The following is a 57,671-nucleotide window of genomic DNA, read 5'->3' as shown; positions in this document are numbered from 1 at the left end:
ATAAGTTTTTATTAAAGTCATAGGTTAAACCAATATCGACATATTTAGCTAAATCATTACCTTTAAGACCCGCATCACCACTTCTTGAGAAGTTTGATGCATCTTGTACTTTATGTTGAATATAAGCAACAGAAGGAGTTAAACGACCCACTTCAAAGTCAATACCGTATTGAGCAACTAATTCAAAACCTTTAGTTTTTAAATCCGAGGTATTATCTGTAGTTGATGCTTTTTCCCAACCATATTTTTGTTTACCTTGGATATAAAGCGCTGCTAAATATAGATTATCATTGTCATATTTAACACCTGCAGACCAGGTTTTAGCATCTTTATGACCACCGGTTTGTGCATAACCGGCACCAATTGATAAACCTGTATCAAGCACATCCCAATCAATTACTGAACCCCAAGCTTCAGCACTATCATGGCCAGTACGGTCGTGATTATTTAGATATTGAGTGGAACTATTATCACCATTATCGGCATATTGCACAGCAAAACGTAAACCGTTAACTAAACCAAAGAAATCTGAGTTACGATAAGTAGCTACTGCTTTGGTTCTTGCTGTTAATGCATAGATATCATTATTTGATGCATCGCCACCAAACTCAGGTAGAACGTCAGTATATGAAGTTAAGGTCTTTAATACACCGTCATTACGGCCGTAATCAAATGAACCAAAATCACCAAAATTTAGACCTGCATAAGCATAACGAGTTTCGTTATCAGCATCAGCTCCGGTTTTTGCTTCATATTCCCAGCGACCATAACCACTTAAACTATCAGTGATTTGTGTTTGTCCTGACATACCTAAACGAGCGGTGGTTTTGTCACCTTCACCTGTTTGATTATCACGGTCAGTAATATAATTTAAGGCATAAACTCGACCATAAAAGTCAACTTTATTACCATCTTTGTTCCATACTTCAATCGAAGCGCTTGCTGTACCTGCAACTAATAAAGCAGGAATTGCGATTGCTAATAGATTACGTTTCATTTAGTTACCCTCTTAGGTATTTTATTATTAAAGATACAAAATATTTTGTTCTTGATTTAATAAATAGCTGCTATCAACTAGCAACTAAATTATTACTGTGATATCTATTATTATTGTTAAATAATGGATTTTTATTGCGAAATCATAGATTAACAATGTTTTAAGATGTTATTCTGCGAGTTAAGACTATTTTATGACTTAAAATAATATTTTTTTAAGCATAAAATGTTTTTTATATACTTCGGTATGCAAGAGATGAAAAAAAAGGCACCTAAGTGCCTTTTTCAGATATTTAAGATATCAAGAGATTAGAATTGGTAAATTAAACCAACACCTAACACATCTTTAGTACCTGGTTTGTATGCATGACGCCCTTTGCTTTCATGAGCTGTATTTGACTCAGCACCGGTATCTCGTTTATCAAGAAGATTGAATTTATATTCAACGATAGCACTGAAGTTTTTATTAAGGTCATATGTCGCACCAAGTGAAATATACTTAGCTAGATTACGACCTTCTTTATGTTTATCATCATAATATTCATCTTCGATGTTGCTTAATTTATGTTGAACATAAGCTAAAGACGGAGTTAAACGACCTACTTCTAAATCAATACCATATTGAGCAACTAACTCAACACCTTTGATTTTAGGATTGTCATAACGATCACCATCAACACCTTTCTCATTCCAAGTGTTGAATTTAGTTTGGAAATAGGTAGCACCTAAATATAGGTTATTGTTATCATATTTGATACCAGTGGTCCAAGTTTTAGCTTTCTTATTTTCACCTTCTTCATATTTAGATTTACCTGCAGTTTGTGCATAACCAGCACCAACAGTTAAACCTGTATCAAAGATATTCCATTGAACATTAACACCATATGCTTCACGGCTGTTACCAGAGAATTTGTCAAATTCTGGATTTCCAGCATCATCCTTTTCATAAATAGCTTTAGATGTTTTACCATCAAAAGTATCTGAATTGTCGCCATTGTCAGCATATTGGATCGCAAAGCTTAAATCATCACTTAAACCAAAGAAGTTGTTGTTACGGTAAGTTGCAACAGCTTTAGTACGAGCTGAAAGTACGTTCCAAGAGTTATTTGCAGCTTCACCACCAAACTCTGGTAATACGTCAGTATAAGCAGTAATCGCTTTTAATACACCGTCATTACGACCATAGTCGAATGAACCTAAATCACCGAAGTTTAAACCAGCAAACGCATAACGAACTTCGTTATTTGAATTTTTACCAGCTTTCGCTTCATATTCCCAACGACCATATCCAGTAATACCGTTAGTGATTTGTGTTTGGCCAGACATACCTAGACGAGCAGAAGTATCGTCACCTTCACCTGCTTGACCACGGTCAGTGATATGGTTAGCTGCTTTTACTCGGCCATAAAAATCAACTTTATTACCGTCTTTGTTCCATACTTCGATAGAAGCGTTTGCGCCAGCTGCTACTAAAAGAGCAGGGATAGCGACTGCTAATAAATTACGTTTCATTTCTTACCCTCATGGTTGTTTCTATAAAAAGACACGTCTTTTGGTTGTGTCAATTTTCACAATGATTATTCATCCAAAAATAATGTTTCTAACTAATGTTGTTAACTATTATTTTCATCTTACTTTTTACAGTAATGTAAATTATGTATAAAAATTTCTTAAAATCAAGTGAACTTTTCGTTAAACGTGATGTCTAAACTTAAAACACCACCTGTTTGGTTGTTTTTTGAGCTCTTGTAAAGTTTTGTTAATATTGAATTGCTATCAACTGACCAAAAGCCAGTTGATAATTTGCACAAAATTTAGAAATTTGCGTTACGAGGGGTTCTTGGGAAAGGGATCACATCACGAACATTTTGCACGCCTGTAACATAAACGATTAGACGTTCAAAGCCTAATCCAAAACCTGAGTGAGGTACAGTGCCATAACGACGCAAATCACGATACCACCAATAATCTTCTTTTTTAAGGCCTAGTTCATCCATCCGTTTATCTAACATATCTAAACGTTCTTCACGTTGCGAACCACCAATGATTTCACCAATCCCTGGAGCTAATACATCCATTGCCGCAACGGTTTTACCATCATCATTCATGCGCATATAAAATGCTTTAATATCTTTAGGATAATTTTTAACAACAACTGGCGCTTTAAAATGTTGTTCAGCTAAATAACGTTCATGTTCAGACGCCAAATCAATACCCCAACTTACTGGATTCTCAAATTTAGCATCACAATTTTGTAAAATAGTAATAGCATCTGTGTAGTCCACTTGAGCAAAATCAGCATTAATAAAGCTTTCAAGACGATTAATGGCGTCTTTATCAATGTGCTGAGCAAAAAACTGCATATCATCAGCTCGTTTTTCTAGTACTGTTTTAAAGACATATTTCAACATATCTTCAGCGAGTTTGGCATTATCATTAAGATCAGCAAATGCTACTTCTGGCTCCATCATCCAAAATTCAGCTAAATGGCGTGTAGTATTTGAGTTTTCAGCTCTAAAAGTAGGACCAAAGGTATAGACCTTCGAAAGTGCACAAGCATAAGTTTCTGCATTAAGTTGCCCAGAAACAGTTAAAAAAGCTTCTTTACCAAAAAAGTCTTTATCAAAATCAACCTTACCATTATCTGTTTTAGGCAGATTTAACATATCCAATGTTGAAACTCGGAACATTTCACCGGCACCTTCAGTATCAGAGGCAGTAATAATTGGTGTTGAAAGCCAGAAAAAACCACGCTCATCAAAAAATTGGTGAATAGCTTGCGCTAAGGTGTGTCGTACACGAGTAATCGCACCAACAATATTGGTTCTTGCGCGTAAATGAGCAACCTCACGAAGATATTCTATTGAGTGACGTTTAGCCGCCATTGGATAAGTTTCAGGATCATCTACAAAACCATAAACTTCAACTTGCGTTGCTTGTAATTCATATTTTTGTCCTTGACCTGGAGACTCAACAACTTTACCAGTCACTTTTACTGAACAGCCAGCAGTTAAACGCAAAATATCTTGTTCATAGTTTGGTAAGTCTTTTTCAATGACCGCTTGAATTGGATCAAAGCAAGAACCATCATACACAGCCAAAAATGAGATACCGGCTTTAGAATCACGACGAGTTCTTACCCAACCTTGAACTGAAATAGTGCTACCAACAGCAATTTTACCTTGTAGCACGTCAACAATAGGAGCAACAGAATTCATTTTAATTATCCATCTCTATTTATTATTTATATAGTAAGTAATATTAAAAGTAATATATAAGCTGAATTTTAATATCCATTTAACTATTATCAAAAATTGATAATACAGATTATTGATAAGACTATATCACTTTGTTTAATTATTAATATTAATCATCAATATGACTATTAATGATTGACTTTAAACGTTCTTTTTAATTCGTCAATAAAAGCCAAATCTTGCGAAATTGTTTTACCAGGACTATCAGATAATTTAGCTACAGCTTGATTATTACATTCCGTTAGTTTTAATACAATGTTTAACGATTTGGTATTTACTTCTGTAGACGGAATATCACAAGCAAGAAAACCACCGATACCAAAGGATAATTTCACTCGATGATTAAAGTGTCGATAAATTTTCAGCGCTTTATCAAAGTTTAGACTATCAGAAAACACCAGTAATTTTGTTTTAGGATCAATTCCTAATTGCTGATAATGGCTAATCGCTTTTTCACCCCACTCAATCGGATCGCCCGAATCATGGCGTAGTCCTTGATAATGAGATGCGAAATAATAGTCAAAATCTCGTAGAAATGCATCCATAGTGATACAATCTGTTAATGCAACACCCAGATCATCAGGATATTCGTCTAACCAAACTTGCAATGCCGTTTTTTGGCAATCATGTAAGTTAGGACTTAAACGTTGATGAGCTTGGAACCATTCATGGGCTTGAGTACCAACTGGAGTTAACCCTAAACGATATGCCAATAAATAATTACTAGTACTATGAAAATTGCTGAAATGGTTTTGCAAATAACTTACAACAGCCTCTTGGACAGCAAAAGAGTAACGTCTTCGTGTACCAAAATCCAGCAAATTAAAACCAGACATATCAAGATCATTAGTTTGCTCATCAAATCTGACTAATTTATCTTTAAGTCTTGCTAATGCTTGTTCAACACCAATATTTGGCGAACGATCTTTATGAACAATTTCGCTAATAACCGCTAGCAATGGCACTTCCCACAAAATAACATCAACCCATTTGCCTTCAATTTGAATCACCAGCAAACCATCTTCATTTTTAATCGTTAATAACTGACTATTAAAACGCCAGTTTTTTAACCAGTTTAAATAATCAGATTTAAAAAAGTTAATACCAGATAAATAGGCGAACTCATCATCGGTAAGTGTTAAAGACTCCATTAATTTAACTTGATGGGCGATTTGATCGGCATATTGACCAAGTAGATCATCACTACGACAGCGAAACTGTGCAACGACAGTCGCGTCAGGATAATGATGAAAAACGGCCTGCTGCATATGCAACTTATAAGCATCAGTATCTAATATTGATGTAATTATTGCGGGTAACATGTCTATCTATTATCAGTTCTTTAAAGAAAATTCCGATGATTATAGCAGAATAATAATTAAGATATAAATTAATTATCTAATAAGATTATTTTTAATAGGCTATAATAGTTCATATAGACATTTTGGTAAAATTAATCGAAATTCATTCCAAAATGATAAATAAATATAATTGATTCTATTTTAAAAGAATAATCATAGACACTAATGGGTATTAACCCCGTTTTGATTAATTTGAATACATAATTAGCACATCACTTACAAAGGTATATAAACATGAGTACAACGACAACTGATATACAACCGACTGCTAAATATCGTCATGACTATAAAACACCAGACTTTACTATTACTGACATCGATCTTGATTTCGATTTAGCGGCAGAAACAACGACAGTTATCGCCCGTAGTCATATCATCAAAAAAAATTCTCAAGCCAACGATTTAGTATTAGATGGCGAAGAACTTAAATTAGTTTCAGTAAATATTGATGAACAACCATGGTCTGATTATCAAATTACAAAAACGGGATTAACGATTAATAATGTCCCTTCTGAATTTACCTTAACTATTGTTAATCAAATTAAGCCTATCGATAATACTGCACTAGAAGGATTATATGTTTCTGGTGATGCATTATGCACTCAATGTGAAGCTGAAGGTTTCCGCCACATTACTTACTACCTCGATAGACCAGATGTTCTAGCACGATTTTCAACTAGAATTACCGCTAATAAACAACAATATCCTTACTTATTATCTAATGGTAATCGCATTGCACAAGGGGAACTTTCCGACGGTAGGCATTGGGTGCAATGGCAAGATCCATTTCCTAAACCGGCCTATTTATTCGCATTAGTAGCTGGTGATTTTGATATTTTAAAAGATCAGTTTACTACCCGCTCAAATCGCAAAATTGCTTTAGAAATTTACGTTGATAAAGGCAACTTAGATCGTTCACAATGGGCAATGACCAGTTTAAAAAATGCCATGCGCTGGGATGAAAGCCGTTTTGATTTAGAATATGATTTAGATATTTTTATGATTGTAGCCGTTGATTTTTTCAACATGGGAGCAATGGAAAATAAAGGCCTTAACATTTTCAATTCTAAATATGTCCTTGCTAAACCACAAACTGCCACCGATGATGATTATATCGGTATTGAATCAGTAATTGGTCACGAATATTTTCATAATTGGACCGGTAATCGAGTCACTTGTCGTGATTGGTTCCAACTTAGCCTAAAAGAAGGATTAACAGTATTTAGAGATCAAGAATTCACTTCTGATCAAGGACTCAGATCGGTAAAACGCATTGCTGATGTCAAACTGTTACGCACAGTACAATTTGCGGAAGATGCAAGCCCGATGTCTCATCCTATTCGTCCTGAACAAGTAATTGAAATGAATAATTTTTATACTGTTACCGTATACGAAAAAGGTGCAGAAGTGATTCGTATGATGCATACATTATTAGGTGAAGCTAACTTTCAGGCTGGTATGAAACTTTATTTTGAACGCCATGATGGTAGTGCAGCAACTTGTGATGATTTTGTTGCAGCTATGCAAGATGCATCGGGAATTGATTTAACTCAGTTTAAATTATGGTATAGTCAATCAGGCACACCAGTGTTAACAGTAACGGACAGCTACAATCCACAAAATCAACAATACACCTTAACTGTTGAGCAACATACGCCGGCAACGCAAGATCAAAGTCAAAAACAGGCGCTACATATTCCATTAGATATCGAACTTTATCAGCAAAATGGTGGTGTGATTGCATTGCAATATCAAAATAAACCTATTCATCACGTACTAAATGTAACCCAATCCAAACAAGAATTTGTTTTTGATCATGTTTCAGAAAAACCAATTGTTTCACTATTAAGAGATTTTTCAGCTCCAGTAAAACTCAATTACAATTATCAAGATCACGATCTTATATTCTTAATGCAACATGCCACCAATGCTTTTAGTCGTTACGATGCAGCGCAAATGTTATTAGCAAAATATGTGCGTATGAATGTAAATAATTATCATCAGAATTTATCAATGACAATTCCTGAGCCAGTATTAGATGCTTTTAGAGGAATATTACTATCAGATACCGCTGAACCAGCACTTATAGCACAAATACTGACTTTACCTTCGGAAAATGAATTGGCAAATCTATTTGATATCGTTGATCCGATGGCTATTTATCAAGTTCGTCAATTCTTATTAGGTATCTTTGCTAATGAACTCTATGATGAACTAACTGCGGTTTATCATCATAATCAAACTGCACAATATCAGATTGAACATACTGACATTGGTAAACGCATGTTGAAAAACTGCTGTTTATCATTATTAGCTTATGCTGACGATAAATCGCTAGCGAATACTTTAGTTGAACAACAATATCAACAAGCCAATAATATGACAGATTCATTAGCGGCGCTTACCACAGCAGTAAAAGCGCAATTAACATGTCGACATACATTACTCTCCGATTTCGATGATAAATGGTATCAAGATGGTTTAGTAATGGATAAGTGGTTGGCTTTAAATGCGACAAGTCCAGAGCAAAATGTATTATCAACAGTGAAAAAATTGCTTAATCATCGCTCTTTTTCACTCAATAATCCAAATCGAATAAGAAGTCTAATTGGTGCTTTTGTTAACAATAACCCTGTTGCTTTTCATGCTGAAGATGGCAGTGGCTACCATTTCTTAGTTGAAATATTAATGGAACTAAACCAGAAAAACCCACAAGTGGCATCAAGACTTATTGATCCACTTATTCGATTAAAACGTTATGACGAAAATCGTCAGAAAAAAATGACAGCTGCTTTAGAAAGCTTATTAAAACTAGATAACTTATCTAAAGATCTGTATGAAAAAATCACTAAAGCGTTAGCTGCATAATAAATTAACAGCATTATAAGGAGCAAAATCCCACCTTGTTATTGATCAATAAGATTTAGTTAAGGTGGGATTTTTAATTAAACAACAGCAAATTTGCTACCAAAAACCCCGTTCCTCAAAATTTTTGCCGAAATTAAAATGAGTTTGAAAAATGACAATGATAAAAGAAATTAGCCCATTACAACTAAAACAAAAAATTGAGAGTAAAGCACCACTCTATTTACTTGATGTCCGAGAAGCTAATGAAGTCGCCATTTGTATGCTTGACGGCGCCAATCATATTCCAATGAATTTAATACCACTTTATTTAGATAAAATTCCTGACGAAGTAGATATTGTGATTTATTGCCATCATGGCGTAAGAAGCCTCAATGTAGCTAACTATTTGGTCGAAAATGGTTTTGATAGTGATTTTCTATATAATTTAACTGGTGGCATTGACGCATGGGCACAACTCATTGATACCAGTATGCCTAAATATTAAATAGCCCGTATTTAAACGGGCAAACTTATTATTCTTGTGGCATGACCCAATAACCATTTTGGTTGTGTTCTTTCATATATTCTTTAAATTGCTGCGACTGATAAATACGCTTTATATCTTTTGCCCACTGGCTATTTTCATTACCACCATTAACCACCACCATGATTTCTAAATCAGGGATAATTGTTTCTGATAACAACGCTCTTATCGAATCTATATTGGCAGAATAAACGATACTTCCAGGAATAACAGCAAAGTCTAACTCATTTAAGACTCTTGGAATATTGGCAGAATCCATTTCAACAATATCCACACCAGCAATATTTTCGGCAATATCATTTTTGCTAACAATAATTGGATTAGTATTTGGTTTTAACTTAATCCAACCGGCTTTTTCCAATAAATTATATGAACGAGCCGCATTTGAGGCATCTTGAGGAATACCAATTTTAGCACCAGAAAAGACATTTTTGATTGAAGTATATTTATTAGAAAATATTGCCGCAGGCACTGAAGGTACATGCACTACCGGTTTTAAATTTGCTTTACGTTGACTATTAAAGACATCCATATAAGCGGTATGCTGAGCAACAGTTAAATCAATACTTCCTTCGCTTAATGCTACATCAGATTCTAATAAATGAGGAAAATTAACTAATTTAACTTTATAACCTTCAGCTTCAAGTATTGGTTTAACAGCATCTTTGAACAGATCATTATACGGCCCTGGTGATACGCCCATACTGATCTCTTTTTTAGTTTGATTATCAACCTTAGATGATGAGTTATCACATGCGCTAATTAAAAAAATAGAACTAAATAATGCCAATAGTGCAACATTGTTAACAAATTTTTGTTTGATAAAACTTATTTTCATTTGAACTATCCTCAGTGAAATGTAAATTTAACAAACACTCTAACATACAAATAACAATTCATTTATTCCATGTACTTCTATCTTATAACTTTTTGGAATAAGTTATAAAAAACGATTATTAGAGCAAAAAAGTCAGCTGTGCTACCGTAAAAGTATCAAAAATTGATATCTATTGGATATGCCATGACTGACACGATTGCCCCTATTGTTGAGCAACTTTTTCTTGATTTACATAAAAATCCAGAACTTTCCAATCAAGAATTTGAAACAACAAAAAAGTTAAGAACTTGCCTAGAACAAGCTAACATTCGTATTTTAGAACTGGGGGCAAAAACTGGTGTTATCGCCGAAATTGGCTCAGGAAGCCCAGTTGTTGCCTTACGAGCAGATATTGACGCCCTACCCATAGATGAACAATCTGATTGTCAATACCGTTCAACCAAACAAGGCGTTATGCATGCTTGTGGTCATGACTTGCATACATCTGTGTTAATGGGAGCTGCTTATTTATTAAAAGCTAATGAACAGCAACTAAAAGGAACTGTTCGGTTACTTTTTCAGCCAGCCGAAGAAAATTTTAGCGGCGCGTTACATTTTATCGAAATTGGTGCACTCAATGGGGTTGATGCCATTTTTGGTATGCATAATAATCCTAACTTAACCATTAACCAAATGGCTTCACGAGCAGGCCCTTTTTCAGCTAATGTAGATCGTATTGAAATTACGGTAAAGGGAATTGGAGCACACGCTGCAAGACCTGAATCAGGTATTGATCCAATTGTCATTGGTGCACAGATTGTTAATGCGATACAAACAATTTCCAGTCGTACCATAAGTGGGCTCGACCCCGTAGTGGTTAGCATTACCAAATTCTTAGGTGGAAACACTTGGAATGTGATCCCTGAAACAGTTGAAATGGAAGGTACCGTAAGGACACTTACCCCCGATATAAGGCTAAAGGTCAAGCAACAACTAACTAGCATTGTCGAAAATATTGCCTTTAGTATGGGCGCTGAAGCCGAGTTAAGATGGTTTGATGGACCACCATCAATCATAAACGTGGCTAAATGGGTCGATTTTTGCCAAAACATTGCAAAACAGGAAGGTTATGAGGTTGTTGACTTTCAACCACAACTCGGCGGTGAAGATTTTGCTCACTACTTACATCATGTTCCCGGTGCATTTATCAATCTTGGCTCGCAAAGCCCCTATGCACTACACCATCCTAAATTTTTAGTTAATCGCAATATGATAATGCCAGCAGCTAATTATCTCGCAAATCTTGCGCAACTCGGATTGATTGAATTAGCCAAACATTGATAGGTATAACATAATGATAAAATTTGAAAATGTATCGAAACAATATGAACGCAATGGAATTACGACTCAAGCATTACAAAATATCAATTTAACCATCCAAAAAGGCGATATTTACGGCATTATTGGCTATAGTGGTGCAGGAAAAAGTACATTAGTACGTCTTATAAATTTTCTGGAAAAACCGACACAAGGCAATGTTATTATTCAAAACCAATCATTAAATCAATTATCAAATCCACAACTACGGCAAGTACGTCGTAAAATTGGTATGATTTTTCAGCATTTCAATCTACTTGAATCGAAAACTGTATATGAAAACATTGCCATCCCTTTAGTATTAATCAAAAAAAACAAACAAGCGATTAAACAAAAAGTCTATGAACTGCTTGAGTTTGTTGGCTTAAGTGATAAAGCCCATAGCTACCCTAAAGAGCTATCAGGAGGCCAAAAACAACGTATTGGCATCGCTAGGGCTTTGGCCAATGATCCCGATATTTTACTTTGTGATGAAGCTACATCAGCACTCGATCCGCAAACCACGCAATCAATTTTGGAATTAATCAAAAAAATTAATGATCAATATAAAATTACCGTGGTATTAATTACCCATGAAATGCATGTTATAGAACAGGTTTGTCATAAAGTCGCGGTGATGGAAAAAGGTAAAATTATTGAACATGGCAATGTACTTGATGTGTTTGGTCATCCCAAACATAAAACCACACAAAATTTTGTTAGCTCAGTAATTAATGATCAAATCCCAGCGGGAGTGGTTGAAAATCTCTTAGAGATAGAAGGAGATAAAAACAATATAAAATTGTTTAAGCTTGAATTTCTGGGTCGTTCAGCCTCTGAACCTGTTATGAATTCGTTAATATTACAACAAAAAGTTGTCGTCAATATTTTGTTTGCTCATATGTCAGAAATTGAAAAAACTGTATTGGGCAGCATGTTTGTTCAACTAAAAGGTAGTGATAGTAATATCGAACAATCGGTACATTTTCTTCGTGAGCATGGGGTAAACGTTACAGAAATCCAACATTGGGAGAGCAATTAATGGAAATAGTAAATGATATTATAAATTATTTAAGCACAACTTTTGCAACTAACGTAACTAGTGCACAATTTGCTCAGGCATCTTATGAAACTTTGTATATGGTAGTTTTTGCTTTAACATTAGGATCATTAATTGGCGTGCCATTGGGTATTTGTTTAGTCACTACTCGACCGTCTGGATTGCTTGAAAATAAAAAGATTTATCAGATAATTAATCCAATTATCAATCTCGTTCGCTCATTACCTTTTATTATCTTGCTAGTGGCAATTCTCCCCTTAACCAAATTAATAGTTGGTAGTTCAATAGGCACAACTGCAGCAATTGTGCCATTAACCTTCTATGTCGCACCATATATTTCTCGATTAGTCGAAAACTCATTGCTCGATGTAAATAGTGGTATTATTGAAGCAGCTGAATCAATGGGCGCAACGCCAATACAAATTATTTGGCATTTTATGCTACCAGAGGCATTTAGCTCTTTAATTTTAACCCTAACTACTGCGACAATTGGTTTAATTGGTGCAACTGCGATGGCTGGAGCCATCGGTGCTGGTGGTATTGGTGATCTAGCCGTTTCATACGGTTATCAACGATTCGATACAACGGTTACCTACATTTGTTTCGTGATTTTAGTTATTGCAATTCAGTTTGTACAAAGTACTGGTAATTATTTGGCTCGTAAAGCTCGACATGAGTAATAACAACAACCAATAATAAATTGATAATAGTGGGTACTCTAATAACAGTACCACTATAAAATTTAAATAAAGCTCCAATTACGTAAACTAACATTAAGTTTTTAAGATAAAGTATTAGCATAAAAAGATGAACAATAAAATTCCTTATGTTTTATACTTATTATTGCTAAAATTACCAATTCATTTAACGCATTTGTTTATTTACAATAATCAAGTAGAATACTCAAAATTCAATTATAGTAGTGTAGGAACTCATTGTGACTGACACATTACAGCAAAATTTGGTCGAAATTCACGATATGTCTTTTTATCGTGGTACTCGGCCTATTTACAAAAATATGAACCTAACGGTACCCAAAGGCAAAGTCACCGCTATCATGGGGCCATCTGGGATAGGTAAAACTACGCTATTAAGACTTATTGGTGGGCAATTAAAACCACAAGCTGGTCAAATTTTATTTGATGGTGAAGATGTTCCTAGTATGACACGCTCACGGCTATATGAAGTCCGTAAACGCATGAGCATGCTATTTCAATCAGGTGCATTATTCACTGACTTATCGGTATTTGATAATGTTGCTTATCCATTACGTGAGCATCTAAATTTACCTGAGCCAGTTTTACATAATTTAGTCTTGATGAAACTACAATCAGTAGGCCTTCGTGGCGCTGCCAATATGATGCCTTCCGAATTATCTGGAGGTATGGCTCGGCGTGCCGCGTTAGCCAGAGCTATCGCTCTCGATCCGGATCTCATTATGTTTGATGAACCATTCGCTGGACAGGATCCGATATCAATGGGAGTGATCGTTAAGCTTATTGCTGAACTCAATCAATCGCTTGGCTTAACCTGTATTGTAGTTAGCCATGATGTTAATGAAGTGTTAAGTATTGCTGACTATGCATACATTGTTGCTGAACAACATATTATTGCTGGTGGAACGTCTCAAGAATTGCGTAATAATGATGATCTACGCGTTAAGCAATTCCTTGAAGGTTTAGCCGATGGTCCAGTACCCTTTCATTATCCGGCTGTTGATTACAAATTAGACCTAAGTAGAGGTGCAAACTAATGTTGAACTTAATTGCAAAACTTGGTCAATCAATAATTAATATTATTGCTATGTTAGGCCGCTCAGGAGTTATGCTATTTGGTGCACTTATCGGTAAACCTCAATTTAGCAAACAATTTCCATTACTTGTTAAACAATTTTATTTTGTCGGTGTACAATCGCTTTCCATTATTATCGTATCTGGTCTTTTTATAGGTATGGTATTGGCGTTACAAGGTTATTTTATTTTAACTACCTTTGGTGCCGAAGCAAGTTTAGGGATGCTAGTTGCCCTTGCTTTATTACGAGAGCTTGGTCCTGTGGTTGCTGGATTACTTTTTGCCGGCCGAGCTGGTTCAGCCCTAACTGCCGAAATAGGATTAATGAAGGCCACTGAACAATTGTCAAGTATGGAGATGATGGCGATCGATCCATTAAGAAGAATTATTGCACCACGGTTTTGGGCGGGATTTTTCTGTATGCCATTTTTAACCGCAATTTTTGTCGCTGTTGGTATTTTAGGCGGTGTATTAGTCGGTGTTGATTGGAAAGGTATTGATGCTGGATTTTTTTGGTCTTCTATTCAAAGTAATGTCGATTGGTGGCACGATTTAGGCAATTGTTTTATAAAAAGCTTTGCTTTTGCAATCGCTAGTACATGGATTGCATTATTTAATGGTTATGATTGCGTACCAACATCAGAAGGAATCAGTCGGGCAACAACCAACACTGTTGTCTATTCATCATTAGTTATTTTGGGGTTAGATTTTATTTTAACCGCATTAATGTTTAGTAATTGAGGTCATTAAACATGAGTCGTAAAGTTGAAATTACAGTAGGATTATTTATGGTACTGGTGATCTGCTCAGTACTCTTTTTATGCTTTAGAGTTACTGACCCAACATCTTTTGCTAGTCATAATTCTTACCGTGTTTATGCAGTATTTGATAATATTGGTGGATTAAAGGTAAGATCACCAATAAAAATTGGTGGGGTAGTAATTGGTCGTGTCAGTGATATTAGCTTAAAATCAGTCAATAATGATGCTTATAAACCTTATGTTACTATGGATCTAGATGCCCAATACGATAAAATTCCGAGCTCTAGTTCACTTTCTATCAAAACCTCTGGCCTATTAGGTGAACAATTCATTGATATTAATATCGGATTAGATCAACAAAGTGAACACGAACTAGATGCAGACGATGCAAATGATGCAAATGTACCAATCAATAATGATATTAACAAGAAACCAGCTTATTTTATAAATGGTTATGTCATTAACAATACAAAACCTGCCATGTTGATTGAAGATTTAATTGGGAAGTTTTTATATAGCGCTGGTGGATCGTCAGCTAAAGATAACAAATAAGATACCTGAAAGTGAGGAGTAACTATGTTAACCAAATTGAAACAAAGCTTATTTTTAATACTTGCATTAATGATAAGTACAGCAGCGTTTGCAGAAAATGATCCATATAAAGATATGCAAGTTGCAGCAGACAAAATTTTTAGTTCTATGAAAGCGCAATCAGCGACGCTTAAATCAAATCCAAATAAACTTAAAGATATCGTCAGAGCTGACTTACTACCTTATGTACAAGTTAAATATGCCGGTGCACTCATCTTGGGTAATGCGTATAAAACTGCAACTGATACACAACGTACGGCTTATTTCAAAGCTTTCGAAAACTATCTGGTTCAAGCTTTTGCCCAAGCGCTTTCAATGTATAACGGTCAATCTTATCAAGTTGAAGCCTCAAAAGATTTAACCGGTAAATCAATAATTTCTATCCGTGTATTATTAAATCAACCAGATAAAAATCAACAACCATTACGCATTGATTTCCAATGGCGAAAAAATACCGTAACTGGTCAATGGAAAGCTTATGATTTAATAGCTGAAGGCGTAAGTATGATTACAACCAAACAAAATGAATGGTCAACAATTTTACGCCAAGATGGAATTGATGCATTAACTAAACAGTTAAATGATCTATCTATTCGCAATATTGATCCAAACGCTAAACAAAAAGGTTAGTTCATCATGTCGCGAATCCAAGCAGAAAAACAACAAAATACACTTAATTTAATCGGTGAGCTTGATGCTCACTCATTAAATGATTTATGGTCAACACAAAATACACTTTTAAATGGTGTAACGGATATCAATGTAACGCAAGTTACCCGAGTTGACTCTTCTGGGCTTGCGACACTGGTCTATTTTTGTAACCAATATAATATCAAATTAACCGGGATCAGCCCCCAGTTACAAACATTAATTGAACTTTATGATTTGCAAACAGTTATTAATCAATAACTGTTAATGCAATTTCATAATAAAACCCCCTTTCCTCAAAATTTTTTAATATAAAAATATAAATACTAAGAGTTTAAATAATGGATAAGCAAGAAATTATAGCTAAATTAAAAAGTTCACTCGACCTCGATGATGTTCATGTAATGACAGATGATGGCAGCCACTTTCAAGTTATTGCAGTTAGTGAAATGTTTGCCGAATTAAGTAGAGTAAAAAAACAACAAGCTATATATGCACCTTTAGCCGAATTTATTAATGATAATCGGATCCATGCATTATCAATAAAAACATATACACCGACTGAATGGCAACGTGAGCGTAAATTAATGGGTTTATAATTAAACCCAATCAGCATTTTGACTTGAATTAAGGTTTTTAGCCACAACATAATGTTTTATTAAGAATCATAATCATTCGCATAAGGTATCGCAGTATGACTAACCCACTATTAAGCAATTCATCATTACCCCAATTTTCAAAAATTAAACCTGAGCATGTTCTGCCTGCTATTCAAGAGACATTAAACAACTGTCGTAAAACAATCGAATCAGTATTGGAACAAAATAGTGAATACACTTGGGATAACCTAATACAACCCATTGATGAAATGGATGAAAAATTTAGCCGAGCATGGTCACCTGTTAGTCATCTTAATTCAGTGAAAAATAGTCCTGAATTACGTGAAGCTTATGAAGCTTGTTTACCATTACTCTCGGAATACAGTACTTGGGTTGGACAACATAAACCGCTATATCAAGCTTACAAACAACTTAAAGATAGCAAGCATTATGAAAATTTAAGTAAGGCACAGAAAAAAGTGATCGACAATGCTTTACGTGATTTTGAATTATCTGGAATTGGTTTATCAGATGATAAACAAAAACGTTATGGTGAAATTGTTGCCAAACTTTCAGAATTATCATCGCAATATAGTAACAATGTATTAGATGCAACAATGGGATGGTCCAAACTAATTACTAATGTTGACGATTTATCTGGATTACCCGAAAGTGCCTTAGCTGCAGCAAAAGAACAAGCAAAAGCTAAAAATCAAGAAGGTTGGTTACTGACTTTAGATATGCCAAGTTATTTACCAATTATGACCTACTGTGATAATCGAGACTTACGCTTTGAACTTTATCAAGCATATAATACTCGCGCATCCGATCAAGGGCCTAATGCAGGTAAATGGGATAATACCGATATTATTAAACAAATTTTAGCACTTCGTGATGAACTTGCTAAATTACTCGGTTTTGAAACTTATGCCGACAAATCATTAGCGACCAAAATGGCTGAAACTACTGCTCAAGTTACTGCCTTTTTAACTGATTTAGCTAGCAAGGCCAAACCGCAAGGTGAAAAAGAGTTAGCCGATTTAAAAAGATATGCTTATGAGTTCTTTGGAGCTAGTGATATTAAACCTTGGGATATCGCTTATTACAGCGAAAAACAAAAACAACATCTATATACTATCAATGATGAAGAACTTCGCCCTTATTTCCCTGAACAACGTGTCGTTAGTGGATTATTTGAAGTCGTGCGCCGTATTTTTGGTATTACCGCTAAACAACGCCACGACGTAGAAGTTTGGGCGCCAGAGGTAAAATTTTATGATCTTTATGCAGCCAATGGTGAATTAAAAGGTAGTTTTTATCTAGACTTATATGCCCGTGAACATAAACGTGGCGGAGCTTGGATGGATGATTGTATTGGCCAAATGCGTTTTGCCGATGGTCATCTGCAAAAACCTGTAGCTTATTTAACCTGTAACTTTAATCGTCCAATTGGTGATCAACCAGCATTATTCACCCACAATGAAGTCACCACGTTATTCCATGAATTTGGTCATGGATTACATCATATGTTGACTGAAATTGAGGTGTCGTCGGTAGCAGGTATTAATGGAGTTCCCTGGGATGCCGTTGAATTACCAAGTCAATTTTTAGAGAATTGGTGCTGGCAACCTGAGGCTTTAGAATTTATCTCCGGTCATTATCAAACTGGAGAACCTTTACCTAAAGAGATGCTAGATAAAATGCTAGATGCCAAAAACTTCCAAGCAGCATTATTTATTTTACGTCAATTAGAATTTGGTTTATTTGATTTTAAACTACATAGTAACAATGCACCGGATATTTTAGAGACATTAAAACAGGTCAGACAACAAGTTGCAGTGGTACCTACTGTTGATTGGGGACGATTCCCACATGCATTTAGCCATATTTTTGCTGGTGGTTATGCAGCTGGTTATTATAGTTATCTCTGGGCGGAAGTTTTATCGGCTGATGCATTTTCTCGTTTTGAAGAAGAAGGAATTTTTAATGAATCAACCGGTAATGCATTTCTTGATAATATTTTGTCCCAAGGTGGCAGTGATGAACCTATGACATTGTTTAAAAATTTCCGTGGTCGTGAACCACAACTTGAGGCATTACTTCGTCATTATGGAATCCACTAATGTCAATACTGCTCAGCTAAAACAATTAGCTGAGCAGTGGTTATCCGATCATATTGAACTTCCATTTGTTTTAGTTAGTCAAGCTCATCAACTTGAGTTACAAAAAACCGATGAGCCCAAATTAGGTGCAGTCGCAGTTAATTTTGTGTCAGGCACAATGGCACATCGTCGTCAATTTGGTGGTGGCCGTGGTGAAGCTATCGCTAAAGCCGTTGGCGTTAAAGGTAGTTATTTACCAACCGTTATTGATGCCACTGCAGGATTAGGACGAGATGCCTTCGTATTAGCTTCTATTGGCTGTCAGGTTACCATGTTTGAGCGTCATCCGGTAGTCGCAGCTTTACTCGCTGATGGACTTGATCGTGCTTATCAAGATCCGACTATTGGTCAATTATTACAAAAACAGTTATGTTTAATTTATAATTCAAGCTTACATGGACTCAGCTTATATCAAGATAAACCTGATGTGGTGTATCTTGATCCGATGTTTCCACATCGACAAAAAAGTGCATTAGTCAAAAAAGAGATGCGTATTTTTCAACAATTAGTCGGTAGTGATCTTGATGCCGAAAGTTTGCTCGAACCGGCAAGGCGATTAGCCAAAAAACGAGTTGTTGTCAAACGGCCTGATTATGCACCATTTTTAGCCAATCAAAAACCAACGGCTGAAATTAAAACTAAAAATCATCGTTTTGATATTTATACACCATTAGATTGTATATAGGAACAGTATTTAAATATGCGACTGGATAAATTTCTTGCTCACCATTTAGGTGTGAGTCGAACAATAGTCAATAAAGAACTTAAAGCCCAAAAAGTTACCGTTAATGGTGATATTGTCAAATCAGGTGCTTATCATATCTCACCAGATCAAATTGTAGAATATGATGGTTTCGAAATCGTCCCTATTACCGAAAATCGCTACTTTATGCTCAATAAACCACAAGGTTATGTCTGTTCTACTGATGATCCGGATCATCCAACTATCCTCTATTTTATTGATGAACCTATGGCAGAAAAACTGCATTCAGCAGGCAGACTGGATCTTGATACCACTGGTTTGGTTTTATTAACCGATGATGGTAAGTGGTCACATCGTATAACATCACCTAAACATCATTGTGAAAAAGTTTATCAAGTGACGGTTGAACAACCACTTACCGCTAATCTTATTGATATCTTTAAACAAGGCATTCAGTTAAAAAGTGAAAAAACTCTGACCGAACCAGCTAAATTGATTATCATTGACGATTATCATGCAGAACTCACTATAAGCGAAGGGCGATATCACCAAGTAAAACGAATGTTCGCAGCGGTAAATAACCATGTCACCCAATTACATCGCAAACAGATCGGCAATATTGTTCTTGATATACCTGAAGGTGAATATCGGCCACTTACTCAGGACGAGATCAATTCGTTTAATTAGTATTTTTGATTAGATTGAATAAATAATGATTTTTGCTAAATTTTAGCTCCAAAGGAATGACGACGTGCAAACACAAGATCCGCAAATAGCAATCAAGGTTTCTAAACAAGCACTCATTTTTATTCTTGGTTTAATTTCAATGTTGATGCCATTATCCATTGATATGTATTTGCCAAGTATGCCAACTATTGCCGAAAAATTTAATGTTGCCGACTCCACTGTACAATTAACGATAAGTTGTTATTTATTAGGATTTTCACTAGGCCAACTTTTATTTGGCCCTCTAACCGATAGCTATGGACGACGGAAAGTTTTAACTTTTGGGCTAATTATCTTCATCATTGCAGCATTATGTTGTAGTCTAGCTGCCAATATAAATCAATTAATTACTGCTCGATTTTTTCATGGCATAGCGGCATCAGCTACTACCATTGTCATTAATGCATTAATGAAAGATATTTATCGTGATCGTGATGAGTTTTCAAAAATGATGTCTTTTGTCATGCTCATCTCTAATGTTGCCCCACTACTTGCACCAATTATTGGCGGTTTTATTCTATTTTGGCTTGACTGGCAAGCAAACTTTTATGTTCTTAGTTTAATGGCTATCATCTGCCTAGGCTTGGTAACAATCAATATCCCTGAAACCTTAGCCAAATCGAAACGTGATAAATTTAGCATAATTAGAATTTTAAGCAATTTCATTGCGTTATTTAGACATAGGCAAGTATTTACTTATATGATGATTGGCGCATTTTCTGGAGCAGGACTATTCTCATTTCTCAGTCTGGGGCCATTTGTTTATATTAATTTACATGGTGTTGCTTCAATCAATTTTGGTTATTACTTTGCTATAAATATTTTAGTTATGATATTTATGAACACCCTAAATAGCCGTCTGGTACGACGAGTTGGCTCGATAAAAATGATACAATTAGGATTATTAATTCAGTTTGTAATGACAATTGGTATGGCAATTACCAGTATATTTTACTTTGGATTTTTCTTTTTAGTCATATTTATTGCTGGTTATATCGGTTGTATTTCAACCATAGGAGGGAATTGCATGGCGGTAATTCTTGATTGTTATTCTCATATCGCCGGAACCGCATCCTCACTTGCAGGCACGATTCGCTTTGCGGTTGCCGGCGCTATTGGTGTTTTACTTTCTACACTCGTTTCAACACAGACTACAACCTCGGTTACTAATAGTTTAACTGAATCGTTAATGGTTGGTTCTATGGTGATCTGTAACTTCTTAGCCGTCGGTTTATTTTTGAGTGTTAGAAATATAACAAGGAAAAAAACATGATTTATCAATTAGACAACTTAAAACCACAAATTAATCCAACTTGCTTTGTTGCCAACTCTGCCGATATTATTGGTGATGTGGTTTTAGATGAAAATGTATCTATTTGGTTTAATGCAGTTTTACGTGGTGATATCGCCAAGATACATATTGGTAAAAACAGTAATGTTCAAGATAACTCTACGATTCATATTGAAACTAAAGTTCCATGTATTATTGGTGAAAACGTAACAATTGGCCATAACGTCATTTTACATAGTTGCACGGTCGAAGATAATGTTTTAATTGGTATGGGTAGCACAATTTTAAATAATGCTAAAATTGCCAAAAATTGCTTAGTAGGCGCTAACTCGCTGGTTACTCACAGCTTACCATATGAAGAAGGTTGCCTAATTATGGGATCTCCAGCTAAAATTATTCGTAAATTGACTGAGAAAGAAATTCTAGCCAACATTACAAATGCTCAACACTATGTATTAAATGCGCAGAGATTTAAACAAACCTTGATCGAATTGAATTCATACTAATACCAATAAATTACTTTTTATATGCCATTCTCGCTATAAGTGGGTTCAATTTATGATAAAATAGCTAAAATTTTTAATTAAAATAGCTTTTAGGTACGTGTTTGAAAAAATTTAAAATTACTAGAAGAAATATTGTTATTCAATTAATTCTATTAACATTAATAGGATTGTCTGTTTGTTTATTTTTATCACTTTTTACTTACAACCCATCGGATCCGGGTTGGTCACGTACTGCTTGGCATAATCCTATTACCAATTTTGGTGGTTATATTGGTGCATACGCTGCTGATATTTTATTTCAGTTTTTTGGACTGATTGCTTTTAGTTTACCTATTATTATTATTTTCTTTTGTTTACAATCAATGGGCTATTTTTACCGTCATAGTAATGAACCAATTAACTATTTCAGTGTTTCATTTCGAATTATAGGTATATTAGCTTTTGTACTTAGTTGTTGTGGTTTTTTTACCTTAAATATTCGTGACCCAGAACAATTCCAAGCCGGTGGGTATCTAGGTTCAATGGTCATTGAAAGTTTGTTACCTGTTATGAGCAACTTAGTCACCTCTTTAGCTTTACTGACTACAACCTTAGCTTGTGTTACATTACTGACTGGCTTTTCTTGGCTTTATCTATTTGAAAAAATCGGCGCATTGGTTATGTTAATACTGTCGCCAATAAAATGGTTATTTACGCCAGATAAAGTGACACAATCAATTGAGCAAAATCAAAATGATGAAGCAGCTATCGAAGAAAAAGAACCACAAATTGATCTACATCTTGATATAGATGATAGTAACCAAGATCGTGTTGAACTAACCAACTTGGCGATAAATAATCCAGAAATAGCCACTGAAATAGATACAAACAAAACAGAGCCAACAATAGATCCGATTTCATTACAAAATGATGAAAAATTCATAAAAACGGCAGCACAATTATTACAAACACTCGAAGCTAACTCTACAACTACAGACGAAACTCGTGATGTAACTGACAAGACAGCCAAAAAAGACCTTGATCCTGACGCAATATTAGCGCGGATGGAAACCATTTTAAAAAATATGAATGAAGGTAGTACAACTAATTCTACTAATTTGGCGAAATCTAATAGCCAAACGGATAGTCTAGAGATTATCCAACCGTTCGAAGAAGATAAGTACACGATTGCCGATGCGCCAAGTAAACCATTATTTACTATGGAACATCATGAACCTGAAATAAATATAAATCATCCTACTTTTAATAACGAAAGTGTGATAGAACCAACTGTGATACAACCAGTTGAGGATGAAATATCACTAAGCATTACCCCAGAATATAATCATTATCAAACCAATGATATTCCAAACCGCTTTGAGATACCAGAGGATGTTGATATCTCACTTCTTAAACAACAAAATCCTACTATAGATGATATTTATTTGAATGATGTTGCTATCGAAGAAACGATACAACCATTCATCTCTTTAACTCAAACGGTACCAATTATCAATGAAGATGCCAATGAAGATGAAGATGAAGGTGAAAGCTTAATTCATCCGTTATTACAACGTAATGATAAACCTTTACCCAAGCCAACTACCCCATTACCATCGTTGAGTTTATTAACGGCACCACCAACAACACGAATTGAGGTTGATCATGTTGCGTTAAATGCCATGTCACAGCAAATTGAAAAAAGTTTATCTGATTATCGAGTAAAAGCTCGTGTTGTTGATTATCTACCTGGACCCGTGATTACACGATTTGAAATCGAACTGGCTCCGGGTATTAAAGCTGCCAGAATATCAACGCTAGATCGCGATTTAGCTCGTTCATTATCAATGCCATCAGTGAGGGTTGTAGAAGTTATACCTGGTAAACCTTATGTCGGTATTGAATTACCTAATCAAAATCGACAAACCGTTTATTTCAGAGAAGTATTAGATAGCCCACAATTCAAAAACGCTCAATCTCCACTTACTGTCGTTTTAGGAAAAGACATTGCTGGACAATCGGTGGTTGCTGATTTAGCAAAAATGCCTCACTTATTAGTCGCAGGGACAACAGGTTCAGGAAAATCGGTTGGTGTTAATGCCATGATATTAAGCATTTTATACAAATCACAACCGGAAGATGTTAGGTTCATCATGATAGATCCTAAAATGTTAGAACTCTCTATCTATGAAGGAATACCACATCTGTTAACTCAAGTCGTCACCGATATGAAAGATGCGGCAAATGCTCTTAACTGGTGTGTGAATGAAATGGAAAAACGCTATCGTTTAATGTCAGCCTTAGGGGTGCGTAACATTGCTGGTTTTAATGAGAAAATCAAGCTTGCTGAAGAGATGGGACGACCGATTCCTGATCCTCTCTGGAAACCAACCGATAGTATGGATCTAGAAATGCCGACGCTTGAAAAACTTCCATATATTGTGGTTATGGTTGATGAATTTGCCGATTTAATTATGGCTGTTGGTAAAAAAGTAGAAGAGTTAATTGCTCGACTTGCCCAAAAAGCCCGAGCCGCAGGTATTCATTTGGTACTTGCAACCCAAAGACCTTCTGTTGATGTTATTACCGGTTTAATTAAAGCTAACATACCAACCCGTATTGCATTTACAGTTTCAAGTAAGATTGACTCACGAACCATTTTGGATCAAATGGGTGCGGAATCTCTGCTTGGTATGGGTGATATGCTCTATTTAGCGCCTAATAGCTCTATTCCTGTTCGTGTTCATGGCGCTTTTGTCCGGGATGAAGAAGTTCATGCCGTCGTACAAGATTGGAAAGCCCGTGGTAAACCTAAATATATTGAAAATGTAACAGTCTCCACCGACGATAGTGAAAGTGGTAGCTTTGATACTATTGATGAAGAACTCGATCCACTATTTGATCAAGTGGTTTCTTTCGTCATTGAAACACGTAGAGCATCAATATCCAGTGTCCAACGTAAATTTAGAATTGGTTATAACCGAGCCGCACGAATTGTGGAACAAATGGAAATGGAAGGCATTATAAGTGCACCTGCCCATAATGGTAACCGAGAAGTACTTGCTCAAGCATCTCATAATGATTATTAAGCTTAATTGTAAAGGCAACCTATTCCATGAGTAATTATTTATCGCAAGTAATTAGCTTAGAATCGAAATTGATAAGTCACAATGTCCTGAGCTCACCGACAATATTGGCTGTACAAGCGTTAATTAGAGAGATCTGCTTATCACCCAAACCTGGATTGGTTGATATGAACAATAATGGCGCACATCACGATATGAATTTTCAAACATTCATAACAAGTATTAACGCGATTTCAAATTGGTTTGAACGCTTTTATCAATATGGTAAACATAATGCCAACGTTGCAGCACCTGATTTTTTAGCAAATATTCGACCAATTGGCCTTGAATGTGAAACAGCGATGTTTAGTGCAACTAAACAAGTTAATACTCATAAAGGTGGTATATTTGCCTTTGGTCTATTACTAAGTGCCATCGGTAAATTAGAGCAACTTAAATTACAAACTACTACTCCGATGATCTGTAATGAGGTAGCCAATATTTGCCACGGTATGGTTAATAAAGAATTATCGCAAAATAATTGCAGTCATTCAGTAGGAGAACGACTTTTTAAACAACATAATCTTACTGGTGCAAGAGGCGAAGCTGAATCAGGATATACAACCGCACGTGAAATATCACTACCAATTTATCGCGAAATGTTGAATAGTGGCTATAATGAAGAATCAGCCCTATTACAAGCCATGCTATACTTACTAGCTTACAATCAAGACACAAACCTAGTTTCTAGAGGAGGACTGGCCGGATTAGAATTTGTGCAAAATGAAGCAAGAGATTTAATCCAACAAGGTGGCGTTATGCATCCAAATGGGCTAGAAATGATTGCTAAGTTAGATGACGAACTGATAAAACGCCACCTAAGTCCTGGTGGCTCAGCTGATCTTATTGCAGTTACATGGTTTTTATCTCATTATGCAGCTCAAAATTAACTCATTTAGCTTATAAAAGTTCTAATAAAAATTGATGGTTAAGCGGTAACCAATAAATTATTGATAAAAGCACCGTAACGATTGTCACGCCAGCTAAAGTAAAATAAACGACAGTTATTAAACATCATTTCAAGTTCATCCACTAACCCAAAATTGATAATGAAGTCATTCATTGTGTAAATACCCTAAGATAATCTAAATTAAAGCACTTCATACTTCAGTCTATCTCACACTTTATTTAACTACTAACTACGACGAGAACATTTTAATAACAGAAAACATACAAATTAAATAATCATTTATAACTAGATCACTCATTATTGGATCGATAAAAAGTATTGTAGTTGATAGCTATATTGCTGATGGAATTAAGCTAGGAAACAAAAGGTGATAATTAAAAACCAGCCAACATAATCTTAATAATGATTAAAAAAAGTAAGCGCTAACCAATATATAAGTAATAATTATCAATAAATTTATTACTATAAAATAAAGTATTTAATAAAGAATAATAGATATATTGCGCAGACACAGAAAAAGAAAAAAGTTATTAAAATTTCTCTTAGCTTATTTGATTTGTGCACTTTTTTATACCAACAATTATCCTATTTACCAACATTTCTCATTAAATTATTTGGCAATAGTTAAGACAAACTTGTCTAAACTTATAAACTATGCTAGCTTGCAACCACTCAATAAAATGATAAAAATTAAATTTAAAGCAAAAAAATTAATATTATCAATTGGTTTTATTTTTAATTGATAATAAGGTGATAATTTTTAGTGTGTTTAATTTTTTATCAACGTATAACCATTCTTTAAGTAATGGAGAAAATAATGGACTATCCAAAAATAGCCCAACAAATTTTACAATTGGTGGGCGGTAAAGAAAATATTATTAACTTTACCCACTGCTTTACTCGATTACGCTTCCAATTACACAATAACCAAACCGCTAATCGTGAAAAATTATTACAAACAGAAGGCGTAATTTCTGTTGTTGAAGGGAGTGGACAATATCAAGTGGTTTTAGGTAATAAAGTCACTAAAGTGTATGAGCAATTAGTCTCATTCGTCGGTGATGTAAAACGAAATAATCAAACAGAACCTAAACTATCTTTAGCTGTAAAAATACTTAATGCTTTTGCTGCTATTTTCACACCAATTATTCCGGCCATCGCAGCATCAGGAATGCTAAAAGGAATTCTAGGTATTGCCGTTATGATTGGTAACTATTACTATCAGACTGATATTAAAAGCTATAACACCTACACTATTTTGCAAGCGGCATCAGATGCAGTTTTCTATTTTATGCCAATTATATTAGGTTACACTGCGGCTAGAGTCTTTAAAGCTCATGAATTTATTTCTATGATTATTGGTGCGACTTTATGTTATCCATCAATCGTCAATTTAATGGCCAGTAAAAATGAGGTCACACTGTTTGCCATCGAACTCACCAAAGCCAGTTATACATCAAGTGTTATCCCTATTATATTAGCGGTGTTCATTTTAAGTTATGTACAAAGATTTCTAGATTATATTATTCCAGAAGTCTTAAAAATTATCATGGTGCCTACTTTTTCATTACTCATCATGATCCCGGCTACATTACTTATTTTTGGCCCAATTGGTAACTATATCGGCGAATTTATAAACTGGGTCTATTACTACATTATGGGAGTTAGTCCTATCTTATTAGGTGCTTTTATTGGTGGTGTATGGTGTATTTTAGTTATATTTGGCGCTCACCGCGCAATTGTGCCAATTGGTCTCAATGATGTAGCGCGAACAGGCAGACAAAATCTTTTGGCATTTGCTGGTGCGGCTAATTTTGCGCAAGCTGGCGCTGCTTTAGGTGTATTTTTTAAAACTAAAAATAAGAATCTAAAAACAGTTGCCGCTTCAGCAACAATAACCGCCTTATTCGGTATTTCCGAACCGGCTATTTATGGAGCAAATCTTAGATTGAAAAGACCAATGGTTTGTGCAGTTATATGTGGTGCACTCGCTGGTGGTTTAATGGGCTGGGGAGGTTCTTATGGAACCGCTTTTGCCAATCAAGGCGTACTGACAATCCCGGTTTATGCTGAAGCCGGAACCAAAGCTTTCTTATGTTACTTAATTGGTATAGGTTTCGCTTTTTTTGGCTCATGCATTATGACGATGCTTGTTGGCTTTAACGATATCGCAAATGAAGAAGAGTCAAAGACAATTCAAACCTCATCTAGCCAACCATTAACAAATGATACAACCATTCTATCGCCAGTTGCCGGCGAAGTTATTGCGCTAAATCAAGTTAAAGATGAAGTATTTGCTTCAGGATCGATGGGCAAAGGAGTAGCAATTTACCCTAAAGCTGGTGAAATCTTTGCCCCAGCAGATTGTACCATTACCGTACTCTACCCTACTTTACATGCAATTGGCTTAAAATTAGATAACGGTATTGAGCTACTGATCCATATTGGTATTGACACAGTTAACTTACAAGGTAAATATTTCCAGTCTTATGTAGAAACTGGTCAACATATTGCTAAAGGAAGCAAAATCGTTTCTTTTAATATCGAAAAAATCGAACAGCAATTTGATTTAACAACTTCGATTATTGTGATTAATTCAGATCAATATAAACATATAGATTATTGTCAACTAACTCATGTTAGTAATAAAGACGATTTATTATTCATTCAAGTTTAGAGGTTTAGTTATGAAAGCTTTTGCTAAGGATTTTTGGTGGGGAGCATCATCTTCTGCATTTCAAATTGAAGGTGGGTGGGATGTGGATGGAAAAGGAATGACCGTTGCCGATTACAATTCATTTCAACGCTCTGCAATACAAGCCGATAGTAAAATAGCCAGTGATTTCTATCATCATGTTGAAAGTGATATTGCTTTATTTAAAGAGTTAGGACTAAAAACTTATCGTTTTTCTATATCATGGGCGCGAATTATTCCCGATGGTGATGGTGAAATAAATCAAGCAGGCATTAATTTCTACAACAAAGTCATCAATGAATTAATCAAGAACGATATCATTCCGTTTATTACTCTTTATCATTTTGATTTACCATTCGCCTTAGTTGATAAATATAATGGTTGGCAAGATCGTCGTTGTGTTGATGCATTTAGACGTTATGCGCAAATATGTTATCAAGCATTCGGCGATCGAGTAAAACATTGGCAGATTAATAACGAACAAAATCTGATGATCCGTGTTAACGAAAGAATGAACATGTATAAAGTTGCTGCTCATGAGGTTGAAAAAGTGAGAGCTCAAATGGATTATCATATGTTTGTTGCTCATGCGATGGCAACCAATGACTGTCATGAACTAATTTCTGGTAGTAAAGTTGGGCCAGCGGTATCATCAACCATGACCTACCCTGCAAGTAACAAACCCATGGATGTTTGGGCCGCAAAAATGAATGACAATTTCAAAACCAACTATGCACTTGAAATGTACTGCTTTGGTGACTATCCAGGGTATTATAAAAATTACTTAAATCGTTGTAGTATCTATCCTATTACTCAACCAGAAGATGCGCAAATTTTAAAACAAGCTAAGCCAGATTTTATTGCCGTAAATTATTATCGGACGTTAGTAGCTAGTTACCTACCAGAAGATGATAGCCATCCGTTTGGTAGCAAAGAAAAAGATATCGATTTTGATCTTTATGGTTATTTCAAGATCGAGAAAAATCCAAATTTAGTCGCCTCAACTTATGGTGCACAAATTGACCCTATGGGTCTAAGACTGGTATTAAATGAATATTATCGCCAATATCGTTTACCACTGATCATTACAGAAAATGGCTTAGGTACACCAGATATTTTAACTGCTGACAATAAAGTACATGATGATTATCGCATTGATTATATAAAATCGCATATCTTAGCTTGTCATGATGCGATTGAAGATGGCGTTGAGTTATTTGGATATTGTCCATGGTCAGTTATTGATTTACTAAGTTCCCATCAAGGTTTCAAAAAACGTTATGGCTTTGTCTATATCGATCGAGATGATCATGATTTAAAAACGCTTAATCGAATTAAAAAAGATAGTTTTTATTGGTATCAGCAAGTGATCAAAGATAACGGTATTAAATAATAATGCAAAACTAAACATGATGGGCACTGAAATGCCCATCATAATTTATTTAAATACTGCTAATTGACTAGATAAGTTACCTTATGTGCCTCTGTCGGTAACGGTACTTGCCATTTAGAAAGCATTTGAGTAATTTTCTTGTTTGCCAAGCTAGTATCTCGACTTGAATTACGTTGATATAATGTTTTTTCTGACTGCTCAAGATAAACAATTTCAACTTCGGCATGGTAAGCATAAAGTAAATCCAATGCTTTTTCTCGCATATCTCGTGATAAGTGAGTAGCATTCCAAATAAATGACTGATTCTCTCTTAAGTATTGTTTTACCTTTGCTAATACAAATTGAATCACTAAACCTTCATTTTGACCATGCTTCAATTTAAGTTGATTACGAGCATCATCATATGATGCAACCGGTAACTTTGGATAGTATTTACTTATCCAGCTATTTTTACCTGATGCAGGCAACCCCGATAGTAAGATGACTTTAGGCCCTTTTTGAGGATATAACGCATAATCAGGTAACACATTGCTACCCCGAAAATATTGTATTCGCGTATAATCATCAATAAATTGCCGTGGTTGATATAAACACTCTTCTTCTAAAGCTAATTGTTTGAAGAGTTCAACTTCATCAATCATTCGAGCTTTATCAGCACTAATACGACCCAGTATATCTGCTTTAGCTTGCATACATAACATCCAAACAGGAAGTTGCCATGAAAGCCGATGAATTAACCATTGCGGTGATTTATAGTTATTATCATCACTTAAAGCATAAAATGGTATTTGATGCACTCGGATAATTCGACAAATTTTTTCCCGTAATTCAAAAGGAACGCCATTTCGCCATAATAATATTCGACTACTTATCTCGCCTTTTTGCGAATGTCGTGGTTGTGAAATTCGACCACTTATTTCATCAATAATTGTCGTTTCTGGTTTGGCAATATCATGTAATAAAGCAGTCATAAACAGTACAAACTTATCTTCATCAGAAGATGCTGCAAAATCATCTTGAGCAATTAAAGCCCTTAATACCATTTGAGTATGAATCCAAACATTTCCTTCACCATGATAAATCGGATCTTGTGGTGTAATAGTCAATTTATTCAACTCAGGAATACAGTCTAACCACTGGTCAAAGTTATCTTGGCTGATACTGTAGGCGATCTCTTGTTGTAACTGTGAATAACTCATAAATCACCTCCAAATACTAAGCCACTATTCCAATTTATTGTTAGTTGTGGCGAATAAAGCTCAACATTGTTAGCTAATTGATTAGGAATAAATGGTTGTTGTAAATGATGTTGACCAGCATCTAATATAGCTTGCACAAAATCCTGCCTAACCCACTTCAAACGACCAGTTGTAGTATTTGCTGATTCGATTTTTAAATATAATCCTTCCATCAAATCAGAGTTATCACACTGTTGCCAAGCTTTGATTAAATCAAGCTTTTCTTGTGTGACAATTTTTTCAAAACAACTTCGCCAGTCAATTGTTTTAGCTAAAGAATTTTTCACGAGTGCTAATAAATCACTTAATTTTTCTGGTGCAATTCCCATAAACAATACAGGAACAGATAAAATAGGACCATCGGCCAATAATTCATGACGCTTTCGAGTCGATAAGAAACAATTATTATGCCTATCCCAAACATCAAATTCACAAAAATAATGTGGTAATGCATCATAAAAAATAGCGTGTTTTTTATGTAGCCACTCACCATACATAATATAGCGATCTTCTAAACGTTCAATTAACCAGCCTTCATGGACCGTTGCCCAATGTTTAAATAGATTAAATTGACGTTCGCGACTCCCTCCTATTAAGTAATGGCCACGTGATTGTAGTAATAGTTCACCACTTTCTGAAAAACTGATTGCACAGTTGGCCCCATCAAGTTTTTCTTCAACCACAATATATTGCCCTGCTAACTGATCGTAAGGTAGCTGTCCATGCTCACTATCGCCAAATTGTAAACGTGAACTTTGCAAATGTGGAGTTCGTGGGTATTTAATTAATTCTAAATTTTGAATATAAGTTTCCATTGTCATTTTGTTTTCTCCGAAAAATTAGGGAAAACCGACAAGGCGAAGATCTATAGATTGAACTGCAACGTAGACGCTTTAGAAAAAGCTAAAAGACAATAAAATAGAAGATACCATGTCGGCATTAAGATAAAGTGTTGAATACAGGCATTTTGTCACCTCACAAAAAATATAAATATTAGATTAAAAAAACGGCGCCATTATCTTTTTCAGCAGATCTACTGTCAAGTGAAATTTGATTTTTTATATACTTAATCAGTGTTAAGATTCGACAAGATCATTATCATTAATAAATTTTGAGGTTTATATGGATGTCGAAATCGTATTATTCCCGATGACACAGTTAGCCGTTATTGAGCATTATGGCACGCCTGAGTTAAAACATGAATCAGTGAACAAACTCATAAAATGGCGACAAGAAAATCAGCTTTTAGATAATAAATATAGAAACTACGGCATTCATTATACCAATCCAAATCAACGCCGCCGGAACTACATCATGTCGATTTGGGTATCGCTATTGATGAACCTATTACTACTAACATTTATGGAGTAATAAATAAAACGATTCCCCAACTCCGCTGTGCAAAAACCAGAGATATTGGTTCGAGATATCATAATCAAGCTATTATTTATTTACTCAAACAATGGTTACCAAATAGCGGAGAAAAACTGGGAGAGTTGCCCCCAATTTTTCATTATGTCAATGTTGGTCCGACCATTAAACTAGAACAGATGATAACGGATGTTTATTTACCGCTGTTAGACCATTGATATTCATTATTTAGGTGAATAATCAGCAGCAAAATAACGCTGACTAATTTGTGCTAGTTCACCACTACTAATAATTTTTTTGATACCTTCATTGATATCTTTGGTTAATTGTTCACCTTTAGTACTTTTACTAATTAAAAGATAACTAAATGGTGAAGCAATACGATCTTCATCTTCCTTACTTAGTTCAATTATTTTTAAATTGAGATGATGTTCACTAATATATTGCGATAACATTACTTTATCAATTAACTGAAAATCATATTGACCGCTTTCAACATGTTGCAAAACAGGTAATAAATCAGCTTCACTATAAACAATTTTGACAGGATTATTAGGGTTTTGCTGATTATAGGTTTCTAAAGCTGTAGCATAGTTTAGTCCTGGTGATACTTCTGTAGATTTTCCATTAAGATCACTAAAACGATTGATATTATTATTATTTTTAGCCACAGCGATAACATATTGATTTTTAAAGATTGGTTCGGAATAAAAATACTTTTCCTTACGTTTTTCATTCATTGCATAATTATTAGCACCAACTTGATACCTTTGAGAATCAAGTCCTGCAAGTACCGATGGAAATTCTGTAATTTCAAAATTAATTTCATATTGTGGTAGTTTGGCAAATATCGCTTTAACCACATCGATATCATAACCAGTCAGCTCTCCTTTATCATTGACTGTCGTAAAAGGACTTGGTGCGCCTGATGTTGCAATAACGATTTTTTCGATTTTAGTGCTTTGGGTGTTTTTATTTTGATTATCACATCCAATCAGTGATAAAACAGCCAAGATCAAAAAGCTATACCATTTTTTTAGATTCATAACGCCGATCCTCTGTAGTTAAAAATGAGTTAATATTATTAAAATGCTGGTCAATTAGGCTACCTAAATGAATCCCATTTCTTTCATTTGCTGCCGATGATCTGTTTGATATATGGCCATACCGGTTTTCATTAAATCAAAACCCAAGTTCTTATAAAATTCAACCGTTTGAGGATGTGTGTATAGAATAATATTACAATCCTTTACTTGTTCGATAAGCTTATCGACAATTAGCCTACCATATTGCTGACCATGTAAGTGTTTTGCCAAAGCAATGTTATAAATCGCTGCCTGACAAATACCATCTGATAGTGCTCTACCCACCCCCACCACATGATTATTCTCCAATAAAAAAACTACCGCATAGCTTCTTTTAAAGACTTGTTCTTGAGTTATCGCATCGAACGAACTTAGGCCATAAAATGCCAATAAATCAGCAACTTCTTGCCAATTAATATCATCACAATGTTGTTGAATAATAATCCCCATTAGTACCTCATTTACTGATTAAATCTCATAATCCATTTGCATTGCTGAATAATATCTAGATAAAAAATCTTTTGTTCTTTGATGAACAGGATTTAAAAAAACTTGTTTAGTCGATCCATCTTCAATAATTTGTCCTTTATCTAAGAACAAAACTCGGCTGGCAATATCATGCACAAAACTCATTTCATGAGAGACTAATATCATCGTAATACCCGATTTTGCGGCCATTTTTATCGTTGCCAATACTTCGCCAACTAACTCAGGATCTAATGCCGAGGTAGGTTCATCAAGTAATAAAACCTTTGGATTCATGGCTAACGCTCTCGCAATAGCAACCCTTTGTTGTTGACCACCTGATAGTTGTTTTGGATAGTGGTTTACTCTATCAGCAAGACCAACTTCAACGAGTTTGTCGTAAGCAATTTTTTCAGCTTTCTCTCGAGAGTATTTTTTTACAATCAGTAACCCTTCCATAACATTTTCTAAAGCATTCTTTTGTGGAAAAAGATTAAACTGTTGAAAAACCATCGCTGTTTGTTGACGAAATTTAACAATTTGATCTCGTTTAGATTTACTGACATCAAACGACATGTTATCAATAGTGATATTACCAGCTTGAGGTTTTTCCAATAAATTTAAACAACGTAAAAGGGTCGATTTTCCTGCTCCCGATGCGCCAATAATTGCAACGATTTCATGTGGTTTAATAGCAAAATTAATTTGATTTAAAATGCAATTACCATGAAAAGATAAAGTGAGATTATTAACATGAATCATAGCCATTTCCCTCTTCGGTAACTTGGAGTATTTTTATCTTCACTAATCGTTAATCGGTTCTCTAAATATTTGACTAATAATTCAATTAATATGGTTAATGCCCAATAAATTAGAGCCAGTGAAATATAAACTTCAAAATAACGATAGCTATGACCAGCTAAAGTTTTACCTCTACCAGTCATTTCAGTTACCGAACAAACAAATGCCAGTGAAGTTCCTTTTAGTAATCCGATTAAAGTATTACCTAAGTTAGGCAGTGCGACTATAAATGCTTCAGGAATAACAATACGACGTAAAACTTGACTATATGTCATACCTAACGATTGTGCAGCTTCGATTTGCCCCTTATTTACAGATTGTAATGCGGCACGAATTGTTTCAGAGTTATAAGCTGCTTCATTAAAAGAAAAGGCAATCAATACAAACAATATTGCCGGAAGCCCATTAATATTAAAATCTGTATCAAAAAAGTAATTAACATAACGTAATAAAATTGGTAGGCCATAAAAACTTAAATAAAGCTGTACCAATAATGGTGTTCCTCTTATAAATGAAACAAATACCGCTGCTATTTGCGTTAATACCGGTATTTTATTCATTTTAATTATTGCAATAACTAGACCTAATATTACGCCAAGTAACATCGAAAAGATGGTGATAAAGAGTGTTACAGGCAAATAAGCCAGTAACGTCGGTATTTGGGTGAAAATCAATCCAAAATCAATAATATTTGGCATCTGCATTATCCCAATATTAAAATTAATTAACTAAATTGTTTATCTCGATTATGTGGCGTTTGCCAATTACTAACATCAGGCCCTAACGGCAAAATATCATAAGGATTATGGGCATTGTTACCTAAAAAATAACCTTTTTTAATCGCCTCAAAATCAGTCGTATCGCCAAAAGCAGGAATTTGATAGAGATCTCGGGCATAACCCCACAAATTAGGATAATCGATAATTCGGTTTCGATTAGTGTTGAATGCAGCGTAATAGGCAACGTCAAACCTAGCCAAAGTGACATATAAACGAATATCTGAATCAGTGATGTTATCACCAAAAAGATAACGAGATTTGCTTAATCGTTGTTCTAATTTATCTAACTGGTTAAAAACGAGATGGTAAGCATGCTCATAAGCTGCTTGTGATCGAGCAAAGCCTGCTTTATAAACGCCATTGTTAACTTCATGAAATATCACATCATTCAATTCATCAATTTCAGTACGCAAATGTTCTGGATAGAGATCTGGTGCGCCAGCTTTATAAAACGGCTTAAAAACAGTTTCCCAATAGTTAGTTAACCTAAAATAATCGTTGTTAACAACTTTGCCTGTTTTTACGTCTACTACGGTAGGTACTGTTGCTCGCCCATTATATTCTGGATCGGTTTTAGCATAAATTTCCGGTAAATAACGAATCCCTAACACTGGATCAACGCCATTGGGATCAAGCGAAAACTCCCAACCATGTGGTGTTCTTATAGGAGAAACCTTACCTACACTAATAACATCCTCTAAACCCAATAACTTGATGGCTATCATTTGGCGATGAGCCCAAGGGCAAATTGCAGCCCAAATCAGTCGATAACGACCTGCTTCAACAGGTAACAAGCCAGGTTCATTACCAAAGGGAGTGTCAAATCGGTTAGTTTGACGGACAAAAGCACCATCTTTACTGATTTCATTATTTTCAGTCGTTACTACTTTTCCTATAGACATACGCTTACTCCTATTCTCTGATACTGCAATTTAAATCATCCAACAATTGGATTAATTCAATCTAGCATCAAATATTTAGGCAATAAAATAATCAATAAGCATATTTATATAATCATAAATTATATAACGTAGGATTAATAACCAACTTTGCGAAAAAAAATTACTTACCTAATCTTTTATAAAGCCTTTCAGGGCGACCTATTTTGCCATGGTTAAGCTCAACCGTTAATAATTTAGTTTGCACACAATATTCTAAATATCGTCTGGCAGTGGTTTTACTAATATTGGCTTTTTCGACAATTTGATCTACTGTTTGCGGTTGATTGGTTTGCATAAATAGATCTTTAACTTTTTGTAAGGTAATTTCTTCAATACCTTTGGAGTGGCGATTAATATCAACAAAGTCTTTAGTTTGTAGATTAAAAAGTTCATCAATACGTCTTTGATTCACATGTTTTTGCAAACTTTGACGATATAAAAACAGTTCAAAACGTTCAAGCGAATGTTTTAAGCGCTGATAAGATACCGGTTTAATTAAATAATCAAAAGCGCCAAAACGTATCGCTTTACTACAGGTATCCATATCACTCGCAGCAGTAATAAAAATAACATAACAATCTAAATTATTATTAATAATATATTCAAATAATTCAATTCCTTTTCCATCAGGTAGGTAATTATCTAATAAAATTAATGTTGGTTTTAATTTTTCAACCATCACTTTCGCTTCTTCCAAAGTTGCAGCGATTCCAATAACTTCTACTTTGGTGTCTCGTTGAATAAATTCGGCATTTAATTCAGCTAAAATGGGTTCATCTTCAACAATAAGAACTTTAATTGTATCTTCTTTTATTTCATACATACTTTATTCACCTCTGTTAACTACTTTGGTATAAAAACAGAAAAAATCGTTCCATAAGGTTTGTTATTTTCAAATGTGATGTATCCATTAGCTTTTTTCACATATGTAGAAACTAAATGTAAACCTATACCATGTTCGTTCGAATTTTGTGAGGTTACCCCCGGTTGGAAAATTGAATTGCAGATTTTATCGTCTATACCACAACCCTGATCACTGACTTCTAAAACAATTTCATCGGTTCTATCACTTAAAAATAGATGGATAGATTTATCACCTTGATTATTTTTTAAACAAGCATTAAAGGCATTATCCAATAAATTACCTAATATCGACATAAATTCAGCTTCAGTTATCTTGGAAGGCAATGATTCTAAATAGCAGGCGGGATCAAAAATCAATTTCAAGCCAATTTCATGTGACTTAGAATATTTACCAATTAATAAACCACAAATAGCCGGAACCTGAAAATGGCTGGTAATGAAATCTAGATTTTGTTGATTATCAGCAGAATGTAGCGCAATAAATGATTCCGCTTCTTCATATCGTTTCATATAAATTAAACCTGATAACGTTGCCATCCAGTTAAGGTGTTCATGTCTTAACGCGCGCAAATTATCCACATACTGCGTAACTTGGGTTAATTGCATACTTAATAAATTAATATCATCATAATTTCGGAAGGTGATCACCCATCCTTGAATTTCATCATCGACAATCACGCGAATACGATTAGCAATAACGATAATATTATTGAAATAGCAAATATGGTCATGCACATCTTGAGTCTGATTGGTACTACCATAAAGAAAATCTGTTGATTTAATAAAATTCGATAAATCATGATTAAGCAGACTATTATCATCAATATCAATATTTAACATACGCCTTGCTGATTGGTTGATATTGATAATCTTGTAATCAAGATCAATGGCGATAATCCCCTCAAAGATTGATTCCATTATTGATTTCTGACTTTTTACCAATAGTGCAATTGCTTGAGGTTCTAAATTAAACATCTGTTTTTTGATTGCTTTAGCAAAACATAAAGAAAAAATAAACAGAGCAAAGAATAAAAGTGAACAAAAGATAATGAATGGAATAAATTGTTTTATATGTGACGCATAAATATCATCTACCATATAACCAACCGAAACAATACCAATTACTTTTCCATGGCTAATAATTGGCGCTTTACCTCTTAGGGCTAAACCTAAAGAACCTTGACTTATTGTGGTGCTACTAATACCACTTAACACTTCACGATTGTCATCACCAACCATAGGTAAATATATCGAATCATTAGCCGTATGAAATAATCGATAAGCATTAGCATCACCAATAACAATATAACTCGCATCGCTTTGTTCAAAAATATCTGAAACAAGCTTAGAGATTTGTTCAGTATCTTTTTCTTCTACATATTTGATTAAGCTAGGAATAACAGCTAACTCTTTCGCCTGAATTTGAGCTTTTTCGCCTAAACTACGATATAAAGCGTTTTCAGTCACACTCCATATATAGCTTTGCAGCAATGCCAAAACCACTAATGAAAAGAGTAAAAGAGATAAAAATAATTTTGTCGTAAATGACAGATGTATTCGTTTTCGCATTTTTATACTTAATCAATAATTGCTGTATCTGTTGAGGAGTGTAACACAGCATAAAAAAACTTAGAGCCTTTAAAACCATAAAAACCGCACTTAATTTATGATTTATATCACAAAATTGATATTAATATTTTGTCACTATATGCGCCATTAAAACAAAGCAAATTTATTTTGGAGATAAAAAAAATATGGTGGATTTCAATTCAGTTGAAAAAACGCGTAATAATAACAAAAAAAATGAGATAAAACACGAATATCAAGCACAAAATATTTGGCCATACGGATGGTGGAAACTTATGGATGATTATAAAATCGGTGTAATTCCTCTACCATTATTCATTATCGCGGGTATTCTTATCTTTGCTGAAGTATTAGTAACAGGTGAATTACCAAGCGAAATAGTTGTTATGGTAGTGACATGTGCCTTCTTTGGTTTTCTATGTGGCGAAATAGGTAAACGTTTACCTATAGTTGGAAAAATGGGTGCAGCGGCAATTTGTGCCACCTTTATTCCTTCAGCATTAGTCTATTATGGTATTTTGCCTACTCCTGTGGTAGAAGCAACAACCAAATTCTATAAAGATACGCACATTCTATATCTTTATATCTGCTGTATCATCGTTGGTAGTATTATGAACATGGATAAGAAAACACTTATTCAAGGTTTCTTAAAAATCTTCGGACCAATGGTATGTGGTGAAATTGTTGGTATGCTAGTTGGTGTTGGTGTGGGTTATTTACTAGGCCTATCACCATTTCATACATTCTTCTTCTTAGTATTACCAATCATGGCTGGTGGTGTTGGTGAAGGAGCAATTCCATTATCAATCGGATATGCATCTATTTTAGGAATGAAACAAGGCGAAGCACTAGGTCAAGTATTACCAATTGTTATGTTAGGTGGTTTAACCGGTATTATTTGTGGTGGTATCCTAAACCGTATTGGTAAAGCTTATCCACATTTAACTGGTAATGGTCGTTTGTTACCCGCATCAGAAGATGACCAAATTATCAATAAAACGGCTAAAACAGAATCAGTTATTGATGTAACAACTTTTGCATCTGGAGTATTATTAGCCGCAATCCTTTATATGGTTGGTATGATTGGCCACAAAGTAACCGGTATTCCAGCTCCTGTAGGGATGCTATTTGCTGCAGTATTTGTTAAACTAATATCAGGTGTTTCACCAAAAGTACTAAGTGGTTCGCAAGTAGTTTACAAGTTCTTCCAAACATCTGTAACCTATCCTATTTTATTCGCTGTGGGCGTGGCAATCACACCGTGGGATAAAATCGTCGCAGCTTTCACCGTTATCAACCTAATAGTTATTGTTTGTACAGTAGTGAGTTTAGTCACAACTGGATTCTTTGTTGCTAAAAAACTAGGTATGTATCCAGTTGATGCAGCTGTTATCTCTTGCTGTCAAAGTGGTCAAGGAGGAACTGGTGACGTTGCAATCCTGACTGCAGCAGAACGTATGGAGTTGATGCCATTTGCCCAAATTGCTACTCGTATTGGTGGTGCAATTAACGTATCTGTATCCTTACTTATTCTAGGCAATTTCTTAGTATAGTTTTTTTCAAGAGCAACTTTAGTTATTACTAAGGTTGTTCTATTTTCTTTATATAGTTTCAATAAACAGCTTTTAAGGAGTATTCATGAAGCTTGTCAGTTATCTTGTTTCTGGTCGACCAAGTTTTGGTTTATATACTGATCATGGCATCGTTGATTTAGGCCAAAAACTAGGCGATAAATATCAAGATCTAAAATCTCTTCTTTCTGATAAAGATGGATTAGCTAACGCAAAAAACTTTTTAGACTCACCTAGTGATATCGATGAACAAGCAATAACTTATTTACCGGTAATCCCAAACCCAAACAAGATTTTATGTGTAGGAATGAATTATGCGGAAAAACGAGCAGAATTTAATGAAACTAGTTCTGCACCAACTTTATTTGTTCGTTTTCCTGATTCTCAAACAGGACATAAGACAAATATTATTAAACCAACTATCAGCGATGAACTGGATTATGAAGGCGAATTAGCAATTGTTATTGGTAAAGAGGCTTTCCGCATAAAATCAGAAGAAGCCTTATCTTATGTCGCAGGCTATAGCTGTTATATGGATGGTTCGATTCGTGACTGGCAATATACTTGGTACACAGCTGGTAAAAATTGGCCAAATACTGGGGCTTTTGGACCATGTTTAACAACTACAGATGAAATACCCGATCCTAAAGCGCTATCAATAGCAACTTATCTGAATGGAAAAGAGATGCAACATGATAGTATCAAGAATTTAGTACATACTGTACCTGATTTAATCTCGTATATTAGTACATTTACTAAATTATCACCGGGTGACGTTATTCTTACTGGCTCACCAGGCGGGGTGGGGAAAAAACGAAATCCACCAATATTTATGCACGATGGTGATACCATTGAAGTTGAAATTACCAATATTGGTCGTCTAACTAACTTTATCGTTGAAGAAAAAAGGTAGTTATATGTACGATTTAGTTGATTACAGTGTTGTTGATATATCTAAATCTGAACAAGATTATCAAACAATTAAGCAATTACTATTGCAATCTAACCTCGATTTAGATCCACAAGTCACAACGTTTATTGTTGCAAAACTGAATAATAATTGTATCGCTTGTGCCGGTCTTGATCACAATATTATTAAGTGTGTAGCCATTGATCCTGATTATCGTGGTAACCAACTAAATCTAACTTTAATCGATTATACGATGAAATATGCCAATGACAACGGCTATTTTCATCTATTTTTATATACCAAACCTGAAAATATCGCTTTTTTCAAAGCATGCGGTTTTTATCCCATTGTTGAAATTTCTGATTTAGTCGTATTGATGGAAAACACACCGGTGGGGATTAAACAATATTGTAAACAATTATCACAATACCAACAGACTGGCAGCAAAATTGGCAGCATTGTGATGAATGCCAATCCTTTTACAAAAGGTCATCAATATCTTATTGAATTTGCAGCCAATCAATGTGATTGGGTACATGTATTTGTGGTTAATGAAGATGTATCAATGTTTCCGTTTCAGGTACGTTTACAGTTAGTAAAAGACGGCACAAAAGATATCAAAAATGTTACGGTTCATGCCAGTTCGTCATACATTATTTCTAAAGCAACCTTCCCTACTTATTTTTTAAAAGATAAAAGCAAAATTGACTATGCTTATATGGGAATCGATCTGTTAATCTTCCGTAACTATATTGCACCAGCATTAAATATCACTCACCGTTTTGTTGGTACAGAGCCACATAGTGAAATGACTAATGCTTATAACCAAGCGATGAAATATTGGTTAGAAGATGACAAAGTTAGTTTGTCATCCAAGATTATTGTCATTGAGGTTGCTCGAAAACTTGAAGAATCAAACATCATATCAGCATCATTAGTGCGAAATTCACTGGCATTAAAAAATTATGAACAGGTTAAGAAATTAGTTCCTTCAACAACTTGGAATTATATTTCAGCTAATTTGGATAAATTAAATATTTAATTCTTTTCAAAAGGTAAAAACATGAAAATACAAAAAGAAGCCATGGCAGGAACTCTCGAATCCAGCGATTTGTTAGTTAAAGTCATGCCAAATACTGGCATCGAAATTGTTATTAATAGTGATGTAAATAAACAATTTGGCGATCAAATTCGCGCTGTGGTTAATAACACATTAAATGAACTTAACTTAACTGATGGTTTAATCATTATTGACGATAAAGGTGCTTTAGATTGTGCAATAAAAGCACGGGTACAATGTGCTGTGTTACGTGGTGCAGAAGAAACTGAATTAGATTGGAGTAAATTACTATGAAAAAATTACGTCGCAGTATGCTGTTTCTTCCAGGTGCAAATGCAGCAATGTTATCTACATCTTTTGTCTATAAACCAGACTCAATTATGTTTGATCTTGAAGATGCTGTGTCTATCAAAGAAAAAGATTCAGCTCGTCTACTCGTCGCGCAAACATTAAAATTACCTGTTTATAAAGAACATGGCATTGAAACTGTAGTTAGAATTAATGCATTAAATACACCATTTGGTCTTAAAGACTTAGAAGCCGTTGTGCGAGCTGGTGTTGATGTTGTTCGCTTACCAATGACCAATAGTGCTGAAGATATTCATGAACTTGAAGCGCATGTTGAACGAATTGAAAAAGAGTGTGGCCGAGAAGTGGGTAGCACTAAATTAATGGCTGCTATTGAATCAGCTCAAGCAGTAGTTAATGCAGTATCCATTGCTAAATCATCGCCACGTTTAATTGGTATCGCTCTTGCGGCATTTGATTATCTAGTCGATATGCAAACAGAACGCGGGGATGGTACTGAACTATTTTATGCACGCTGTGCTGTTTTACATGCAGCTCGTGTAGCCGGTATTGATGCTTTTGATGTTGTTTATTCGAATGTTAATGATGATGAAGGCTTTTTAAAAGAAGTCAGCCTAATTAAAAAATTAGGATACAACGGTAAATCATTAATTAATCCACGACAAATTGAGCTATTACATAATGCTTATGCACCTACTGCTAGTGAAGTAGAAAATGCTAAAAAAGTCGTTGAAGCCGCTGAAGAAGGTGAAAGAAAAGGGCTTGGAGTTGTTTCTTTGAATGGCAAAATGATTGATGCACCAATTATTGCTCGTGCGCAAAAAATCATTGAACTAGCTAAATACTCCGGTGTACGTAAAGAAATTTGATAGGATTGAAACATGACAACTTCTATAAACCAAAAAATTGCTGATTTATTAAAACAGCATCCTGATCTTAAAAATATCACACCATTTATTGATGCTAATGCAACCACACCTTATCTAAAAGATGAGTCTAAATATACCCGTAAATTGTGTGAGTCAATTGAACAAGCAATAGAAAAGTGTGAACTTCGTGATGGAATGACTATCTCTTTTCACCATGCATTTCGTGAAGGCGATAAAGTTATCAACAAAGTTATTGAAACTATTAGTAAATTAGGTATTAAGAACCTTACATTAGCTTCAAGCTCATTATTAAGCTGTAATGCAGCATTGATTCCTCATATTGAGTCTGGTGTAATTACTAAAATCTATACCTCAGGATTACGTGGAAAATTAGCTGATGCGATTTCACACGGCCTGATGGAAAATCCGGTACATATCCATTCTCACGGTGGTCGAGTCAAATTAATCCAAAGCGGAGAAATTAATATTGATATCGCATTCTTAGCGGTATCAACTGCTGACGAACAAGGTAATGCTAATGGCGTATCAGGTAAATCACAATGTGGCGCCCTTGGTTATGCTATGGTTGATGCTCAATTTGCTAAGAAAGTAGTTTTACTTACTGAAGATATTGTTGGTTATCCTAACCATCCAGCAAGCATCCGCCAAGATCAAGTTGACTATATTGTTAAAGTTGACGAAGTTGGTGACCCAACTAAAATTAGCGTTGGTGCAGCACGTATCACCAGTAACCCTAGAGAATTAATGATTGCACGCTATGCCGCTGATGTTATCGAAAATTCAGGTTATTTTAAAGATGGATTCTCAATTCAGACTGGTTCTGGCGCATCATCAACTGCAGCGACACGCTTTTTAGAAAATCGGATGAGAGCGAAAAATATCACAGCATCATTTGCTCTAGGTGGTATTACAGCCAGTATCGTCGATCTTCATGAGAAAGGCTTAGTAAAACGTTTACTTGATACACAAAGTTTTGATGGAGCTGCAGGACAGTCTTTAGGCAAGAATAAAGATCATATTGAAGTTTCAACTAACGTTTACGCTAATCCAGCCTCAAAAGGTGCGAGTGTTGATGAATTAGATATTGTTATTCTCAGCGCACTCGAAATAGATTTAGATTTCAACGTTAATGTACTAACAGGATCTGATGGTGTTATGCGCGGAGCATCCGGTGGTCACTGTGATACAGCCGCTGGAGCAAATCTAACTATCATCGTTGCGCCACTAATTCGTAGCCGAATTCCAACAGTAATAAGAAAAGTAACGACAATTGTTACACCAGGTGAAAGTGTAGATGTGCTAGTCACTGACCATGGTATAGCGGTAAATCCTGCTCGTCCTGAAATCGCAGAACGATTAAAAGCGGCTAATTTACCAGTAATGACTATTGAAGAACTTTATCAACGGGCTATTGCATTAACAGGTGAACCAAAACCAATTGAATTTAAAGATAAAATTGTTGGGATTGTTCACTTCCGTGACGGCTCAATTATTGATGTTGTTCGTCAAGTCAAAGAATAATTAACTTTGTAATAGTAATAGCATAACAAAATTCTTAGTTATGCTATTACTCAACATCATTATGAATAATCCAACATTAAGATTCGACGATGGCATTAACATAACGCTTGAGCAAATGTTAATGGCTAAAGAAAACCGGGTAAACAATCAGCAACAAGTTTTTCAGCAGTACCCTTATCCGCTAATATCATTAAGTTTAGTAATACCTGGACCAATCAAGAAAAGTAGTGGCACTGTATTTTTATTTAATGAAGCAGTACAAGCTATTCATCAGATGTTAAGCCAACATAATATTTCTATTATCCATGAAAAACTTTATGAAAGCATAACTGGTGATGGAGCATTATTATCAATTGATTATAACGTTGATATGCTTAAACAACTGTGTATAAAAATTGAGGAGAGGCATTTTTTAGGACGATTATGGGATATTGATGTCATTGATCCTATTACACAAAAAAGTATTTCTCGGTCTAAATTCGAGCATCATTCTCGACAATGTTTAGTTTGCCATGATAATGCTAAAATTTGTGGTCGTAGTAAACGGCATTCCATTAATGAGATCCTCAGCACCATTACCAATAAAGTCAATGATTATCGAAATAATTAAACCAGCTTAAATATATAGCTGCCTATATTAATAGAGTCGAAAAATAAGCTATTTTCCAACTCTATTGATAAATTGATGATGGTTAAATATTTGCTAACGCTTGCTCTAAATCACCAATCAGATCATCGATATCCTCGAGCCCCACAGAAATACGTAATAATTGATCGGATATACCCGCCGTTTTACGTGCTTCAGCACTAATTCCTGAATGGGTCATTGTAGCTGGATGACATATCAAACTTTCTACGCCACCAAGTGATTGCGCTAAGGTAAAAATATTCAACGCATCTAGGAATTTAGGCATATCATTGGCAACACAAGCTAATTCAAAACTCAACAGTGAACCGAAGCCTTTTTGTTGTTTTTTGGCAATGTCATGACCTAAATTTGTTGGTAACAAAGGATGAAAAACTTTAGCAATTTTAGGATGATTAACTAGAAATTGAACGACTTTTTCCGCATTTTCTTGTTGCAATCTAACTCTCGCAGTAAGGGTTCTTAAACCTCGCAATAATAAATAACTATCAAATGATGAAGTTGATGTTCCGATATTATTTGCCCACCACAATACATCTGTAGCTAATTGTTGATCTTTAAATACTAATATTCCAGCTAATAAATCTGAGTGACCATTTAAAAATTTAGTACAAGAGTGACTAACAATATCCGCCCCTAATTCCAGTGGTTTTTGTAAAATTGGTGTCATAAAAGTATTATCAACCAAAACTAACGCTCCAACCTCATGCGCCTGACGTGCAATATCATCAATATCAACCACTCTTAATAATGGATTACTTGGCGATTCAATCAATACTAATTTAGGTTTTAAATTCAGCGCTTCTTTTAAAGCGATAGGATCGGATTGGTCTACAAATTTGGTTTTAAAATAACCTTTTTGACTCAAGCTATTAAATAATCGATAACTACCGCCATAACAATCATGAGGAGCAACAACGGTATCATTTGGGCCTAATAACGCAACACTAATTAGATGAATTGCTGACATACCACAGTTGGTTAAAATGGCATCTGCACCGCCTTCTAATTTCGCTACCGTTTCCTCAACTAATCGTCTACTTGGATTAGACTTGCGACCATAATCAAATTTCCTTGGTGTTGCAAATGATTGATAGCGATAACAAGTTGAAGGCGTAATAACAGGAACTACGCTACCAAATTGGTCATCTGTATTTAATCCACCACGAACAGCAATAGTATCTTGGCTAAGATTTTTAGATTTATGAGCCATAATAACCTTCCTACAAACCACTTTATTTATTTTAAGATTTTAGTTGTATAAGAATAACACAATAACAAAAGACGTCAACATGTCTAGACGTCTAACTATCTTGGTGTATAGATTGCAGCTAAGCAAAAAAAACGCTAAAATTATCCACATTAATTGTGATGTGATTGATTTGGTGAATAAATGATGGAATGGAACGGCGATTATATTAGCCCTTATGCTGAGCATGGTAAAAAAAGCGAACAAGTAAAAAAAATTACAGTCTCAATTCCGTTAAAAGTATTAAAAATATTAACTGATGAGCGAACTAGACGGCAAGTCAATAATTTACGTCATGCAACGAATAGTGAACTTTTATGTGAAGCTTTTTTACACGCTTATACCGGCCAACCATTGCCTTGTGATGAAGATTTACAGAAAGATCATGATGATGGCATCCCGTTACAAGCACAGAAAATGATGCGAGCTTTAGGCATAGATCCCGATTTAATTGATGAATGATTTAATCATAAATCATAGCTATAAAAAAGGCGCTTAAAGCGCCTTTTTTACAACGTAAAAATTAGTAAAACTATTTTTTACCACCAACCATTGCAAAACGTTGTTTGAATTTATCAACACGTCCGCCAGTTGCTACATCACGTTGTTTACCAGTATAAAACGGATGACATTCACCACACACGTCAAGATGAATATCATGACCAATAGTTGAATGAGTTTCAATTTTGTTACCGCAAGAACAAGTTGCTGTAATTGCAGTGTATTCTGGATGGATACCTTCTTTCATAATAAACCTCTAAAGTTTGTTCGTATCGCTATATAAATGGCTTAACCGCAAAATCTATACACCATACGAGTGTTAAATAACATGATAAGGGAGCGAATTATACGCCCTACATCAAAGATAATCAAGCAATAAAAGGCCAATCTAAACCGGCAATTGACCAATCGTGATTTGCAATTGAATCTTTTCTCCATTACGTAAAACAACTATGGGGACGATTGTTCCCGGTTTCAACTCAGCAATCTGATCCATGGTTTCAACAATCGATCTAACTGGTTTATTATCAACCTTTATTAAAATATCATTAGTTTGAATACCTGCCTGTAAAGAAGGTCCTTCAGCATGAGTGACTAAAATACCTAATACTTTTGGTAGATCGCTTGGGTTTTGTGTTGGTGCAAATTCTAACCCATCAATGCCAATATAGCCTCGTATCACTTTGCCATCTTGAATTAATTTATTCACTATTTTAACGGCTAATGCAGTTGGAATGGCAAAACCAATACCTTCAGGCACATCATTACCTAAATTTTTGGCAAATGTCAGAGTGTTAATACCGACCAATTCCCCCTTAGTGTTAACTAAAGCACCACCAGAATTGCCGTGATTAATGGATGCATCCGTTTGGATAAAATTTTGTCGACGATATGGACTGAGTCCATCACGGCCGGTAGCACTAATAATACCTTGAGTAATTGTTTGCCCAATATTATATGGATTACCGATAGCTAAAACTACATCACCAATTTTCGGATCGCGAGTAGGATTAATTGGTATTGTCGGAAGATTAGATGCTTCGATTTTAAGTACTGCAATATCAACTAATTTATCGGAACCGACAGATAATGCAGCAAAAATCCGCCCATCTTGTAAAGCAACAATAATTTGTTCCGCCCCATCAACAACATGATAATTGGTAACGATATAACCAAGCTCGCTCATAATAACACCAGAACCTAATGGTGTTATTGGGCTATCTTGTGATTGTTTTGGTACAGAATTAATTGAGCGACTATAAATATTAACCACAGCAGGGGCTGCAATCTTTACTGCATTAGAATAACTCATAGGTTCATCATTAAAAATAGATCTTGAAAAATCAGATTGCGTTCCATTTCTTAAAGAAGGGAAAATAATGAGTAACACTATAGCTAAAACAGCACCAATTAATATTGGCCATAAAATTTTTCTAAGCATAATTGTCGCTAGCAGGATGAGAATTATGGATAGAATTCTATCATATATAACTGAGGTTAAAAATGCGTTTTCGTCGATGCGAAGCACCGACGATTTCTAGCTAAATAATTAACGTAAAATGAGATAAAGACGACTATCGCCTCTAACAATGTTTAAAGCAATAGCAGAAGGATTACTTTCAATAATTGTACGTAAATCAGAAATACTAGTCACTCTAGTTTTATTTACACCAGTGATTAAATCACCCTCTTGTAAACTTAATCGAGATGCAGCTGAATTCTTAGCAATACTCTCAATCAATACGCCTTTTTGGCCTTTTACCTGGCCATTAGCTAAAGTTGCACCATCGAGTGCTGGATGAAGAGATTTTGCCTCAGTTGTTAACTCATCACTATTTTTTAATTTCACCTCAACAGAGATTTCTTTGCCATCTCGAATAATACCTAACTTGACAGTACGACCTGCACCCGTTGTGGCAATTTTAGCGCGTAACTCAGCAAAGCTATCAACGGGTTTGCCATTCATTGAAATAATGACATCACCAGATTTTATACCTGCTTCTTTGGCTGCTGAATCAGCAATAACTTCACTAACAAATGCGCCTTTCTGCACTTCAAGGTCAAAGGCTTTAGCTATATCGGATGTTAATTCATGACCTTTTATACCTAAAACGCCTCGTTTGACTTCACCATATTCAATAAGTTGAGAAGTTAAACTTTTAACCATATTGCTAGGTATCGCAAAACCAATACCAACATTACCACCGCTTGGCGCAATAATAGCGGTGTTAATGCCAACTAGCTCACCATTCAAATTAACTAGAGCGCCACCTGAATTACCTTGGTTAATGGAAGCATCAGTTTGGATAAAGTTCTCAAATCCATTCATATTTAGCCCACTACGAGCTAGTGCTGAAATAATACCTGATGTTACCGTTTGACCAATTCCAAATGGATTACCAATCGCAACAACATAATCACCAACTCTTGTTTTATCTGAATCAGCAATGTTAATAGCAGTTAATTTGTTAGCATCATCAATTTTTAACAAAGCAATATCACTTTGTGGATCCTTACCAATTAATTTCGCTTGATATTCATGACCATCATTTAATGAAACAGTAATTTTATCTGCATTATCAATTACATGGTTATTAGTCACAATATAACCTTTTTCAGCATCAATAATTACACCAGATCCTAATCCTGAAAATGGTCTAGATTGACTATCAGGGTAACCAAAAAATCGTCTAAACTCTTCCGGCATATTGCTTTGCATTTTTGCTGTACCTTCAACTTTAATACTCACAACTGAAGGTAATACTCTTTCTAACATTGGTGCCAATGTAGGTTGTTGCTGTTGAGGACTATTATCAGTTGGAATAAACGGAAAAGCAGCATAAGCATTCGGTAATGAAGCTAAACTTAAACCTAAACTTAAGGCAATTATGCTTAATAAATTTTTTGGTTTACGTAAAGAATGACTCATTATAAAACTCTCTTGTTTGAATGATTTAATATTTACAAGATAAATCTGATTAATATACTCTGTTCAAAAAACATTTAAAATTAATCACGGTTTAATATCTTCATTTTTGAATAATCCTGATGGATTATCGGAATAATCTTTAGGCTGTTTTTCAAGAGTTAACTCTTGTTTAACACTGATGTCATTATTTGACTCTAGATCAATAATAGGAATATTCTCATCATTTATAAATTGTCCTGAACTTTCAGCAATGTGCTGATATAAACGACGAAACTCTTTGGCCATATTATCTAAAATTTCAGCACTATGTGAAAAATGCTTAACCATCATTTGTTTCTGTGACGCTAACTCTTCTTGAGCTTGCTCTAATTCGCGTTGTGCTTTGATATATTTACGCCCTTTTGGCGAAATAAAATTCATGAAAATCATGCCTAAAATAAATCCAATTACTAGGCCAATGACGATATAAGTCATCATATTATTATCCATATTTCACTCCTTATAGCTTTTAATTATATAACTTGAACATATTATTTGGTTTATTTTGCATGGTTCGCAAGTTTAATCAATTGTTTTTTCAATTTATCTGGTGCTTGTTCTGCAACTGTATTTAAATATATTGCAGTTTGCTTACTAATTACATTGCTAATTTTAACATTCTTATCTGACAAAATAACTGATTGCGAATAATTAGTCGCTATAGTTGGATTAATTTTATATTGTATAGAAGATAAAGATGGTAAGATTTTTTGGCGTATCCCTGATAATAAATTACTTTGTTCATATTTTAGTCTTGTTAACCAGCTGGCAGAGCTGACTTCAAGAATGAGCACACCTTGACGATAATTAGCAATTCGATATTGCTGATTTAATGGTGTTGGAAGTAATTCATCAATAACTTTGCTCAATTGATTTAAAGCAATACTTCTTTCCTTTATTTTTGATAATAATGCCCCTTGTGACAACAAAGAGGTCAACACTTTGGGTTCATTATCACGCATAATTCAGGCTTATCCTTTCTTCCTGCTAAAATTAATAGCAACTTACTCAATCTAAAAAAATGATATTCAATTTTATATAATGTTACCGCAATTAGTGTGAAATGTCTTACTGAAAAAATTGCATTTCATTAAAAAATGATTTTATCCAGTTAATATAATTAATTTAAATAGCAACAGGAAGATCTTATATTTAATAAGTCGATTCAAAAGATATAAAAATAGATTAATAGCTAAATTACTATTAATCTATTTTTCAAAAATTTATTATTATGCAATTAAGCTAATAATAAGCACAACTATTAATCCAACAATTGAGTTAACTAATTCTAATAATCCCCAAGTTTTTAAAGTATCTTTGATTGATAAGTCAAAATAACCTTTAAATAACCAAAAAGAAGCATCATTAATATGCGTCAAAGTGTTGGAACCAGCTGCAGTAGCAAGAACAAGTAATGCAGGGTTAACATCGTGCATAACTCCTGTGGATGGATCAATAACTGCTGCACCAATTATACCTGCCGCAGTCATAGCAGATACAACACCTTGCCCTGTGGCTAAACGAATTAACACAGTAATTAACCACGCCATGATGTAAGGTGATACGCCTCCAGTTGACATTAATTGGCCTATGTTATCCCCAATCCCTGTATCAATTATGATTTGTTTTAAAGCTCCACCTGCACCAATAATTAATACCACCATAGCAATACCTTTTACAGCATTATCAAATGAGTGCATAACCCATTCCATAGAATGGTTAAGCTTTTTTCCAAAAAATATAAATGCAGTAATCATAGCAATAAACATTGCTATTTGAGAAGAACCAAGAAAGTTAAATATTGAATATAAAGTTGTTCCTTTTTCCAACCAAATATTTGCAACTGTTGTCGCAATCATAATATACGCTGGAATTAAAGGAATAGTGATTGATGTAAAAAAAGAAGGAAGATTATTTTCATCTATAGGGTCTTCAGATTGTAAAAATTGAGGTATTGGTCTCTCAAGATTACCTAAGAATTTAGGAAGAATTAAACCTGCAAAAATTACAGATGGAATAGCCACAATTAGTCCATAAATATATACCATTCCCATATCAGCGCCATACGCATTAACTAATGCAACAGGTCCTGGTTGTGGTGGAAATAGTGAATGAGCTGTAGTTGCCGCTGCAACCCCTGGTATTGCTAATTTTAAAAAAGGTATTTTAGCTTCATATGCTAGAGCAATCACTAATGGAGCCAAAATAATAAATGCTGCTTCATAAAACATAGCAAGTCCAAATATAAGACCCATGATTATAATCGCTAATTTTACATATTTAATTCCTAGTCTTCTTAATAATGTTTGAGCAATTTGATGGGCAGCACCAGAATCTACCATTAATTTTCCAATAACTGCTCCAAATACAACAATTATTGCTAATTCACCAAGAGTTCCACCAAATCCAGTTTTTATAGTCTTAAGTATGTTTAATAAATCCATCTTAGCCATCAAACCAACAAATATTGCAGCAGCTAGCAAGGCAATCATTGAATTTATTTTAAAACGAATATTTAAAAGTAACATTAATCCAATTCCAAGAATAACCCAAAGAATATTTAGAAATTCCATGAATATAACTCCTATTTTAAATTTAATTGTTGGTTAAAGGTTAATTTGATGTAACATAACTATCTAACGTTGACTTAGCACCATTTTTCATTAATGACAAATAATAATTTTTTAATAGCGTTTTTAATTTTTCATTTTTAGGTAAATCTGTTCCAAATACTGTTTTTAACTTTAATAGTTGGTCAACTCGCTCAGCACCATCAATAGTTGTATTCACTACTTTTCGTAATTGTTCTGACATGGGATCTCTAATATCAATTATCTGATTATTGTCATCAATTCCACCTACATAACGCATCCATCCTGCTACTCCTAAAGCAAGTAATGAAAAATCAGAATTATGTTTGATATGCCAACGAATAGAATCAAGCATACGTTGCGGTAGTTTTTGAGTACCATCCATGGCTATTTGCCATGTTCGATGTTTTAGTGATGGGTTACTAAATCTTTCAATGAGTTTTTCGGCATATTGTTGTAAATTAACCTGTGGTGGAACATTTAAAGTTGGAGCTTGTTGATGTAGCATTAATGACAAAGTTGCCTGTTTATAACTCTCATCATTCATACAATCATTAATATGCTCATAGCCAGCTAAATAACCTAAATACGCTAAGAATGAGTGACTACCGTTTAACATTCGAAGTTTCATCTCTTCATATGGGACAACATTATCAACAAATTCAGCACCAACTTCATTCCAATTAGGACGAGCAGTAACAAAATTATCTTCAATAACCCATTGAATAAATGGTTCACAAGCTATACCACAAGGATCAAACATACCGCCTAGTACATCTTGAATTTCAGTTAATGTTTCGGCTGTCGCAGCAGGTACAATACGATCGACCATGGTACAAGGGAAAGTGGTGTGGGTTTCAATCCATTGAGCTAACTCTGGATCACGTGCATTTGCTAAGTCTAAAATCGCTTTCTTTAATACCAAACCATTTTCAGGCATATTATCACATGATAAAGCAGTAAATGATTTTAAACCTCGCTGCATTCGTCTATATAAGGCTTCAACAAGCACACCAGGAGCTGACATAGGTTTAGTTGGCGAAATCAGATCAGATTTAATGAATTGATTATTTAAATCCAAGCCAACACCACCTGGTAACATACAATAACCTTTTTCTGTCACCGTCAATGAAACAATCTCGACTACCGGATCAGCCATTTTTTCTAAAATAGCTTCAATACCATCTATTGGCGCTAATAATGATTCTTTCACACTGCCAATAATATAGGCTTGTTTAGACTTTGCGCCTTTTTCTAAAACTGTATAGAGATGATCTTGTTTGCGAATATCATTAATAAGTTCTTCACCTCCAACAATATTTACCTCACAAATAGCCCAATCACTGTTACTTTTATTTAACAGACGATCAGTAAATAATGCCTGATGAGCTCGATGAAAGGCACCAAAACCTATATGTACAATCCGCGCTACCATTTTTTCTCGGTTATATAGAGGCTGGTGTTCGATTGATTGGGGAATATTTGATAAATTTAACATGTAACACACCATAATTAACGAGCTAACAGTATTTATTGGCTAGACATGTTTTCATTTGTTGATAAAATTTTCACCTTTATTTTTTGATTTTTGTGATCTGCATCACGCTTTTTGGCTTATATTATGAGGGTTTTTACAAGAAAACATTATAATTCCAAATAATATTGGTAAACCAATATAAAAACTGAAACGACTTTTTATTATTATAGGCTTAGAGGAGTTGTAATAATTAGCGTATAATTATCTACATTAAACTTAAAAGTATTCTAAGGACTATAGATTATGCCAAGGATCAATCGACTTTATCAAGAAATTGGTAATGAGTTGAAAACATTATTAAAAATCGGAACCTTTAAAATTGGTGATCGGCTTCCACCAGAAAGAGACATTGCTGAAACTTTTAATGTCAGTAGGACAGTAGTTCGTGAAGCGTTAATTATGTTAGAGCTTGAAAATTTAGTTGCAGTAAAAAAAGGCTCCGGTGTTTACGTAATTGGTTTACCTGATGATGTCTTATCCGAAAAAAATAGAAGGATTGAAGAAGAAGATTTTGGTCCATTTGAATTATTACAGGCAAGACAATTAATTGAAAGCAATATTGCCGCTTTTGCAGCCTCACAGATTGTCAAAGCAGATATAGTTGAATTAAGAGCAATATTGGAACAAGAACGGCACACATTTGAACAAAATAAACTATATGATTACACCGCTGACGAGATGTTTCATATAACAATAGCTAGAGCTACCAAAAATTCAGTACTTGAACGTTTATTGGCAGATCTATGGGCTAAACGATCCACAAGTAAAATGTGGGACCAGCTACAAAGTAGAATCACCGATCATAGTTACCGTAAAAAGTGGCTATATGATCACGAAAAAATTTTACAAGCATTACAATTAAAAGATGCTATGGCTGCACGCCATGCTATGTGGCAACACCTAGAAAATGTTAAACAAACATTAATGACAGTTTCTGACAGTGAAGATCCAAATTTTGATGGTTATTTATTTGACTCTATTCCGGTCACTATTGTTAACCAATAGCGGCAAATATGCATTGTTAATGGATCTTCCTTTAGGAATGACTTATTAAATAAAGAATCATTAAGGAGATTTTTGATGGAACAAACAATGCGTTGGTATGGACCTAGCGACCCAGTATCATTAGATGATATCAGACAATCCGGAGCAACCGGAATTGTTACAGCATTACACCATATACCTAACGGTGAAGTATGGACTATTGATGAAATTCAAAAACGAAAAAAAATAATCGAAGATAAGGGACTCGTTTGGTCTGTTGTCGAAAGTATTCCAGTTCATGAAGAGATAAAAACCCATTCAGGTAATGTTGAGCAACATATTGCTAATTATCAACAATCTATTCGTAATTTAGCCGCTTGTGGTATTGATACGGTTTGCTATAATTTTATGCCAGTATTAGACTGGACTCGCACCGATCTTGGTTATCAATTACCAGATGGTTCAAGAGCCCTGCGCTTTGATCAAATTGCCTTTGCAGCATTTGATATCCATATTTTGCAACGATCTGATGCCGAAAAAGATTATAGTCAAGAAGAAATCCTTTCAGCAAAAGCTTACTTCGAACAAATGACACCAGCCGATAAAGATAAACTGGTAGCAAACATTATCGCAGGTTTACCTGGTGCTGAAGAAGGTTATTCAATTGATCAGTTTCGAGCACATCTTGCAACTTATCATAGTATTGATAAAGCTAAATTACGCGAAAACTATGCTTATTTCTTAAAAGCTATTGTACCTGTTGCAGAAGAAGTGGGAGTTGTATTAACTGTTCATCCAGATGATCCTCCTAGACCGATTTTAGGTTTACCACGCATTGTTTCAACGATTGAAGATATGCAATGGATAAAAGAGACTGTTAATAGTATCCATAATGGCTTTTGCTTTTGTACTGGTTCTTATGGTGTTCGTAGCGATAATGATTTAGTTACTATGGCTAAAAAATTTGCCGATCGAATTTATTTTATTCATCTACGCGCAACAGTACGTGAAGATAATCCATTATCTTTCCACGAAGGTGATCACCTAGCTGGGGACGTTGATATGTATGGCGTAATAAAAGTACTTATTGCGGAAGAAGAACGTCGCAAAAAAGCTGGCATAAACCGTTTAATACCTGTTCGTCCAGATCATGGTCACCAGATGCTAGATGATCTTAAAAAGAAAACTAATCCAGGTTATTCTGCAATAGGGCGCTTAAGAGGCTTAGCTGAAATCCGTGGTGTTGAATACGCAATTAGACGTGCATTTTTCGAATAAAGAATAATTTATCTGTATTGAAAGCCCATCATTATGGGCTGTTTTATTTCCTAAATTTACATATAAAAATAGCGTGATATACACGCTATTTTCCTTATATAGTTAGGATGTTTTTACTATAAATAATTATTATTGATATCTACTTACTTAAAACACTGTTAAATCAAATTAAAGAATAAAATTTGCAGCCCAATTTCTTAGTCTATAGCTATTTTCTATTATTTAAAGTTGATTAATAAAATCTATATTACAATTGGTAAACCAAATATACCACTAATTTTAAACAATATATTATAGATATTTACCAAAAATGTGATATTTGTCACACCAATTTACATAATTGGTATAATAAATTTACATAACAAAAAGATCAACCTATTTAAATTAATAGTTAAATAGACTAAACA

The 57,671-nt window shown here is 34.7% G+C and carries 52 protein-coding genes and 2 pseudogenes (1 of these 54 running past the window's edge); 31 read left to right on the top strand and 23 right to left on the bottom strand.

The features are described from left to right. From B6D18_RS01715 to pncB, 4 genes are all read right to left on the bottom strand, one after another. A protein-coding gene (locus B6D18_RS01715) for a porin (RefSeq protein ID WP_086362857.1) crosses the window boundary here: on the bottom strand, positions 1-997 show its 5' portion. Its footprint begins 149 nt before the window's first position; only the first 997 of its 1,146 coding nucleotides appear in the window; the start codon lies at positions 995-997; its stop codon lies beyond the left edge, outside the window. A gap of 308 nt (positions 998-1,305) precedes the next feature. Further along, the gene (locus B6D18_RS01710; RefSeq protein WP_086362856.1) at positions 1,306-2,508 is read right to left on the bottom strand and encodes a porin; all 1,203 of its coding nucleotides are present in this window, start codon (positions 2,506-2,508) and stop codon (positions 1,306-1,308) included. 302 nt (positions 2,509-2,810) lie between these two features. Next, positions 2,811-4,214: an asparagine--tRNA ligase gene (gene asnS, locus B6D18_RS01705; protein WP_086358660.1), complete on the bottom strand. Its 1,404-nt coding sequence runs from the start codon at positions 4,212-4,214 to the stop codon at positions 2,811-2,813. A gap of 167 nt (positions 4,215-4,381) precedes the next feature. After that, positions 4,382-5,575 (bottom strand): nicotinate phosphoribosyltransferase, encoded by a 1,194-nt coding sequence (pncB, locus tag B6D18_RS01700; RefSeq protein WP_086362855.1) that lies wholly within the window; start codon positions 5,573-5,575, stop codon positions 4,382-4,384. 273 nt (positions 5,576-5,848) lie between these two features. On the opposite strand from pncB, the gene pepN reads away from it, so the two are divergent. Both pepN and B6D18_RS01690 read left to right on the top strand, forming a co-directional pair. After that, positions 5,849-8,482, top strand: coding sequence for an aminopeptidase N (gene pepN / locus B6D18_RS01695; RefSeq protein WP_086362854.1), 2,634 nt, complete (start codon positions 5,849-5,851; stop codon positions 8,480-8,482). A 151-nt stretch (positions 8,483-8,633) separates the two neighbouring features. Beyond that, a complete protein-coding gene (locus B6D18_RS01690) occupies positions 8,634-8,966 on the top strand; it encodes a rhodanese-like domain-containing protein (protein ID WP_081298763.1) in 333 nt (110 codons plus the stop codon). Between the two features lie 28 nt (positions 8,967-8,994). Here B6D18_RS01690 and B6D18_RS01685 read toward each other — a convergent pair whose 3' ends face one another. After that, positions 8,995-9,843 carry a MetQ/NlpA family ABC transporter substrate-binding protein gene (locus B6D18_RS01685; protein WP_086362853.1) on the bottom strand — a complete coding sequence of 283 codons (849 nt, stop codon included), beginning with the start codon at positions 9,841-9,843 and terminating at the stop codon, positions 8,995-8,997. 183 nt (positions 9,844-10,026) lie between these two features. On the opposite strand from B6D18_RS01685, the gene B6D18_RS01680 reads away from it, so the two are divergent. The 16 genes from B6D18_RS01680 (at position 10,027) to citG (ending at position 26,010) form a co-directional block, all read left to right on the top strand. Further along, positions 10,027-11,163 carry an amidohydrolase gene (locus B6D18_RS01680; RefSeq protein WP_086362852.1) on the top strand — a complete coding sequence of 379 codons (1,137 nt, stop codon included), beginning with the start codon at positions 10,027-10,029 and terminating at the stop codon, positions 11,161-11,163. 13 nt (positions 11,164-11,176) lie between these two features. Next, positions 11,177-12,220, top strand: a complete 1,044-nt coding sequence (locus tag B6D18_RS01675; protein WP_086362851.1) for a methionine ABC transporter ATP-binding protein — start codon at positions 11,177-11,179, stop codon at positions 12,218-12,220. 98 nt (positions 12,221-12,318) lie between these two features. Then, positions 12,319-12,918, top strand: coding sequence for a methionine ABC transporter permease (locus tag B6D18_RS01670; RefSeq protein ID WP_371328853.1), 600 nt, complete (start codon positions 12,319-12,321; stop codon positions 12,916-12,918). 257 nt (positions 12,919-13,175) lie between these two features. Then, positions 13,176-13,991: a phospholipid ABC transporter ATP-binding protein MlaF gene (gene mlaF, locus B6D18_RS01665; protein ID WP_086362849.1), complete on the top strand. Its 816-nt coding sequence runs from the start codon at positions 13,176-13,178 to the stop codon at positions 13,989-13,991. After that, a complete protein-coding gene (gene mlaE / locus B6D18_RS01660; RefSeq protein ID WP_086362848.1) occupies positions 13,991-14,770 on the top strand; it encodes a lipid asymmetry maintenance ABC transporter permease subunit MlaE in 780 nt (259 codons plus the stop codon). Before mlaF ends, mlaE begins: the two co-directional genes overlap by 1 nt. 11 nt (positions 14,771-14,781) lie before the next feature. Next, positions 14,782-15,342, top strand: a complete 561-nt coding sequence (gene mlaD / locus B6D18_RS01655) for an outer membrane lipid asymmetry maintenance protein MlaD (RefSeq protein ID WP_086362847.1) — start codon at positions 14,782-14,784, stop codon at positions 15,340-15,342. A 24-nt stretch (positions 15,343-15,366) separates the two neighbouring features. Further along, positions 15,367-16,011, top strand: coding sequence for a phospholipid-binding protein MlaC (gene mlaC, locus B6D18_RS01650; protein WP_086362846.1), 645 nt, complete (start codon positions 15,367-15,369; stop codon positions 16,009-16,011). Positions 16,012-16,017: 6 nt separating this feature from the next. After that, positions 16,018-16,290, top strand: a complete 273-nt coding sequence (locus B6D18_RS01645) for an STAS domain-containing protein (protein WP_034901259.1) — start codon at positions 16,018-16,020, stop codon at positions 16,288-16,290. Positions 16,291-16,370: 80 nt separating this feature from the next. Next, positions 16,371-16,628: a BolA family protein gene (locus tag B6D18_RS01640; protein ID WP_086362845.1), complete on the top strand. Its 258-nt coding sequence runs from the start codon at positions 16,371-16,373 to the stop codon at positions 16,626-16,628. Positions 16,629-16,723: 95 nt separating this feature from the next. Further along, a complete protein-coding gene (gene prlC, locus B6D18_RS01635) occupies positions 16,724-18,751 on the top strand; it encodes an oligopeptidase A (protein ID WP_086362844.1) in 2,028 nt (675 codons plus the stop codon). Beyond that, the gene (locus B6D18_RS01630) at positions 18,738-19,475 is read left to right on the top strand and encodes a class I SAM-dependent methyltransferase (RefSeq protein ID WP_086362843.1); all 738 of its coding nucleotides are present in this window, start codon (positions 18,738-18,740) and stop codon (positions 19,473-19,475) included. The genes prlC and B6D18_RS01630 overlap by 14 nt, the downstream gene beginning before the upstream one ends. 15 nt (positions 19,476-19,490) lie before the next feature. Further along, the gene (gene rsuA / locus B6D18_RS01625) at positions 19,491-20,180 is read left to right on the top strand and encodes a 16S rRNA pseudouridine(516) synthase RsuA (protein ID WP_034901248.1); all 690 of its coding nucleotides are present in this window, start codon (positions 19,491-19,493) and stop codon (positions 20,178-20,180) included. A gap of 64 nt (positions 20,181-20,244) precedes the next feature. Continuing rightward, positions 20,245-21,492: a Bcr/CflA family multidrug efflux MFS transporter gene (locus tag B6D18_RS01620; RefSeq protein WP_216818800.1), complete on the top strand. Its 1,248-nt coding sequence runs from the start codon at positions 20,245-20,247 to the stop codon at positions 21,490-21,492. After that, positions 21,489-22,016, top strand: coding sequence for a gamma carbonic anhydrase family protein (locus B6D18_RS01615; RefSeq protein ID WP_086362842.1), 528 nt, complete (start codon positions 21,489-21,491; stop codon positions 22,014-22,016). The genes B6D18_RS01620 and B6D18_RS01615 overlap by 4 nt, the downstream gene beginning before the upstream one ends. A gap of 101 nt (positions 22,017-22,117) precedes the next feature. Further along, positions 22,118-25,084 (top strand): DNA translocase FtsK 4TM domain-containing protein, encoded by a 2,967-nt coding sequence (locus tag B6D18_RS12940; RefSeq protein ID WP_086362841.1) that lies wholly within the window; start codon positions 22,118-22,120, stop codon positions 25,082-25,084. 26 nt (positions 25,085-25,110) lie between these two features. After that, entirely contained in the window at positions 25,111-26,010 is a 900-nt protein-coding gene (gene citG, locus B6D18_RS01605; protein ID WP_086362840.1) for a triphosphoribosyl-dephospho-CoA synthase CitG, read from the top strand. 38 nt (positions 26,011-26,048) lie between these two features. On the opposite strand, the gene B6D18_RS12880 is transcribed toward citG, so the two are convergent. Next, on the bottom strand, positions 26,049-26,183 hold the full coding sequence (locus B6D18_RS12880; RefSeq protein WP_256363477.1) for a hypothetical protein: 135 nt from the start codon (positions 26,181-26,183) through the stop codon (positions 26,049-26,051). 664 nt (positions 26,184-26,847) lie between these two features. Here B6D18_RS12880 and B6D18_RS01600 point away from each other — a divergent pair. Both B6D18_RS01600 and B6D18_RS01595 read left to right on the top strand, forming a co-directional pair. After that, positions 26,848-28,707 (top strand): beta-glucoside-specific PTS transporter subunit IIABC, encoded by a 1,860-nt coding sequence (locus B6D18_RS01600; protein ID WP_086362839.1) that lies wholly within the window; start codon positions 26,848-26,850, stop codon positions 28,705-28,707. Positions 28,708-28,717: 10 nt separating this feature from the next. Further along, entirely contained in the window at positions 28,718-30,118 is a 1,401-nt protein-coding gene (locus tag B6D18_RS01595) for a glycoside hydrolase family 1 protein (RefSeq protein ID WP_086362838.1), read from the top strand. Between the two features lie 59 nt (positions 30,119-30,177). Here B6D18_RS01595 and B6D18_RS01590 read toward each other — a convergent pair whose 3' ends face one another. Further along, positions 30,178-31,317, bottom strand: coding sequence for an AAA family ATPase (locus B6D18_RS01590; protein WP_086362837.1), 1,140 nt, complete (start codon positions 31,315-31,317; stop codon positions 30,178-30,180). Further along, positions 31,314-32,177: an RNA ligase family protein gene (locus B6D18_RS01585; RefSeq protein ID WP_173795297.1), complete on the bottom strand. Its 864-nt coding sequence runs from the start codon at positions 32,175-32,177 to the stop codon at positions 31,314-31,316. Before B6D18_RS01585 ends, B6D18_RS01590 begins: the two co-directional genes overlap by 4 nt. 477 nt (positions 32,178-32,654) lie before the next feature. On the opposite strand from B6D18_RS01585, the pseudogene B6D18_RS01580 reads away from it, so the two are divergent. Next, positions 32,655-32,945, top strand: a pseudogene (locus B6D18_RS01580) (GyrI-like domain-containing protein); the annotation flags it as partial. Between the two features lie 6 nt (positions 32,946-32,951). Here B6D18_RS01580 and B6D18_RS01575 read toward each other — a convergent pair. The 7 genes from B6D18_RS01575 to B6D18_RS01545 all read right to left on the bottom strand — a co-directional run bounded on the left by B6D18_RS01575 (position 32,952) and on the right by B6D18_RS01545 (position 39,231). After that, positions 32,952-33,773 (bottom strand): transporter substrate-binding domain-containing protein, encoded by an 822-nt coding sequence (locus tag B6D18_RS01575; RefSeq protein ID WP_086362835.1) that lies wholly within the window; start codon positions 33,771-33,773, stop codon positions 32,952-32,954. Between the two features lie 63 nt (positions 33,774-33,836). Next, positions 33,837-34,262 carry a GNAT family N-acetyltransferase gene (locus B6D18_RS01570; protein WP_065613954.1) on the bottom strand — a complete coding sequence of 142 codons (426 nt, stop codon included), beginning with the start codon at positions 34,260-34,262 and terminating at the stop codon, positions 33,837-33,839. Positions 34,263-34,280: 18 nt separating this feature from the next. After that, on the bottom strand, positions 34,281-35,039 hold the full coding sequence (locus B6D18_RS01565) for an amino acid ABC transporter ATP-binding protein (protein WP_086362834.1): 759 nt from the start codon (positions 35,037-35,039) through the stop codon (positions 34,281-34,283). Continuing rightward, positions 35,036-35,776 carry an amino acid ABC transporter permease gene (locus B6D18_RS01560; protein WP_065613951.1) on the bottom strand — a complete coding sequence of 247 codons (741 nt, stop codon included), beginning with the start codon at positions 35,774-35,776 and terminating at the stop codon, positions 35,036-35,038. Before B6D18_RS01560 ends, B6D18_RS01565 begins: the two co-directional genes overlap by 4 nt. A 26-nt stretch (positions 35,777-35,802) precedes the next feature. Continuing rightward, a complete protein-coding gene (locus tag B6D18_RS01555) occupies positions 35,803-36,759 on the bottom strand; it encodes a glutathione S-transferase family protein (protein ID WP_173795296.1) in 957 nt (318 codons plus the stop codon). 160 nt (positions 36,760-36,919) lie between these two features. After that, a complete protein-coding gene (locus tag B6D18_RS01550) occupies positions 36,920-37,612 on the bottom strand; it encodes a response regulator (protein ID WP_086362892.1) in 693 nt (230 codons plus the stop codon). Between the two features lie 29 nt (positions 37,613-37,641). Continuing rightward, the gene (locus B6D18_RS01545; protein WP_086362832.1) at positions 37,642-39,231 is read right to left on the bottom strand and encodes a sensor histidine kinase; all 1,590 of its coding nucleotides are present in this window, start codon (positions 39,229-39,231) and stop codon (positions 37,642-37,644) included. Positions 39,232-39,512: 281 nt separating this feature from the next. Here B6D18_RS01545 and B6D18_RS01540 point away from each other — a divergent pair. The 7 genes and pseudogenes from B6D18_RS01540 to citX all read left to right on the top strand — a co-directional run. Beyond that, positions 39,513-40,802 (top strand): annotated as a pseudogene (locus tag B6D18_RS01540) (2-hydroxycarboxylate transporter family protein); the annotation flags it as partial. A gap of 85 nt (positions 40,803-40,887) precedes the next feature. Continuing rightward, positions 40,888-41,733 (top strand): fumarylacetoacetate hydrolase family protein, encoded by an 846-nt coding sequence (locus B6D18_RS01535; protein ID WP_065577563.1) that lies wholly within the window; start codon positions 40,888-40,890, stop codon positions 41,731-41,733. A gap of 4 nt (positions 41,734-41,737) precedes the next feature. Then, positions 41,738-42,772: a [citrate (pro-3S)-lyase] ligase gene (gene citC / locus B6D18_RS01530; RefSeq protein WP_086362830.1), complete on the top strand. Its 1,035-nt coding sequence runs from the start codon at positions 41,738-41,740 to the stop codon at positions 42,770-42,772. 21 nt (positions 42,773-42,793) lie between these two features. Next, a complete protein-coding gene (citD, locus tag B6D18_RS01525) occupies positions 42,794-43,084 on the top strand; it encodes a citrate lyase acyl carrier protein (RefSeq protein WP_034902004.1) in 291 nt (96 codons plus the stop codon). Next, positions 43,081-43,968 (top strand): citrate (pro-3S)-lyase subunit beta, encoded by an 888-nt coding sequence (citE, locus tag B6D18_RS01520; RefSeq protein WP_065577565.1) that lies wholly within the window; start codon positions 43,081-43,083, stop codon positions 43,966-43,968. The genes citD and citE overlap by 4 nt, the downstream gene beginning before the upstream one ends. Positions 43,969-43,980: 12 nt before the next feature. After that, a complete protein-coding gene (citF, locus tag B6D18_RS01515) occupies positions 43,981-45,510 on the top strand; it encodes a citrate lyase subunit alpha (protein WP_086362829.1) in 1,530 nt (509 codons plus the stop codon). Positions 45,511-45,550: 40 nt separating this feature from the next. Continuing rightward, positions 45,551-46,120, top strand: a complete 570-nt coding sequence (gene citX / locus B6D18_RS01510) for a citrate lyase holo-[acyl-carrier protein] synthase (RefSeq protein WP_086362828.1) — start codon at positions 45,551-45,553, stop codon at positions 46,118-46,120. Positions 46,121-46,202: 82 nt separating this feature from the next. Here citX and metB read toward each other — a convergent pair whose 3' ends face one another. Beyond that, positions 46,203-47,369 carry a cystathionine gamma-synthase gene (gene metB / locus B6D18_RS01505; RefSeq protein WP_086362827.1) on the bottom strand — a complete coding sequence of 389 codons (1,167 nt, stop codon included), beginning with the start codon at positions 47,367-47,369 and terminating at the stop codon, positions 46,203-46,205. 180 nt (positions 47,370-47,549) lie between these two features. On the opposite strand from metB, the gene metJ reads away from it, so the two are divergent. Continuing rightward, on the top strand, positions 47,550-47,867 hold the full coding sequence (metJ, locus tag B6D18_RS01500; protein WP_034904598.1) for a met regulon transcriptional regulator MetJ: 318 nt from the start codon (positions 47,550-47,552) through the stop codon (positions 47,865-47,867). A gap of 70 nt (positions 47,868-47,937) precedes the next feature. Here the strand turns inward: metJ and rpmE are convergent, their stop codons facing one another. From rpmE to B6D18_RS01465, 7 genes are all read right to left on the bottom strand, one after another. Next, complete coding sequence (gene rpmE, locus B6D18_RS01495) at positions 47,938-48,153, bottom strand: 50S ribosomal protein L31 (protein WP_034904595.1); 216 nt, start codon at positions 48,151-48,153, stop codon at positions 47,938-47,940. 141 nt (positions 48,154-48,294) lie between these two features. Continuing rightward, complete coding sequence (gene degS, locus B6D18_RS01490) at positions 48,295-49,347, bottom strand: outer membrane-stress sensor serine endopeptidase DegS (RefSeq protein WP_086362826.1); 1,053 nt, start codon at positions 49,345-49,347, stop codon at positions 48,295-48,297. Positions 49,348-49,455: 108 nt separating this feature from the next. Further along, positions 49,456-50,835, bottom strand: coding sequence for a Do family serine endopeptidase (locus B6D18_RS01485; protein WP_086362825.1), 1,380 nt, complete (start codon positions 50,833-50,835; stop codon positions 49,456-49,458). A gap of 84 nt (positions 50,836-50,919) precedes the next feature. Further along, positions 50,920-51,324, bottom strand: coding sequence for a YhcB family protein (locus B6D18_RS01480; RefSeq protein ID WP_086362824.1), 405 nt, complete (start codon positions 51,322-51,324; stop codon positions 50,920-50,922). A 50-nt stretch (positions 51,325-51,374) separates the two neighbouring features. Continuing rightward, on the bottom strand, positions 51,375-51,836 hold the full coding sequence (locus B6D18_RS01475) for a DUF721 domain-containing protein (protein ID WP_086362823.1): 462 nt from the start codon (positions 51,834-51,836) through the stop codon (positions 51,375-51,377). A gap of 267 nt (positions 51,837-52,103) precedes the next feature. Further along, the gene (gene gntP, locus B6D18_RS01470; RefSeq protein WP_086362822.1) at positions 52,104-53,447 is read right to left on the bottom strand and encodes a gluconate permease GntP; all 1,344 of its coding nucleotides are present in this window, start codon (positions 53,445-53,447) and stop codon (positions 52,104-52,106) included. Between the two features lie 40 nt (positions 53,448-53,487). Beyond that, positions 53,488-54,963 carry a mannitol dehydrogenase family protein gene (locus B6D18_RS01465; protein WP_086362821.1) on the bottom strand — a complete coding sequence of 492 codons (1,476 nt, stop codon included), beginning with the start codon at positions 54,961-54,963 and terminating at the stop codon, positions 53,488-53,490. A gap of 282 nt (positions 54,964-55,245) precedes the next feature. Here B6D18_RS01465 and B6D18_RS01460 point away from each other — a divergent pair, with 282 nt between their 5' ends. Then, positions 55,246-56,007 carry an FCD domain-containing protein gene (locus tag B6D18_RS01460; RefSeq protein ID WP_086362820.1) on the top strand — a complete coding sequence of 254 codons (762 nt, stop codon included), beginning with the start codon at positions 55,246-55,248 and terminating at the stop codon, positions 56,005-56,007. A 75-nt stretch (positions 56,008-56,082) separates the two neighbouring features. Next, positions 56,083-57,264 carry a mannonate dehydratase gene (gene uxuA, locus B6D18_RS01455; RefSeq protein WP_086362819.1) on the top strand — a complete coding sequence of 394 codons (1,182 nt, stop codon included), beginning with the start codon at positions 56,083-56,085 and terminating at the stop codon, positions 57,262-57,264. Positions 57,265-57,671: the final 407 nt, after the last annotated feature.

The sequence above is a fragment of the Gilliamella sp. A7 genome, from assembly GCF_002142015.1.
In the GTDB taxonomy this organism is placed as follows: Bacteria; Pseudomonadota; Gammaproteobacteria; order Enterobacterales; family Orbaceae; genus Gilliamella; species Gilliamella apis_A.
Note: the sequence above shows the minus strand (reverse complement) of the source record. Positions and strands in the feature narration are given on the sequence as shown.

Excerpts from the sequence above, each read along its gene's own strand:
- B6D18_RS01710 (WP_086362856.1), bottom strand. The coding sequence starts at position 2,508 with ATGAAACGTAATTTATTAGCAGTCGCTATCCCTGCTCTTTTAGTAGCA.
- asnS (WP_086358660.1), bottom strand. The coding sequence starts at position 4,214 with ATGAATTCTGTTGCTCCTATTGTTGACGTGCTACAAGGTAAAATTGCT.
- pncB (WP_086362855.1), bottom strand. The coding sequence starts at position 5,575 with ATGTTACCCGCAATAATTACATCAATATTAGATACTGATGCTTATAAG.
- pepN (WP_086362854.1), top strand. The coding sequence starts at position 5,849 with ATGAGTACAACGACAACTGATATACAACCGACTGCTAAATATCGTCAT.
- B6D18_RS01690 (WP_081298763.1), top strand. The coding sequence starts at position 8,634 with ATGACAATGATAAAAGAAATTAGCCCATTACAACTAAAACAAAAAATT.
- B6D18_RS01685 (WP_086362853.1), bottom strand. The coding sequence starts at position 9,843 with ATGAAAATAAGTTTTATCAAACAAAAATTTGTTAACAATGTTGCACTA.
- B6D18_RS01680 (WP_086362852.1), top strand. The coding sequence starts at position 10,027 with ATGACTGACACGATTGCCCCTATTGTTGAGCAACTTTTTCTTGATTTA.
- B6D18_RS01675 (WP_086362851.1), top strand. The coding sequence starts at position 11,177 with ATGATAAAATTTGAAAATGTATCGAAACAATATGAACGCAATGGAATT.
- B6D18_RS01670 (WP_371328853.1), top strand. The coding sequence starts at position 12,319 with ATGGTAGTTTTTGCTTTAACATTAGGATCATTAATTGGCGTGCCATTG.
- mlaE (WP_086362848.1), top strand. The coding sequence starts at position 13,991 with ATGTTGAACTTAATTGCAAAACTTGGTCAATCAATAATTAATATTATT.
- mlaD (WP_086362847.1), top strand. The coding sequence starts at position 14,782 with ATGAGTCGTAAAGTTGAAATTACAGTAGGATTATTTATGGTACTGGTG.
- mlaC (WP_086362846.1), top strand. The coding sequence starts at position 15,367 with ATGTTAACCAAATTGAAACAAAGCTTATTTTTAATACTTGCATTAATG.
- B6D18_RS01645 (WP_034901259.1), top strand. The coding sequence starts at position 16,018 with ATGTCGCGAATCCAAGCAGAAAAACAACAAAATACACTTAATTTAATC.
- B6D18_RS01640 (WP_086362845.1), top strand. The coding sequence starts at position 16,371 with ATGGATAAGCAAGAAATTATAGCTAAATTAAAAAGTTCACTCGACCTC.
- prlC (WP_086362844.1), top strand. The coding sequence starts at position 16,724 with ATGACTAACCCACTATTAAGCAATTCATCATTACCCCAATTTTCAAAA.
- B6D18_RS01630 (WP_086362843.1), top strand. The coding sequence starts at position 18,738 with ATGGAATCCACTAATGTCAATACTGCTCAGCTAAAACAATTAGCTGAG.
- rsuA (WP_034901248.1), top strand. The coding sequence starts at position 19,491 with ATGCGACTGGATAAATTTCTTGCTCACCATTTAGGTGTGAGTCGAACA.
- B6D18_RS01615 (WP_086362842.1), top strand. The coding sequence starts at position 21,489 with ATGATTTATCAATTAGACAACTTAAAACCACAAATTAATCCAACTTGC.
- citG (WP_086362840.1), top strand. The coding sequence starts at position 25,111 with ATGAGTAATTATTTATCGCAAGTAATTAGCTTAGAATCGAAATTGATA.
- B6D18_RS12880 (WP_256363477.1), bottom strand. The coding sequence starts at position 26,183 with ATGAATGACTTCATTATCAATTTTGGGTTAGTGGATGAACTTGAAATG.
- B6D18_RS01600 (WP_086362839.1), top strand. The coding sequence starts at position 26,848 with ATGGACTATCCAAAAATAGCCCAACAAATTTTACAATTGGTGGGCGGT.
- B6D18_RS01595 (WP_086362838.1), top strand. The coding sequence starts at position 28,718 with ATGAAAGCTTTTGCTAAGGATTTTTGGTGGGGAGCATCATCTTCTGCA.
- B6D18_RS01590 (WP_086362837.1), bottom strand. The coding sequence starts at position 31,317 with ATGAGTTATTCACAGTTACAACAAGAGATCGCCTACAGTATCAGCCAA.
- B6D18_RS01585 (WP_173795297.1), bottom strand. The coding sequence starts at position 32,177 with ATGACAATGGAAACTTATATTCAAAATTTAGAATTAATTAAATACCCA.
- B6D18_RS01575 (WP_086362835.1), bottom strand. The coding sequence starts at position 33,773 with ATGAATCTAAAAAAATGGTATAGCTTTTTGATCTTGGCTGTTTTATCA.
- B6D18_RS01570 (WP_065613954.1), bottom strand. The coding sequence starts at position 34,262 with ATGGGGATTATTATTCAACAACATTGTGATGATATTAATTGGCAAGAA.
- B6D18_RS01565 (WP_086362834.1), bottom strand. The coding sequence starts at position 35,039 with ATGATTCATGTTAATAATCTCACTTTATCTTTTCATGGTAATTGCATT.
- B6D18_RS01560 (WP_065613951.1), bottom strand. The coding sequence starts at position 35,776 with ATGCCAAATATTATTGATTTTGGATTGATTTTCACCCAAATACCGACG.
- B6D18_RS01555 (WP_173795296.1), bottom strand. The coding sequence starts at position 36,759 with ATGTCTATAGGAAAAGTAGTAACGACTGAAAATAATGAAATCAGTAAA.
- B6D18_RS01545 (WP_086362832.1), bottom strand. The coding sequence starts at position 39,231 with ATGCGAAAACGAATACATCTGTCATTTACGACAAAATTATTTTTATCT.
- B6D18_RS01535 (WP_065577563.1), top strand. The coding sequence starts at position 40,888 with ATGAAGCTTGTCAGTTATCTTGTTTCTGGTCGACCAAGTTTTGGTTTA.
- citC (WP_086362830.1), top strand. The coding sequence starts at position 41,738 with ATGTACGATTTAGTTGATTACAGTGTTGTTGATATATCTAAATCTGAA.
- citD (WP_034902004.1), top strand. The coding sequence starts at position 42,794 with ATGAAAATACAAAAAGAAGCCATGGCAGGAACTCTCGAATCCAGCGAT.
- citE (WP_065577565.1), top strand. The coding sequence starts at position 43,081 with ATGAAAAAATTACGTCGCAGTATGCTGTTTCTTCCAGGTGCAAATGCA.
- citF (WP_086362829.1), top strand. The coding sequence starts at position 43,981 with ATGACAACTTCTATAAACCAAAAAATTGCTGATTTATTAAAACAGCAT.
- citX (WP_086362828.1), top strand. The coding sequence starts at position 45,551 with ATGCTATTACTCAACATCATTATGAATAATCCAACATTAAGATTCGAC.
- metB (WP_086362827.1), bottom strand. The coding sequence starts at position 47,369 with ATGGCTCATAAATCTAAAAATCTTAGCCAAGATACTATTGCTGTTCGT.
- metJ (WP_034904598.1), top strand. The coding sequence starts at position 47,550 with ATGATGGAATGGAACGGCGATTATATTAGCCCTTATGCTGAGCATGGT.
- rpmE (WP_034904595.1), bottom strand. The coding sequence starts at position 48,153 with ATGAAAGAAGGTATCCATCCAGAATACACTGCAATTACAGCAACTTGT.
- degS (WP_086362826.1), bottom strand. The coding sequence starts at position 49,347 with ATGCTTAGAAAAATTTTATGGCCAATATTAATTGGTGCTGTTTTAGCT.
- B6D18_RS01485 (WP_086362825.1), bottom strand. The coding sequence starts at position 50,835 with ATGAGTCATTCTTTACGTAAACCAAAAAATTTATTAAGCATAATTGCC.
- B6D18_RS01480 (WP_086362824.1), bottom strand. The coding sequence starts at position 51,324 with ATGGATAATAATATGATGACTTATATCGTCATTGGCCTAGTAATTGGA.
- B6D18_RS01475 (WP_086362823.1), bottom strand. The coding sequence starts at position 51,836 with ATGCGTGATAATGAACCCAAAGTGTTGACCTCTTTGTTGTCACAAGGG.
- gntP (WP_086362822.1), bottom strand. The coding sequence starts at position 53,447 with ATGGAATTTCTAAATATTCTTTGGGTTATTCTTGGAATTGGATTAATG.
- B6D18_RS01465 (WP_086362821.1), bottom strand. The coding sequence starts at position 54,963 with ATGTTAAATTTATCAAATATTCCCCAATCAATCGAACACCAGCCTCTA.
- B6D18_RS01460 (WP_086362820.1), top strand. The coding sequence starts at position 55,246 with ATGCCAAGGATCAATCGACTTTATCAAGAAATTGGTAATGAGTTGAAA.
- uxuA (WP_086362819.1), top strand. The coding sequence starts at position 56,083 with ATGGAACAAACAATGCGTTGGTATGGACCTAGCGACCCAGTATCATTA.